47 protein-coding genes and 2 pseudogenes (1 of these 49 cut by a window edge) are annotated in these 55945 nt (G+C 70.7%); 28 read left to right on the forward strand and 21 right to left on the reverse strand.

Features of this window, described 5'->3' with window-relative positions; all coding sequences use genetic code 11:
• Window positions 1-94: 94 nt before the first annotated feature.
• Genes ACFWY5_RS11140 through ACFWY5_RS11155 form a run of 4 tightly spaced genes read right to left on the reverse strand, consistent with a single transcriptional unit; the run spans window position 95 to window position 3965 of the window.
• Window positions 95-613 (reverse strand): AAA family ATPase, encoded by a 519-nt coding sequence (locus ACFWY5_RS11140; protein ID WP_379631422.1) that lies wholly within the window; start codon window positions 611-613, stop codon window positions 95-97.
• The gene (gene lysS, locus ACFWY5_RS11145; protein WP_379631424.1) at window positions 610-2202 is read right to left on the reverse strand and encodes a lysine--tRNA ligase; all 1593 of its coding nucleotides are present in this window, start codon (window positions 2200-2202) and stop codon (window positions 610-612) included. Before lysS ends, ACFWY5_RS11140 begins: the two co-directional genes overlap by 4 nt.
• Window positions 2199-3605: a purine-cytosine permease family protein gene (locus tag ACFWY5_RS11150; RefSeq protein ID WP_379631426.1), complete on the reverse strand. Its 1407-nt coding sequence runs from the start codon at window positions 3603-3605 to the stop codon at window positions 2199-2201. The genes lysS and ACFWY5_RS11150 overlap by 4 nt, the downstream gene beginning before the upstream one ends.
• A 9-nt stretch (window positions 3606-3614) precedes the next feature.
• The gene (locus ACFWY5_RS11155; protein ID WP_184958829.1) at window positions 3615-3965 is read right to left on the reverse strand and encodes a DUF4440 domain-containing protein; all 351 of its coding nucleotides are present in this window, start codon (window positions 3963-3965) and stop codon (window positions 3615-3617) included.
• Window positions 3966-4042: 77 nt separating this feature from the next.
• On the opposite strand from ACFWY5_RS11155, the gene ACFWY5_RS11160 reads away from it, so the two are divergent.
• Both ACFWY5_RS11160 and ACFWY5_RS11165 read left to right on the forward strand, forming a co-directional pair.
• A complete protein-coding gene (locus ACFWY5_RS11160) occupies window positions 4043-4771 on the forward strand; it encodes a glycosyltransferase family 2 protein (protein ID WP_379611279.1) in 729 nt (242 codons plus the stop codon).
• Window positions 4756-5724, forward strand: coding sequence for a ketopantoate reductase family protein (locus tag ACFWY5_RS11165; RefSeq protein ID WP_379611278.1), 969 nt, complete (start codon window positions 4756-4758; stop codon window positions 5722-5724). Before ACFWY5_RS11160 ends, ACFWY5_RS11165 begins: the two co-directional genes overlap by 16 nt.
• Here ACFWY5_RS11165 and ACFWY5_RS11170 read toward each other — a convergent pair.
• Window positions 5690-6217: a DUF6886 family protein gene (locus ACFWY5_RS11170; RefSeq protein WP_379611277.1), complete on the reverse strand. Its 528-nt coding sequence runs from the start codon at window positions 6215-6217 to the stop codon at window positions 5690-5692. The genes ACFWY5_RS11165 and ACFWY5_RS11170 overlap by 35 nt on opposite strands.
• Before the next feature lie 103 nt (window positions 6218-6320).
• Here ACFWY5_RS11170 and ACFWY5_RS11175 point away from each other — a divergent pair, with 103 nt between their 5' ends.
• Together ACFWY5_RS11175 and ACFWY5_RS11180 are read left to right on the forward strand one after the other, a co-directional pair.
• Window positions 6321-6695, forward strand: a complete 375-nt coding sequence (locus tag ACFWY5_RS11175; RefSeq protein ID WP_379611276.1) for a hypothetical protein — start codon at window positions 6321-6323, stop codon at window positions 6693-6695.
• Window positions 6696-6758: 63 nt separating this feature from the next.
• The gene (locus ACFWY5_RS11180) at window positions 6759-8663 is read left to right on the forward strand and encodes a nitrate- and nitrite sensing domain-containing protein (protein WP_379631428.1); all 1905 of its coding nucleotides are present in this window, start codon (window positions 6759-6761) and stop codon (window positions 8661-8663) included.
• On the opposite strand, the gene ACFWY5_RS11185 is transcribed toward ACFWY5_RS11180, so the two are convergent.
• The 3 genes from ACFWY5_RS11185 to ACFWY5_RS11195 are packed head-to-tail and all read right to left on the reverse strand — an operon-like array spanning window position 8653 to window position 10455.
• Window positions 8653-9519, reverse strand: coding sequence for a TolB family protein (locus ACFWY5_RS11185; protein ID WP_379631430.1), 867 nt, complete (start codon window positions 9517-9519; stop codon window positions 8653-8655). The two genes, ACFWY5_RS11180 and ACFWY5_RS11185, sit on opposite strands and share 11 nt — an antisense overlap.
• Window positions 9520-9558: 39 nt before the next feature.
• Window positions 9559-10299 carry an MBL fold metallo-hydrolase gene (locus tag ACFWY5_RS11190; RefSeq protein ID WP_379631431.1) on the reverse strand — a complete coding sequence of 247 codons (741 nt, stop codon included), beginning with the start codon at window positions 10297-10299 and terminating at the stop codon, window positions 9559-9561.
• Window positions 10300-10314: 15 nt separating this feature from the next.
• On the reverse strand, window positions 10315-10455 hold the full coding sequence (locus tag ACFWY5_RS11195; protein ID WP_379611272.1) for a hypothetical protein: 141 nt from the start codon (window positions 10453-10455) through the stop codon (window positions 10315-10317).
• A 313-nt stretch (window positions 10456-10768) separates the two neighbouring features.
• Here ACFWY5_RS11195 and rho point away from each other — a divergent pair, with 313 nt between their 5' ends.
• The 3 genes from rho (at window position 10769) to ACFWY5_RS11210 (ending at window position 14627) form a co-directional block, all read left to right on the forward strand.
• Window positions 10769-11851, forward strand: coding sequence for a transcription termination factor Rho (gene rho, locus ACFWY5_RS11200; RefSeq protein ID WP_379611271.1), 1083 nt, complete (start codon window positions 10769-10771; stop codon window positions 11849-11851).
• A 16-nt stretch (window positions 11852-11867) separates the two neighbouring features.
• A complete protein-coding gene (locus ACFWY5_RS11205; RefSeq protein ID WP_379631433.1) occupies window positions 11868-12719 on the forward strand; it encodes a putative RNA methyltransferase in 852 nt (283 codons plus the stop codon).
• A 144-nt stretch (window positions 12720-12863) separates the two neighbouring features.
• Window positions 12864-14627 (forward strand): prolyl oligopeptidase family serine peptidase, encoded by a 1764-nt coding sequence (locus ACFWY5_RS11210; RefSeq protein ID WP_379611269.1) that lies wholly within the window; start codon window positions 12864-12866, stop codon window positions 14625-14627.
• A 19-nt stretch (window positions 14628-14646) separates the two neighbouring features.
• Here the strand turns inward: ACFWY5_RS11210 and ACFWY5_RS11215 are convergent, their stop codons facing one another.
• Entirely contained in the window at window positions 14647-16188 is a 1542-nt protein-coding gene (locus tag ACFWY5_RS11215; RefSeq protein WP_379611268.1) for a PP2C family protein-serine/threonine phosphatase, read from the reverse strand.
• Between the two features lie 120 nt (window positions 16189-16308).
• On the opposite strand from ACFWY5_RS11215, the gene ACFWY5_RS11220 reads away from it, so the two are divergent.
• The 3 genes from ACFWY5_RS11220 (at window position 16309) to ACFWY5_RS11230 (ending at window position 22839) form a co-directional block, all read left to right on the forward strand.
• Window positions 16309-20475: a HAMP domain-containing protein gene (locus ACFWY5_RS11220; RefSeq protein ID WP_379631435.1), complete on the forward strand. Its 4167-nt coding sequence runs from the start codon at window positions 16309-16311 to the stop codon at window positions 20473-20475.
• 4 nt (window positions 20476-20479) lie between these two features.
• Complete coding sequence (locus ACFWY5_RS11225; RefSeq protein WP_379611265.1) at window positions 20480-21109, forward strand: two-component system response regulator; 630 nt, start codon at window positions 20480-20482, stop codon at window positions 21107-21109.
• A gap of 581 nt (window positions 21110-21690) precedes the next feature.
• A complete protein-coding gene (locus tag ACFWY5_RS11230; protein WP_379631437.1) occupies window positions 21691-22839 on the forward strand; it encodes a VLRF1 family aeRF1-type release factor in 1149 nt (382 codons plus the stop codon).
• A gap of 339 nt (window positions 22840-23178) precedes the next feature.
• On the opposite strand, the gene ACFWY5_RS11235 is transcribed toward ACFWY5_RS11230, so the two are convergent.
• Both ACFWY5_RS11235 and ACFWY5_RS11240 read right to left on the reverse strand, forming a co-directional pair.
• Window positions 23179-24363, reverse strand: coding sequence for an NYN domain-containing protein (locus ACFWY5_RS11235; RefSeq protein ID WP_379631439.1), 1185 nt, complete (start codon window positions 24361-24363; stop codon window positions 23179-23181).
• A 184-nt stretch (window positions 24364-24547) separates the two neighbouring features.
• The gene (locus ACFWY5_RS11240; RefSeq protein WP_379611262.1) at window positions 24548-26914 is read right to left on the reverse strand and encodes a sigma-70 family RNA polymerase sigma factor; all 2367 of its coding nucleotides are present in this window, start codon (window positions 26912-26914) and stop codon (window positions 24548-24550) included.
• A 106-nt stretch (window positions 26915-27020) separates the two neighbouring features.
• Between ACFWY5_RS11240 and ACFWY5_RS11245 the strand changes: the two genes are divergently transcribed.
• Window positions 27021-27707: a hypothetical protein gene (locus ACFWY5_RS11245; RefSeq protein ID WP_379631441.1), complete on the forward strand. Its 687-nt coding sequence runs from the start codon at window positions 27021-27023 to the stop codon at window positions 27705-27707.
• A complete protein-coding gene (locus ACFWY5_RS11250; protein WP_379611259.1) occupies window positions 27704-28237 on the forward strand; it encodes an orotate phosphoribosyltransferase in 534 nt (177 codons plus the stop codon). Before ACFWY5_RS11245 ends, ACFWY5_RS11250 begins: the two co-directional genes overlap by 4 nt.
• Before the next feature lies 1 nt (window position 28238).
• On the opposite strand, the gene ACFWY5_RS11255 is transcribed toward ACFWY5_RS11250, so the two are convergent.
• Window positions 28239-28634: a hypothetical protein gene (locus ACFWY5_RS11255; protein WP_379611258.1), complete on the reverse strand. Its 396-nt coding sequence runs from the start codon at window positions 28632-28634 to the stop codon at window positions 28239-28241.
• A gap of 61 nt (window positions 28635-28695) precedes the next feature.
• Window positions 28696-29397, reverse strand: a complete 702-nt coding sequence (locus ACFWY5_RS11260; RefSeq protein ID WP_379611257.1) for a DedA family protein — start codon at window positions 29395-29397, stop codon at window positions 28696-28698.
• Window positions 29398-29489: 92 nt separating this feature from the next.
• Here ACFWY5_RS11260 and fbaA point away from each other — a divergent pair, with 92 nt between their 5' ends.
• The 3 genes from fbaA to ACFWY5_RS11275 all read left to right on the forward strand — a co-directional run bounded on the left by fbaA (window position 29490) and on the right by ACFWY5_RS11275 (window position 32384).
• Window positions 29490-30512, forward strand: coding sequence for a class II fructose-bisphosphate aldolase (fbaA, locus tag ACFWY5_RS11265; protein ID WP_379611256.1), 1023 nt, complete (start codon window positions 29490-29492; stop codon window positions 30510-30512).
• A 34-nt stretch (window positions 30513-30546) separates the two neighbouring features.
• Window positions 30547-30954, forward strand: a complete 408-nt coding sequence (locus ACFWY5_RS11270; protein WP_379611254.1) for a DUF3151 domain-containing protein — start codon at window positions 30547-30549, stop codon at window positions 30952-30954.
• Between the two features lie 146 nt (window positions 30955-31100).
• Entirely contained in the window at window positions 31101-32384 is a 1284-nt protein-coding gene (locus ACFWY5_RS11275) for an adenylosuccinate synthase (protein ID WP_379611253.1), read from the forward strand.
• A 133-nt stretch (window positions 32385-32517) separates the two neighbouring features.
• On the opposite strand, the gene ACFWY5_RS11280 is transcribed toward ACFWY5_RS11275, so the two are convergent.
• Window positions 32518-35586, reverse strand: a complete 3069-nt coding sequence (locus ACFWY5_RS11280; protein WP_379631443.1) for a BTAD domain-containing putative transcriptional regulator — start codon at window positions 35584-35586, stop codon at window positions 32518-32520.
• Window positions 35587-35686: 100 nt separating this feature from the next.
• Here ACFWY5_RS11280 and ACFWY5_RS11285 point away from each other — a divergent pair.
• Window positions 35687-36094: pseudogene (locus tag ACFWY5_RS11285) on the forward strand (NADPH-dependent FMN reductase); the annotation flags it as partial.
• Window positions 36095-36172: 78 nt separating this feature from the next.
• Window positions 36173-37168 carry an NADP-dependent oxidoreductase gene (locus ACFWY5_RS11290; RefSeq protein ID WP_379631889.1) on the forward strand — a complete coding sequence of 332 codons (996 nt, stop codon included), beginning with the start codon at window positions 36173-36175 and terminating at the stop codon, window positions 37166-37168.
• Here ACFWY5_RS11290 and ACFWY5_RS11295 read toward each other — a convergent pair.
• Complete coding sequence (locus ACFWY5_RS11295) at window positions 37158-37784, reverse strand: GNAT family N-acetyltransferase (RefSeq protein ID WP_379611251.1); 627 nt, start codon at window positions 37782-37784, stop codon at window positions 37158-37160. The genes ACFWY5_RS11290 and ACFWY5_RS11295 overlap by 11 nt on opposite strands.
• A gap of 120 nt (window positions 37785-37904) precedes the next feature.
• Here ACFWY5_RS11295 and ACFWY5_RS11300 point away from each other — a divergent pair, with 120 nt between their 5' ends.
• Window positions 37905-38810, forward strand: coding sequence for a glycerophosphodiester phosphodiesterase family protein (locus ACFWY5_RS11300; RefSeq protein ID WP_379611250.1), 906 nt, complete (start codon window positions 37905-37907; stop codon window positions 38808-38810).
• A gap of 8 nt (window positions 38811-38818) precedes the next feature.
• Here ACFWY5_RS11300 and ACFWY5_RS11305 read toward each other — a convergent pair whose 3' ends face one another.
• Window positions 38819-39970 (reverse strand): hypothetical protein, encoded by a 1152-nt coding sequence (locus ACFWY5_RS11305; protein ID WP_379631445.1) that lies wholly within the window; start codon window positions 39968-39970, stop codon window positions 38819-38821.
• A gap of 16 nt (window positions 39971-39986) precedes the next feature.
• Window positions 39987-41093: a magnesium and cobalt transport protein CorA gene (locus ACFWY5_RS11310; RefSeq protein WP_379611248.1), complete on the reverse strand. Its 1107-nt coding sequence runs from the start codon at window positions 41091-41093 to the stop codon at window positions 39987-39989.
• Between the two features lie 350 nt (window positions 41094-41443).
• Here ACFWY5_RS11310 and purD point away from each other — a divergent pair, with 350 nt between their 5' ends.
• The 4 genes from purD (at window position 41444) to ACFWY5_RS11330 (ending at window position 46336) form a co-directional block, all read left to right on the forward strand.
• Complete coding sequence (purD, locus tag ACFWY5_RS11315; protein WP_379631447.1) at window positions 41444-42664, forward strand: phosphoribosylamine--glycine ligase; 1221 nt, start codon at window positions 41444-41446, stop codon at window positions 42662-42664.
• On the forward strand, window positions 42661-43497 hold the full coding sequence (locus ACFWY5_RS11320) for a phosphoribosylaminoimidazolesuccinocarboxamide synthase (RefSeq protein ID WP_379631449.1): 837 nt from the start codon (window positions 42661-42663) through the stop codon (window positions 43495-43497). The genes purD and ACFWY5_RS11320 overlap by 4 nt, the downstream gene beginning before the upstream one ends.
• Before the next feature lie 79 nt (window positions 43498-43576).
• Entirely contained in the window at window positions 43577-44845 is a 1269-nt protein-coding gene (gene murA, locus ACFWY5_RS11325) for a UDP-N-acetylglucosamine 1-carboxyvinyltransferase (protein WP_379631451.1), read from the forward strand.
• 201 nt (window positions 44846-45046) lie between these two features.
• Entirely contained in the window at window positions 45047-46336 is a 1290-nt protein-coding gene (locus tag ACFWY5_RS11330; protein WP_184958865.1) for a transcriptional regulator, read from the forward strand.
• Window positions 46337-47131: 795 nt separating this feature from the next.
• Here ACFWY5_RS11330 and ACFWY5_RS11335 read toward each other — a convergent pair.
• Window positions 47132-47590 (reverse strand): rhodanese-like domain-containing protein, encoded by a 459-nt coding sequence (locus ACFWY5_RS11335; protein ID WP_379611243.1) that lies wholly within the window; start codon window positions 47588-47590, stop codon window positions 47132-47134.
• A 138-nt stretch (window positions 47591-47728) separates the two neighbouring features.
• On the opposite strand from ACFWY5_RS11335, the gene ACFWY5_RS11340 reads away from it, so the two are divergent.
• The gene (locus ACFWY5_RS11340; RefSeq protein WP_379631453.1) at window positions 47729-48748 is read left to right on the forward strand and encodes an EamA family transporter; all 1020 of its coding nucleotides are present in this window, start codon (window positions 47729-47731) and stop codon (window positions 48746-48748) included.
• A gap of 12 nt (window positions 48749-48760) precedes the next feature.
• On the opposite strand, the pseudogene ACFWY5_RS11345 reads toward ACFWY5_RS11340, so the two are convergent.
• Window positions 48761-49921: pseudogene (locus tag ACFWY5_RS11345) on the reverse strand (aspartate aminotransferase family protein); the annotation flags it as partial.
• A 105-nt stretch (window positions 49922-50026) separates the two neighbouring features.
• Here ACFWY5_RS11345 and ACFWY5_RS11350 point away from each other — a divergent pair.
• From ACFWY5_RS11350 to ACFWY5_RS11370, 5 genes are read left to right on the forward strand one after another with little or no spacing between them, the layout of a single operon-like run.
• Window positions 50027-50869 carry a fumarylacetoacetate hydrolase family protein gene (locus tag ACFWY5_RS11350; RefSeq protein ID WP_379631455.1) on the forward strand — a complete coding sequence of 281 codons (843 nt, stop codon included), beginning with the start codon at window positions 50027-50029 and terminating at the stop codon, window positions 50867-50869.
• Between the two features lie 9 nt (window positions 50870-50878).
• A complete protein-coding gene (locus tag ACFWY5_RS11355; RefSeq protein WP_379631458.1) occupies window positions 50879-51961 on the forward strand; it encodes a helix-turn-helix transcriptional regulator in 1083 nt (360 codons plus the stop codon).
• A gap of 15 nt (window positions 51962-51976) precedes the next feature.
• Window positions 51977-52900: a BadF/BadG/BcrA/BcrD ATPase family protein gene (locus ACFWY5_RS11360; protein WP_379631460.1), complete on the forward strand. Its 924-nt coding sequence runs from the start codon at window positions 51977-51979 to the stop codon at window positions 52898-52900.
• Window positions 52897-54189 carry a hypothetical protein gene (locus ACFWY5_RS11365; protein ID WP_379631462.1) on the forward strand — a complete coding sequence of 431 codons (1293 nt, stop codon included), beginning with the start codon at window positions 52897-52899 and terminating at the stop codon, window positions 54187-54189. The genes ACFWY5_RS11360 and ACFWY5_RS11365 overlap by 4 nt, the downstream gene beginning before the upstream one ends.
• Entirely contained in the window at window positions 54186-54926 is a 741-nt protein-coding gene (locus ACFWY5_RS11370) for a sugar isomerase domain-containing protein (RefSeq protein ID WP_379631464.1), read from the forward strand. Before ACFWY5_RS11365 ends, ACFWY5_RS11370 begins: the two co-directional genes overlap by 4 nt.
• A 353-nt stretch (window positions 54927-55279) precedes the next feature.
• Here the strand turns inward: ACFWY5_RS11370 and ACFWY5_RS11375 are convergent, their stop codons facing one another.
• Window positions 55280-55579, reverse strand: coding sequence for a helix-turn-helix domain-containing protein (locus tag ACFWY5_RS11375; protein ID WP_379611235.1), 300 nt, complete (start codon window positions 55577-55579; stop codon window positions 55280-55282).
• Between the two features lie 5 nt (window positions 55580-55584).
• On the reverse strand, window positions 55585-55945 hold the 3' portion of the coding sequence (locus ACFWY5_RS11380) for a hypothetical protein (protein WP_379631466.1). Its footprint extends 113 nt past the window's final position; 361 of the gene's 474 nt are visible here — the last part of the coding sequence; its start codon lies beyond the right edge, outside the window — the gene reads right to left on this strand; it ends in the stop codon at window positions 55585-55587.

Genomic DNA, 55945 nt, shown 5'->3' on the forward strand with positions numbered 1-55945 from the left:
CGCCCGGGCCGCCGCCGCGCCCGCGCCCGCCGCGCGCGTGGAGGCAGGGGCTTTCTCAACCGCGGGTGACCCCCGGACCCGTCGGCCCGGGGCTTCACCGCTGTTCCAGGGCCGCCAGGATGTCCCGCACGGTCTCGTCCACGCTCAGGCCGCTGGAGTCGATCCAGTGGCCGATGCGCGGCGTCTGTGTCCGCAGCACCTGGTCGAGCTGGGCGACCGTCCAGTCGCCGTAGCCCGTCTTGGGCCGTTCGCGCTCGCGCCGCTCGACGGACTCCGCCGACGGCGCGAGCACCACGACGTGGAGCGGGCGGCTGCGGATCAGCTTGGTGACGGTCTCCAGATCGGGACCCAGCACGACGTCCTGCAGAACCGGTGTGAACCCCGCCTCGAAGTAGCGGTCGGCCACCTCGGCGGCGATCGCGTAGCGCAGGCGGAGCTGGCGCCGCGCCTCCTCGGACGGCTCCGCCGACATCTCGGCGCGGCCGTTGACCACCATCTTGCGGAAGACGTCGCCGCGCACGTGTACCGACCTCGGCAGCCGCTCGGCCAGCGCCTGGGCGACCGTGGATTTGCCGGAAGCGGAGATGCCGGTGATCAGGATGACCGCTCTCATGGGGTCAAGAGGGTACGCACCCGGTCGGCCCCCACGGCCAGCAGGAGGGTCGGCAGCCGCGGCCCGGTGTCCCGCCCGATCAGCAGGTGGTACAGCAGCGCGAAGAAGGCCCGCTGCGCCTGCTTCAGCTCGGGAGTCGGCTTGGCGTCAACCGGGAGACCGGCCACGAGCTTCGGCACGCCGTACACCAGCGTGGTGAGGCCCTCGACCGACCAGTGCTCGTCGAGGCCGTCGAGCAGCAGGCGCACCGACGCGGCGCTGTCGTCGTCGAGCGCGTCGAGGCGTTCGGCGTCGGCGGTGTCGCGGACGCGGGTGCGCTGCTCGGCGGGCACCTGCGTGTCCACCCAGCGCTGGGCGCGGTCGAGGCGCGGACGCACCTCGTCCAGGGCGGCGACGCCGTCGACGTCGGCCAGGATGCGCAGGGTCTGGCGCTCGTCGCCGGTGGTGATGTCGGCGATCGAGGCCAGCGTGCGGTAGGCGACCGGGTGGGGCGTGGCGGGCAGCGCCGCGACGGCGGTGGAGGTGGCGCGGGTGTGGGCGGCCTTCTCGGCGGGCAGCCCGCCGCCACCCGTGATCTTGCGGCCGAGCGCGTCCCACTCGTCGTAGAGGCGCTGGATCTCCTGGTCGAAGGCGATCTTGAAGGACTGCTCGGGCTTACGGCGGGCGTACAGCCAGCGCAGGACCGGGGCTTCCATGATCTCCAGGGCGTCGGCCGGGGTGGGCACGCCGCCCTTGGAACTGCTCATCTTGGCCATGCCGGTGATGCCGACGAAGGCGTACATGGGGCCGATGGGCTGCGCGCCGCCGAAGACCTCGCCGACGATCTGTTCGCCCACGATCCACGCCGAGCCGGGCGAGTGGTGGTCGACACCCGACGGCTCGAACACCACTCCCTCGTACGCCCAGCGCATCGGCCAGTCGACCTTCCACACCAGCTTGCCCCGGTCGTGCTCGGCCAGCCGTACACTCTCGCCGAATCCACACGCGCACGTGTAGGCCAGCTCGGTGCTCTCGTCGTCGTAGGCCGTGACGGTGGTGAGGTCGCGCTCGCAGAGCGCGCAGTAGGGCTTGTACGGCGAGTAGCGCTCGACGGCCTTGGTGCGGTACTGCTCCAGGATCGCGTCGATCTTGACCCGGTGCTCCATCGCGCGCAGGATCTGCTTGCGGTAGGCGCCGGCGGTGTAGCGCTCGGTCTGGCTGATGGCCTCGACCTCGATGCCGAGCTCGGCCAGTGCGGCGGTCAGCGGCGCCTTGAAGTGCTCGGCCCAGCTCGCGTGCTCGCTGCCGGGCGGCGCGGGCACGGAGGTCAGCGGCTTACCGACGTGCTCGGCCCAGGACGGGTCGACCCCGGCCGGTACGCGGCGGAACCGGTCGTAGTCATCCCAGGACAGCAGGTGCACGCAGGCCCGCCCGCGGCGCCGGATCTCGTCGGCGACCAGGTGCGGGGTCATGACCTCGCGCAGGTTGCCCAGGTGGATCGGACCGGACGGGCTCAGGCCCGAGGCGCAGACGATCGGTTTGCCCGGTGCGCGACGATCCGCCTCGGCGATGACATCGTCTGCGAACTTGGCGACCCAGTCTGCGATCATCGTCCCATTCTGGCAGCCGGGGGCCGCCACACGAGCGTGATCAGGAAGTACAGCAGGCCGCCGAGCACGAGCGCCACGACGACGCCCACGTTGGCGGCGCCGAACGTGCCGGCCCGCATCGACTCGCTCATGAGGAAGCCGACGACGTTGGCGATGTTCGGGTCGGCGGAGGTGATCAGGCCGAGCCCGGTGACGGATGCGGCCACGAGCGCGATCAGGCCGGGCCAGTTGAAGGCCGGGCCACCGGCGCGCAGCAGCCCCTCGTCGTACCGGCTGCCGCGGCGCCACATGTCGACCAGGAAGACCGCGACCCAGGCGGCCATGACCACCCCGATGATCGACAGGAACGCCTGGAAGGTGGCCAGGAAGTTGCCCGAGACGAACAGCAGGTAGTAGCCGCCGAGGATCATCAGCACGCCGTCGAACAGCACGGCCAGGTGCCGCTTCACCGGTACGCCCAGCGCCAGCATGGACAGCCCGGACGAGTAGATGTCCATGATCGCCCCGGCCAGGAACCCCCCGATCGCGGCCAGCAGGTACGGCAGCAGGAACCACGTCGGCAGCGCGGCGGCCAGCGCGCCCACGGGGTCGGCGGCGGCCGACTCGGCCAGCTTGGGGTCGCCGCCCGCCAGCAGCACGCCGAACACCAGCAGGACCATCGGCGGCAGCGCGCCGCCCAGCGTGGTCCAGAGCGTGATCGCCGAGCCTTTGGATCGGGAGGGCAGGTAGCGGGAGTAGTCGGCGCCGCAGTTGACCCAGCCGAGGCCCAGGAGGGTCATCGCGAAGATCACGCCGCCCGCCCAGGCTCCGGGGCCGCCGGTCGAGGGAAGGGAGACGCCCAGCTTGGGCAGCATGAGCGCCATGTAGACGACCGTCAGGACGATGAAGGCATAGGTCAGGTACCGCTGGACGGTCATGATCATGGCGTGGCCGTACACGCCGACGGCGATCGTGACCAGGGCGGCGACCACGAAGCAGATCGCCAGCGCGCTCGTCTGGCCGAGACCCGGCGCGAGCCGGGTCAGGATGGCGGCGCCGCCCTGCGCGGAGAGCGTGACCAGGACGGTCTCCCAGCCGACGTTCGAGACATAGGACAGCAGCGCGGGCAGCTTGTTGCCCTGGATGCCGAACGCGGCGCGGCCGAGCGTCATCGTCGGGACGCCGGAACGGGCTCCGCCGATGGCCACGAGGCCGACCAGCCCGAACGAGAGCAGGTAACCGAGGGCCCCGGCGGCGATCGCGGGCACCACGCCGAGCCCGAGCCCGACGATGTAGACGCCGAAGGCGATGCCGAACAGGGACAGGTTCGCGGCCGCCCAGGGCCAGACCAGGTCGAACGGCCTGCCGCGCCGCTCATCCTGCGGCACCGCGTTGATGCCGTTGCGCTCGACGGTCATCGTCATAGGCGGAGATTACAACCGCGTGTTCTGGTCGTGCAGGAGGAGCCAGGCGTCGCCGACACGGGTGAAGACGAGGCTGACGAGGTTGCGCGCGTGGTAGTCGCCCTCGTGGTAGTCGGCCTCGTAGACCGAGACCAGGGTGCCTTCGGTCTCCTTTTCCCAAATCCGGCACATTTTCTGCGTCCAGTCAAGCTCGGAAAACCACTCACGGTGGAACTCCAGGACGGCCTCGCGGCCTTCGAGCGTCTTGCCGTTCGGGAGGACCACGATCACGTCGTCGTGCAGGGTCTCCGCGTAGGCCTCCAGATCACGGCCGGCGATGGCGGCGAGGTGCGCTTCTATCGTTTTCTGGGCAGAAATCATGATCTAAGGTTATAGATCCTTTGCAGGTGCAAGGCAATGTCAAGCCGCCTGCAGGCACCTGGGGAGACCTTGCTCACATGAAGCTCTCCACCAGTGTCACCGTCGTGGTCCCGGCAATGAACGAAGCCGAGAACCTGCCCCACGTCTTCGCAACGCTGCCCTCCTGGATCGACGAGGTCATCCTGGTGGACGGCAACTCGACCGACGACACCGTCGCGGTCGCCCGCAGGCTCCGTCCCGACCTTCACGTCGTCACGCAGACCGGCCGGGGCAAGGGCAACGCCCTCATCGCCGGTTTCGCCGCCGCCAAGGGCGACATCATCGTCATGATCGACGCGGACGGCTCGACCGACGGCCGCGAGATCGGCCTGTTCGTCGAGGCCCTGATCGAGGGCGCCGACTTCGCCAAGGGCTCGCGCTACGCGCCCGGCGGCGGCTCCAGCGACATCAGTGTGCTGCGCTCGTTCGGCAACCGGGTCCTGACCGGCCTGACCAACCTGCTCTATGGAACGCGCTACACCGACCTCTGCTACGGCTACAACGCGTTCTGGGCCAGGCACCTCGACGCGATGGCGCTCGACTGCGACGGCTTCGAGATCGAGACGCTGATGAACGTACGGGCCGCCCAGGCCGGTCTGCTCATCCAGGAAGTGCCGAGCCACGAGCACTGCCGCATCCACGGCGAGAGCAACCTGCACGCCGTACGCGACGGCTGGCGCGTGCTGAAGACGATCCTGCGCGAGCGCAACCGGGGACTGGTCGCCGCTCCGGCGCCTAGTAGCCTCGGATCATGCGCTATATCGTGATCGGCGCCGGCGCCGTTGGCGGCACCATCGGGGCCAAGCTCTTCCAGGGCGGCCATGATGTGCTGCTGATCGCCCGCGGCGCCCACTACGAGTCCCTCCGCGCGAGCGGCATGAAACTGATCTCCCCGTCCGGCGCGGAGACGCTGGACATTCCGGTGGCCGACCGCCCCGTCCCCACCGGCGACGACGACGTGATCGTCCTGGCGACCAAGTCGCAGGACACCGTCGCCGCCCTGGACCCGTGGTCGCGCGACCTCCCGGTCGTCCTGGCCCAGAACGGCGTCTGCAACGAACCTGTCGCGCTGCGGAGGTTCGAGCGGGTCTATGGCATGTGCGTCTGGCTGCCCGCCCTGCACCTGGAGCCGGGCGTGGTCATCTCGTACGGCGCGCCGCACCCCGGCATGCTGCACGTCGGACGTTATCCACAAGGTGTGGACGACCTGGCGACCCGGATGACCGACGACCTCACCCGGAGTGGGTTCGTGGCGCGGGCCGTACCGGATGTGATGCGCTGGAAGCACGGCAAACTGCTCGGCAACCTCGGCAACGCGGCCGAGGCCCTGTGCGAGCCCGGCGGCTTCGGCGACATCCACCGGCAGGCCAGGACCGAGGCGATGGGCCTGCTCGACGCGGCCGGGATCGCCTTCACCACCCAGGACGACGAACGGCGCGTGCGCGGCCACCTCGTGGACCTCGCCCCGATAGACGGCGTCGCCAGAGGCGGCGGGTCGTCCTGGCAGAGCCTGGCCAGAGGCGCGGGCAGCATCGAGGCCGACTACCTCAACGGCGAGATCGTGCTGCTGGCGCGCGAACTCGGCCGGCCGGCTCCGGTGAACGAGGTGCTGCAGCGCGAGGCCAACCGGGCGGCCCGCGAGAAGCTGCCGCCCGGCTCGATGCCCGTGGCCAAACTTCAGGCGCTCATCGACGAGCGTTCCGCAGCCGTATCCCGCTGAACTCCAGCGTGCTGGCGGTGACCTCGTTCCAGAACGGCCAGAGGTTGTCCAGCACGCGTAGCTGGATCCCCGCCTCCTCGTGCAGGTCGATGAGGTCGGTGACCGGCTCGGGCGGGCCGAGCGGCCGCACGGGGACCTGGGCCACGACCGCGTGCGGCGGGTCGCCGATGGGCTCGAAGGGGTCGGCGGGCAGGCGGTAGGCGAACAACCGGACTTCCATGATCGCCTTGAGCCAGCCGTACTCGATGGCGTGCACGCGCTCGCCGCAGCCCGCGCCGATGATCCGCTCGGCGTCGCGCTCGGTCGTGCGCGGGCCCTTCCACGCCAGCGCCCTCGGGCAGGCGCGCGGGAACCAGTAGTCGGGACAGCGCTCCGGGCCGACGGCCCAGACGTATGACTCGCGCAGCACCGAGGTCTTCGCGACATGCGGCACGAACTGCTTGATCGTCGGGTCTTCCGAGAAGTGCAGCACCTGTCCTGGTCCGGGTCTCATGTCACCATCCTGATGGTCTGACCGGCCAAAAGCCGAGCGACACGGCAAGGGCCCCGCATATCGCGGCCCTGTCGGGGCAGAGCGACGGTCGAGGTGAGTTCAGATGATCGTTTTGGGTCTTGTCCTAGTCCTGATCGCCACCGGCGCGATCGTGGTCGCGTCGATGGAACCGAGCGCGACCGCCACCGACGCCTCCTTCACCGTCTTCGGCTACGGCTTCGCGCCGAACCATCTGGAGATGTTCGTCGCGGGCGCCGTCGTCGCGGCGGTCCTGCTGCTGGGCATCGCGATGGTCAACTCCGGTTCCCGCCGCGCGGCCAAGCGCCGCAGGGCGCTGCGGCACAACCGCTCCGAGGCCGTCCGGCTGGAGGAGGAGAAGCGGGAGCTCGAACGCAAGCTGGAGCGCGAGCGCCACTCCGAGGACCAGTTGGTCGCCGGGGCACCTGCCCAGCGGCGGCCGGAGGATGGTCCGGCTTAGCCCCATTTATCCGGGTGTTCGGTGTATCGTGCGAGGCGCTCTCATCGTGCACCCGGAGGTCGGATGCCCCCCCAGCGTGGCCGCCCCATTGCGCTCAAGCTCCTCGTCCTGCTCTTCGTCCCGCTCATCTCGCTGGTGGGCCTGTGGGCGTTCGCCGCGGGACTGACCGGTGGCGACGGACTGCGCCTCCTGGAGATCAACAAACTGGTCACCAACCTGTCCGACCCGGCCGAGCAGGTCATCGTCCAGCTTCAGCAGGAGCGGCACCTTTCCGTCGAGCACGTCTCGGGAAAGCGGCAGAGCGCCCAGGTGGCCAAACAGCGGGGGCTGACCGACCGGGCGCTGACCCGCTTCCACCGGCTCGCCGCCGAGCAGCGGGACATCTCCCCCGAGATGGACACCCAGCTGCGCGGCCTCAACACCGCTCTGGAACAACTGCCCGACATCCGGCGCATCACCTCCGGCGGCGCCCCGCGCGCCCTCGACGTGATCATCGGCTACAACCGGATCGTGGACGCCGTCTACCGTCTGCACGACGTCATGGTCCTGGTCCCCGACACCTCGCTCTACCGGCAGGCGCACGCCGTCACCATGCTCGGCGAGGCCAAGGAACTGCTCGCCCGCGAACGGGCCGTCGTCGTGGTCGTGCTGGCCGCCGGCAAGGTCGGCAAGGCCGAGCGCGAGGCGTTCACCGGGATGGTGGCGACCCGGCGGCTGCTCTACACCCAGGCGCTGGCCCAGCTCGATCCCGGGCTGCGGCTGCCGTACGAGAGCCTGACCCAGGGGCCCGCCTACCGCGAGTTCCTCGAACTCGAAGACCTCCTGCGCGGCCCGGCCACCGTCAACGGCCTGCCCGCGGGCGCGGCCACCTGGCCCACCGACGCCGACAACCTGTGGGCCGCGGTCGAGCGCAACCAGACCTTCGCCGTCCAGGGCATCGTGGCCCGGGTCAACCCGGCCGCCAACGCCATCCTGATCAAGATCGGCATCGCGGGCGGCGTCGGGCTGCTCGCCGTCATCGCCTCCATCGCGCTGTCCCTGCGCTTCCGCCGCCGCCTCGTGCGCGAGCTCGCCGCCCTCCGCGCCGCCGCCGCCGAGCTGGCAGAGGTACGGCTGCGCGGCCTCGTCCAGCGGTTGAAGGCCACCACGACCCAGGCCCCGGAGCCGGTCCAGGTCATCCCGCTGGAGGTCGCGGCCAACACCTCCGAGGTGCGCGACATCATGCAGGCGTTCAACAGTGTGCAGTCCACCGCGGTGGAGGCCGCCGTCGGCCAGGCCAGGCTCCGCCACGGCGTCAACCAGGTCTTCGTCAACCTCGCCCGGCGCAACCAGTCGCTGCTGCACCGCCAGCTCCTCCAGCTCGACAGCATGGAGCGGGGCGCCGAGGACCCCGAGGCGCTGGCCGACCTGTTCAAGCTCGACCACCTGACCACGCGCATGCGCAGGCACGCCGAGAGCCTCATCATCCTGTCGGGACAGGCGCCGGGACGCGGCTGGCGCAACCCGGTCCCGATCCTCGACGTGCTGCGCGCCGCCGTCGCCGAGGTGGAGGAGTACCAGCGGGTGGAGATCCTCCAGCCGCCCCCGCTCGCGCTGTCCGGCGCCGCCGTCACCGACGTCGCCCACCTCGTCGCCGAGCTGGTGGAGAACGCCACGCTGTTCTCGCCGCCGCAGACGCGCGTGGACCTGCGCAGCACGACCACGCCGCACGGGCTGACCATCGAGATCGAGGACCGCGGCCTCGGCCTGCAGCGCGCCGAGATCGACGAGCTCAACGCGCGGCTTGAGGAGACGCCCGAGTTCGACCTGGCGCAGAGCGACCGGCTCGGGCTGTTCGTGGTGGCGCGGCTGGCGGCCAGGCACGACATCAGGGTCCGGCTCGGACCCTCACCGTACGGTGGCCTGACCGCCCTCGTCGCGTTGCCCTCCGGGCTGCTGCACGAGCACGCGCCGCTGGTCAGCCGCTGAGGCCGCTGAGGCCGGTGACCTGGAGCAGGGCCGCGTCCTTGGCGCCCGCGGGCTCGGCCAGGCGGCGTACCTCCTCGCCGTTCCGGTCGAGGATGACGATCTTGCCGGCCGTCCTGACCACCATGCTGCCGTCGGGCCGGTAGAACGCGCCGGTCAGCTTGCCCTTCACCGGGATCGCCCGCTTCTTGCCCGTGGCCGTGTCCAGGAGCACCGGCGTGAACGCCGACGGCCACGTGCCGTCGCCCGGCGTCTCCGGGTCGGACGGGACCTGCACGACCGCCTTGCTCCCGTCAGGCGACAGGCTCTGCACGTGGGTGATCGACTTGACGCCCTTGACCCTGTCGTCCTTGCCGGTCTTCGTGTCGAGCAGGTAGAGGGCGTCGGCCTCGCCGGTGTACCCGGCCAGGTAGCGGCCGTCGGCCGACCAGGCCAGATGGCAGACGCCCTTGGTCGAGCCGAGCTTGCGCGCGCCGGTGCCGTCGGCCCTGACCGCCATGACCGTCTCGCCCTTGACGTAGGCGACCTGCTTGGAGTCTGCCGACCAGGTCGGCGTCAGGCAGGGCGTGCCGCCCTGGAGCTTCGTCGCGACCGTGGTGAGCGTGCGGCCCGCCTTCACGACCAGCTTGCCCTTGTCGGTGATCCAGGCCGCCTTCCGGCCGTCGGGCGCCGCCGCCATCTGCGGCATCGCGCCGGTGCCGGCCAGCGTGCGCCAGCCTTCGCCCTTCTCGTACGCCCGCACCTTGCCGCTCTTGTCGTAGGAGAAGTAGACCAGCTTCTCCTGTGCCGCCGTGGCCGCCTGAGCCGTCACCGGCACGACCAGCGCGGCGCTCAGCACGACACCCGCCAGGACCTTCATGGAATTCCCCCGCTCAATGGAACTGTCCCCTCCTTGATGTCACAGCTGGACGAAGGGTTCGGGGAAATGCGACGTGGCGAGCAGCGTGTGTCGCGCGCGCACCCGGGCGACCTGCTCCAGACGGGTCTTGGCCGCCAGGTCGGAATCGTCGTCGTAGACGTAGCGGATCGACGGGTCGGCCAGCTGCACCGGGTGGTGGAGGATGTCCCCGAACACGGTGACGCCTTCGGTCTCGACGATCTGGTGGCCGGCGGTGTGGCCGGGCGTGAGCCGTACCCACAGGCCGGGGGAGATCTCCGTGTCGCCGTCGACGACGTGCAGCCCGTCGCGGAGAGGATCGAGCACGGCGGTCCTGATCGTGTCGGAGACGGCCTCGACCTCGGCGCGCTGGACCACGTGGCGGGCGTTGGCGAAGACGGGCCTGCCGCCGGTCACCGAGCCGCCGCAGTGGTCGCTGTGCAGGTGCGTGATGACGACCGTGTCCACGTCCTCGGGCGCGGCGCCGGCCGCGGCCAGTTCGGCGAGCAGGCGGCCGGGCACCGGCGCCCAGGCCGCGGCGGGCGAGTCGGCCGCGCCGACGCCCGTGTCCACGAGCGTGAGCCGGCCGTCCCGCCCGCGCAGCAGGTAGCAGTGGAAGTGCAGGATCCACGGGCCCTCGTCGGCGTGAGCGCCGGGGAAGGTCTCCAGGAACGGCAGGCGGAGAGCCGGGCCCATGGGGCCGACGGCGTCGCACAGTGGTGTGATCTCGACGCCTGCCACGGTCGTCGATGGGTGGGGCATCCGCCCAGATTAGGGCTAAGCGGCCACCGAGTGCCTGGCGACGTAGTCGTTCTCCAGGTCCGCGGCGTAGACGGCGCGGCGGCACGTGGAGCAGCGGTACATGATCGGGCCCTCGTCGAGCTCGGTCTGACACCTCGGGCACTGGGTGCTGGTCATGATGGCGGTCCCCCTAGGACGTTCTCTCACATCTATGAAAGCCTCAGCGGATTGCAGCGGCCCTGCAGCCCGCTTGACACGTTCTACGCCGTTGTGCTTCACACCTGGGGGGCGAACAAGCGAAGACCCCCCGGGAATAGCACCGAAGGGCTAGACGTTCTGGGGATCGGAACGTGTGATACGTTTCGAGCAGCGTCGAGCTCATGGCTCCGCTGCACTCCCCTTTCGGTGGCCCCGCCCGTGTTGAGGTCCGGCCCACCGTCTATCAACACCTTAGCCGACCTGCGTCGGCATGCCCTCAAGGAGGGTCATCATGTCTGTCCAAACCATTCCCCGGCAGCGGTCACAAGCCCCCGCCCGGCAGGTCACCGGCCTGCTGGACATCCGCGGGAAGACCGCCCGCCTCGGCGATCTGCGCATCGCCGCCGACCGGGCTCAGCAGCTCGGGCTGCGCCACGGCGACCAGGTCGTCGCCGTCGCGTCCGGCGCCAAGCTGACCTCGGTCGAGAGCGTCAACGGCCGCGCCGACTGGCGCGAGCGGCCGCACTTCGCCGATCTCACCCCCATCTATCCCACGGAACGGCTCGCCATCGAGACCGACTCCCTGACCACCCGCGTCATCGACCTGTTCGCGCCCATCGGCAAGGGTCAGCGCGGGCTCATCGTGGCGCCGCCCAAGGCCGGCAAGACCATGGTCCTGCAGGCGCTGGCCGCGGCCGTCACCGCCAACCACCCCGAGGTCCACCTCATCGTGCTGCTCGTCGGCGAACGCCCGGAAGAGGTGACCGAGATGCGCACCACGATCGCCGGCGAGGTCTACTCCTCGACCTTCGACCACCCCGACCAGGAGCACACCGCGGTCGCCGAACTCGCCATCGAGCGCGCCAAGCGCCTGGTGGAGCAGGGCAAGGACGTGGTCGTGCTGCTCGACTCGCTGACGCGGCTCGGGCGGGCGTACAACAACCTCTCGCCGGGCACCGGGCGCGTACTGACCGGCGGGCTGGCCGCCGCCGCCCTCTACCCGCCCAAGCGCTTCTTCGGCGCCGCGCGCAACGTGCGCGACGGCGGCTCGCTCACCATCCTCGCCACCGCCCTGGTCGGCACCGGTTCCAGGCTGGACGACAGCCTGTACGAGGAGTTCAAGGGCACCGGCAACAGCGAGATCCACCTGACCAGGGACCTGGCCGAGAAGCGTCTGTTCCCCGCCGTCGACCTCGACGCCTCCGGCACGCGCCGCGAGGAGATCCTGCTCGACGGCCACGAGCGGCAGATCGTGTGGAAGCTGCGCCGCATGCTCACCTCGCTCGACCGGGGCAAGGGCACGGAACTGCTCATCGACAAGCTCCGCGAGACTCCCTCCAACGCGGCCTTCCTCCTCCAGGCCGCCGCCTCCTGAGGTCCACAATGGACGGATGCTCGCCGACGCCGTCCCGTACCTCGTCTGCCCCGTCTGCAGGGGCGCCTTCGAACTGCTGCCGGGCACGGTGCGGTGCGCCTCCGGTCACGCCTTCGACATCGCGCGCCAGGGGTATGTGAGCCTGCTGACCGGCTCGAAGCCGCCGGGCACCGCCGACACGCCCCAGATGGTCGCCTCCCGGGAGGCGTTCCTGGGCGTCGGCCACTACGCGCCGCTCGCCGCCGAACTGGCCTCGATCTGCTCCGGCGCCGCGGTCGTCGTGGACGCGGGGGCCGGGACCGGCTACTACCTCGCGCGAGCGCTGGACTCCTCCGCCGTCGGGATCGCCTTCGACATCTCCAAGCACGCGGTGAAGCGGGCCGCTCGGGCGCACGAACGGGCCGGGGCGTTCGTCGGTGACGTGTGGCAGCCGCTGCCGATCGCCGACGGCGTCGCCGACGTGGTGCTCGACGTCTTCGCGCCGCGCAACGGGCCGGAGTTCGCCCGCATCCTGCGTGCGGACGGCCGGCTGGTCGTGGTGACGCCGGCGAGCGGGCACCTGCGGCCGCTGGTCGAGGAGCTCGGGCTGCTGACGGTCGACGAGGACAAGCGTGAGCGGGTGGCGCGCGGTCTGCCGGACTTCACTCTGGCCGGACAGAGCCTGCTCGCCTACGATCTTGAGCTGGGCCCGGACGAGGTCGCGGAAGTCGTCCGCATGGGCCCGAGTGCCTGGCATCTGGAGGATGATGTTCTCCGGGCCAGGATTTCCCGGCTCTTCGCTGAGAAAAACCTGGGGAAAGTGTCAACCCAAGTGGCATTTGAACTGTCTATCTTCGTGACAGGACCACGATCAAGGCCCGTTCCTTGACGGACATATGCGACCCGTGTTACTGATGGGGTATTTAGTCCGAAATTCCCCCACATTCCTCAAGTATTTCCGCGACACAGGCGCAATACTGGACGCCAACCGCGCCCGGGAAGCGCGCGGTGCCAGAGGGAGGGGACGCGCCGGATGAAGGCGGAGGAACGCTGGCAGGCCAGGTTCCGGGCGCCGAGAATGACGTTGCCCACGTGGGCGCGCCAGGCCCCGAACCGCTCGATCTACAGGAGCAACGCCACCGGAACCTGGGAGCTCTACGCCTGGGACCGCACCGCCGGAGTCACCCGCCAGGTCACCGAGCAGCCCAAAGGCACCGCCCACGCCGCCATCGACCCCACCGGCCAGTGGATCTACTGGTTCGCCGACCCCGAGGGCGACGAGCTCGGCGGGTGGATGCGGCAGCCGTTCACCGGCGGGCCCGACGAGCCCGTCGACCCGTCCATCCGCGCGGGCCACCCCGGCGGCATCATGCTCTCGGCCACCGGCGCCGCCGCCATCAGCCTCGCCGGCGAGGGCTCCTTCCGCATCCACCTGGTCCAGCCCGGCGAGCCCACCACGCTCATCTACGAGCACACCGAGGCCGGCTGGGTCGCCGACATCTCCCTCGACGGCTCCCTCATCGCCATCAACCACGGCGAGTACGGCGACTTCCGCCGCCCCGCGCTACGCGTCGTGCGCCCCTGCGGCGACACCGTCGCCGAGCTCTACGACGGCCCCGACAAGGGCGTGGTCGGCCTCAGGTTCGCCCCCATCATGGGCGACCGCCGCCTGCTCACGCTCCATGAGCGCCGCAGCCGCCACGAACCGCTGGTCTGGGACCCGGCCTCCGGCGAGCAGCGCGAGATCTGGCTCAAGGACCCGGGCGACCTCAACGCCGAGTGGTACGCCGACGGCCGCGCCCTGCTCATCACCCGCGAGGACCGCGCCCGCAGCTACCTCCACCGCTACGACCTGGGCGGCGGCGGCCTCACCCCGATCGAGACCCCGCACGGCGTGATCGACGAGGCGGCGCCGCGGCCCGGCGGCCACGTGGAGTACTCCTGGTCGAGCGGCTCGCGGCCGCCCGTGGTGCGCTCCAGCAACGGGCAGGTCGTGATGAACCCGGCCGGTCCGCCCGCCCCGCCCAGCGTCCCGGTCGAGGACATCGACGTCGAGGGCCCCGGCGGACGCATCCACGCGCTCATCTCCCGCCCGGAGAACGGCGCCGCGCCGTACCCGACCGTGTTCCTGCTGCACGGCGGCCCGACCGCGCAGGACCGCGACTCCTACTCGCCCGAGGTCGCCGCGTGGGTGGACTCGGGCTACGCGGTGGTGCGGGTCAACTTCCGCGGCTCCACCGGCTACGGCACCGCCTGGCGCGACGCCCTGCACGGCGACGTCGGGCACATCGAACTGGCCGACGTCGCGGCCGTGCGCGAGTGGGTGGTGGCGCGCGGCGTCGCCGACCCGGAGCGGCTGGTGCTCGCCGGCACCGCGTGGGGCGGCTTCCTGGCGCTGCTGGGCATGGGCGTCCAGCCCGACCACTGGCGGGCCGGCATCGCCGCGGTCCCGATCGCCTGCCACCAGACCTGCTACGAGGACGAGGCGGAGAGCCTGCGCGCCTACCAGCGCTCGCTGTTCGGCGGCTCCCCGGACGAGCAGCCGGAACGCTACGCGGCCAGCTCGCCCATCACCTATGTGGACCGGGTGAAGGGGCCCGTGCTGATTCTCGCCGGCGAGAACGACACACGTTGTCCATTGCGGCAGATCGAGAAGTACGTGGCGAAACTCGCCGAGCATGGGCGCGAGCACGAGATCTACACCTATGACGCGGTGCGGGGCTCACTCGTAGTGTCGGAGCGTATTGCGCAAATGGCACTCCAGTTGGATTTCGCCCGGAAACATACTCAGCATTAGGCCTGGGCATAAAAGAGAGTCAACGCGCACGCAGGACCAGGATGGCCAGGTCGTCGGCGCTGGGCTCCGGGGCGTAGTCCTCGGCCGCGCGGCGGATGCGCTCGGCCACCGCGCGTGCCGACAGCCCCACACACTCCGCCAGCAGCTTGGCCAGCCCGCCTCCGTCGTCGAGCAGCCGTCCGCCGCTGCGGCGCTCGGTCACCCCGTCCGTGACCGCCAGCAGGACGTCGCCGTGGTCGAGGTGGATCGTGTCGGCCTCGAACTGCACCTCGGAGAAGACGCCGAGCAGCGACTGCGGCGTGGTGACCGCCTCCACGACCCCGCTCGGCTTGAGGCGCAGCGCCTCGGGGTGGCCGGCCGACACCAGGCGTACCTCCAGGCCGCTCGGCATCGGCGTGATGTCGCCGTGGAGCAACGTGAGAAAGCGGGCCCGCTCCCCCTCCTCCAGGATCGCCTGGTTGAGCCGGCCCAGGACGGCGGCCACGCCGTAGCCCTCGCGGGCCAGCAGGCGCAGCGTGTGGCGGGCCAGGCCGGTGACGGCGGCGGCCTCGGGGCCGGTGCCGCAGACGTCGCCGATGGCGAAGCGCCAGGAGTCCTCGGCCGCGAACAGGTCGTAGAAGTCGCCGCCGACCTCGTTGGCCTCGCCGGCGGGCTCGTAGACGACGCCGTAGTCGAGGCCGGGCACCTCGGGCTCGTTCGGCGGCAGGAGGCTACGCTGCAAAGCCCGGTTGGCGGCGGCCTGCTGGGCGTACAGGCGGGCGTTGTCCATCGCGAGCGCGGCGCGGCGGGCGATGTCGTCGGCGAACTGCACGACCTCGTCGGGGAATCGGTCCGTACGGCCGAGGCACATCATGCCGAGCTGACGGCCACGCGCGGTGAGCGGAACGGCGAGGACCTGCGAGCCGTCGAGATGGACGGTGGACGTGGCGCGCGTGTCGGCCTCGTCGATGCCGATCCCGGCGAGTTCCTCGCGCAGCCCGTCGATCCGGGCCTCGTCGGCGTGCCACAGGTACGCCAGCCGCAGTGGCCCGACCGCGCCGTCGGTGGTGTAGACGCCGCACCAGCTCGACAGCCTGGGCACGACGATCTGGGCGATGATCGCGGGCACCATGTCGGGGTCGAGCGTGCCGGCGAGAAGGTCGCTGGCGTCGGCCAGGAAGCCCAGCCAGTGGGGGCCCCTGGAGGTGTCCTCCGACCATTCGGCCGCGACTCTCTCCGACGAACCCGGTAGCGTGAGCCTTGCCCAATGGACACGGGAATCGCCCGCGAAGGTGATCCCCCACTCCTCCACCTCGACCGAAGGACCCTTCGGGTCGGCCTGGGGAGCCGTGCGCTGCCGCAGCTCGACCTGCACCGCGTCGCCGAAATGTTTCCAGATCACCTCGAACGGCTCGTCCGCGACCTGAGCTGCAAGCTCACCGGCGATCTGCTCCGCGTCCGCCAGCACGGCGGCGACCGCCCAGGCGGTCATCACCTCTCGAGTGAACCTCCTGGCCGCGGGCACGGCTGACTCACCCGGCGCGAACGTCGCGGCGAGCAGCGCGTGGGGAGATGCAGTCATCCCACCGTGCCTACCACAATTACCGCTGACATGGGGTAAATCCAAGGACAGGACTACGAGCTACTCATCGTGACAGACTTGAATCACTCGCGGCGGCACCCCGGGAGTGAAGGAGGCCCCATGACCACGGCCAAGATCGCGCCGAATCCGGAGGAAAGGACCTACACCGAGGCGGACCTAGTACCGATCTTGGAGACCCTTTTCTCCTGGCGCGACGGCGACTTCCGGCGTCGTGTCCCGCATGCTCCCGCAGGGATACTCAGCGAGGTGCGGCTGCTGCTCAACGAGGTGGCCGACCGTCGCGAGCATCTGGCGAACGAGCTGGTACGCGTCCGCAAGGAAGTGGTCAAGGAGGGCCGGTTCGGGGAACGGCTGACGCCGGGTCCCGGCGTCGGAGCCTGGGCCGAGAGCGTCGAGTCCGTGAACATGCTGATCGACGCGCTGGTGAGCCCGGTCAGCGGCGCCGCCGACGTGATCGACGCCGTCGCCAAGGGTGACCTGTCACGGCGCATCGACCTCGACCGCTCGGCCAGAGGCGAGGTACGCAGGCTGGGCAAGGCCATCAACGGCATGGTCGACCAGCTTGCGCTGTTCAACTCCGAGGTGACCAGGGTGGCCCGCGAGGCGGGCACCGAGGGCCGGCTGGGCGGCAGCGCGAACCTGCGCGGCATGTCGGGAAGCTGGCGCGACCTCACCGAGGCCGTGAACACGATGTCCTCGCGCGTGGCCGCGCAGGTGCGCGACATCGCGGTCGTGACCACCGCGGTGGCCAAGGGCGACCTGAGCCGCAAGGTGACGGTCGACGCGGTCGGCGAGATGTTCGAGCTCAAGAACACCGTGAACACGATGGTCGACCAGCTCTCGGCGTTCGCCGAAGAGGTGACCCGAGTGGCCCGCGAGGTGGGCACCGAGGGCCAGCTGGGCGGCCAGGCGCAGGTGAGCGGCGTGTCCGGGGTCTGGAAGGACCTCACGGACAACGTGAACTTCATGGCCAACAACCTGACCTCCCAGGTCCGCAGCATCGCGACCGTGGCGACGGCGGTGGCGCAGGGCAACCTGTCCAAGAAGATCACCGTCGACGCCGAGGGCGAGATCCTGGAGCTCAAGGAGACCATGAACACCATGGTCGACCAGCTCTCGTCCTTCGCCGACGAGGTGACCAGAGTCGCCCGCGAGGTCGGCACCGAAGGCAAGCTGGGCGGCCGCGCCGAGGTGAAGGGCGTCTCCGGCGTCTGGAAGGACCTCACCGACAACGTCAACTCGATGGCCAACAACCTGACCTACCAGGTACGCAACATCGCCCAGGTCACCACCGCCGTGGCCAACGGCGACCTCACCCGCAAGATCGACGTGGACGCCCAGGGCGAGATCCTGGAGCTGAAGTCGACCATGAACACCATGGTCGACCAGCTCTCGTCCTTCGCCTCCGAGGTCACCCGGGTCGCCCGCGAGGTCGGCACCGAGGGCCAGCTGGGCGGCCAGGCCCAGGTACGCGGCGTGTCCGGGGTCTGGAAGGACCTCACCGAGAACGTGAACTTCATGGCCAACAACCTCACCTCCCAGGTGCGGCAGATCGCGGCCGTCTCCTCCGCGGTGGCCCAGGGCAACCTGTCCAAGAAGATCACCGTCGACGCGCAGGGCGAGATCCTCCAGCTCAAGGACACCCTCAACACGATGGTCGACCAGCTCTCGTCCTTCGCCGACGAGGTGACGCGAGTCGCCCGCGAGGTCGGCACACAGGGCCAGCTGGGCGGCCAGGCACGGGTGCAGGGCGTGTCCGGTGTGTGGAAGGACCTCACCGACAACGTCAACTTCATGGCCAACAACCTGACCTACCAGGTGCGTAACATCGCCGAGGTCACCACCGCCGTGGCCAACGGCGACCTCACCCGCAAGATCGACGTGGACGCCCAGGGCGAGATCCTCGCGCTCAAGACCACCATCAACCGGATGGTCGACCAGCTCTCGTCCTTCGCCTCCGAGGTCACCCGAGTCGCCCGCGAGGTGGGCTCGGAAGGCCGCCTCGGCGGCCAGGCCCGCGTCGAGGGCGTCGAAGGCACCTGGAAGCGGCTGACCGAGTCCGTGAACGAGCTGGCCGGCAACCTCACCACGCAGGTACGCGCCATCGCCACCGTGACCAGCGCCGTCGCCCAGGGCGACCTGACCCGCTCCATCGCCGTCGAGGCGCAGGGCGAGCTGGCCGAGCTCAAGGACAACGTCAACTACATGGTGGCCAACCTCCGCGAGACCACCCAGGCCAACCAGGAGCAGGACTGGCTCAAGTCCAACCTGGCCCGCATCTCCCGGCTCATGCAGGGCCACCGCGACCTGTTCGAGGTGGCCAAGCTGATCATGAGCGAGCTGACGCCGCTCGTCTCCGCCCGCTACGGCGCCTTCTACGGCCGCGCCCCCGAGGGCGAGCACGACCTCGTCCTCATCGGCGGCTACGGCGTCCGCCCCGACCGCGGCCCGAGGCAGATGTTCGCCATCGGCGAGGGCATGGTCGGCCAGGCGGCGGCCGAGGGCAGGCACATCATCCTCGACAACGTGCCGGCCGCCTTCATCACCATCGACAGCGGCCTGAGCTCCTCCACGCCGGCGCAGATCGTGGTGCTGCCGATCCTGTTCGAGAGCCGGGTGCTGGGCGTGCTGGAGCTGGCCTCCTTCACGCCGTTCGGCGAGGTCCACCTCGACTTCCTCACCCAGCTCGTCGAGACCATCGGCGTCACGATGAACACCATCATCGCCAACTCCCGCACCGAGGACCTGCTCACCGACTCCCAGCGCCTCACCCGTGAGCTGCAGGAACGCTCGGACGAGCTGCAGCGCCAGCAGGAGGAGCTGCGCCGTTCCAACTCCGAGCTGGAGGACAAGGCGGGCCTGCTGGCCAAGCAGAACCGCGCGATCGAGATCCAGAACTTCCAGATCGAGCAGGCCAGGCGGACGCTGGAGGAGCGGGCCGAGCAGCTCGCGGTCTCCAACCGCTACCGGTCGGAGTTCCTGGCCAACATGTCGCACGAGCTGCGTACCCCGCTCAACAGCCTGCTCGTGCTGGCCAAGCTGCTCACCGAGAACGCCGAGGGCAACCTGACCTCGCAGCAGGTGGAGTTCGCCCGCACGATCCACGGCGCCGGCTCGGCCCTGCTGCAGCTGATCAACGACATGCTCGACCTGTCCAAGGTGGAGGCGGGCCGGATGGACATCCACCCGGCCACGCTCTCGACGCCGAAGCTGGTCGACTACGTCGACGCGGCGTTCGCGCCGCTGGCCCAGGACAAGGGCCTGGCCTTCAGCGTCGAGGTCGACGAGGGCGTACCGCTGGAGCTGCACACCGACGAGCAGCGGCTGCAGCAGGTGCTGCGCAACCTGCTGTCCAACGCGGTGAAGTTCACGCCGAAGGGCGAGGTCAAGATGCGCGTGGTCCGCGCGCCGTCCGGCATCGAGTACGACGACGCGATCCTGCGCGAGGCCGACGACCTGCTCGCCTTCGAGGTGGTCGACACCGGCATCGGCATCGCGCCGGACAAGCGGGAGGTCATCTTCGAGGCGTTCCGCCAGGCCGACGGCACCACCAGCCGCAAGTACGGCGGCACCGGCCTCGGGCTGTCGATCTGTCGTGAGATCGCCCGCCTGCTCGGCGGCGAGATCCACGTCGACAGCGAACTCGGCAAGGGCAGCACGTTCACCCTCTACCTGCCCGCCTCCTACAACGGCCCGCTCCCGGCCGGCGACGGCGGCACGGCCCGGCGCCAGGTGCTGGCGATGCCGGTGGAGGAGCCCACGGTGACGATGCCGGAACCCCCGCTGCCCATGGACCTCCAGCTGCCCGAGCTGTCGGAGCAGGTCGAGACCAGCAAGTGGAAGGGCGACGACCCGCTGTCCGGCGCCAAGATCCTCATCGTGGACGACGACATCCGCAACGTCTTCGCCCTCACCAGCGTCCTCGAACGCCACGGCTCCACCGTCGTCTACGCCGAGAACGGCCGCGAGGGCATCGAGCAGCTGGAGCGCAACGAGGATGTGGCTCTCGTCCTGATGGACATCATGATGCCCGAGATGGACGGTTGGGCCACGACCTCGGCGATCCGCCGCATGCCACAGTTCGCAGACCTGCCGATCATCGCGTTGACCGCTAAGGTCATGCGGGGCGATCGTGAGAAGAGCATCGCCTCAGGTGCCTCTGACTACGTGCCCAAGCCAGTCGACGTGGACCGCCTGCTCGAACGGCTGCGCGGTTGGCTCAGCCGTGGGCGGGTGAGCACGACCGACTCAGCAGAAGGATCGTGATCGAGTGCCGGAACGAGCGAAGATCCTCCTGGTCGACGACCGGGAGGAGAACCTCATCGCCCTGGAGGCCATCCTCAGTTCCCTCGACCTGGTGCCCGTACGGGCCAAGTCGGGCGAGGATGCCCTCAAGGCGCTGCTCAACACCGAGTTCGCGCTCATCCTGCTGGACGTGCGGATGCCCGGCATGGACGGCTTCGAAACGGCCGCCCACATCAAGCGGCGCGAGCGTACCCGGAACATCCCGATCATCTTCCTGACCGTGGTCGACAGCGCCCCCGACTACGCCTTCCGCGGTTACGCGGCCGGCGCCGTCGACTACCTCACCAAGCCGTTCGACCCGTGGGTGCTGCGGGCGAAGGTGTCGGTGTTCGCCGAGCTCTACAACATGAACAAGCGCCTGGCCGAGCAGGCGTCGCTGCTGCGCGACCGCATGGCCGCCGAACTGCCGCCCGGCGCCTCCGTCCAGGGCTCGGTCCTGCCCGAACTCTCCCGCCGGCTGGCCGCGGTGGAGGACGAGCTGGCGAGGGTGCGCGAACTGGCCCGCAAGTCCCCGGACCCGGTTCTCACCGCCCCACTCACCGACCTCACCGAGCGCCTCGCCAACCTCCGCGCAGGCTTTGACGCGCTCTCGTAGATCTTCTCCGGAGTATTAGCCGCGCCTCTTGCGCGCCCGCTCGACGCGCTGTGGTTTGCGTCCCGGTTTGCGTCCCGGGCTTGCGGACCTCCGCCGGTTGGCCCTTCCCCCCGCCTCCAAGTTACGGCCGGCCCCCGCCCACGCCACCCGCCGACGTGGGCGGGCGCAGGTCGGGGGGATCGCTTCTCACGTCGGACGTGGTCCCCACCGTTACGGCGCTTCGCCGGCCCGTTCCCGCGGCCCCACCTCGGGCAGCGGCGCCCCTTGGCAGCACCACAGCGGTGGCCACCCCACGCCCAAGCCCTGAGGCACCACCCAGGGCAGAACCCCCGGAGGTCCGTCACCCGAGGCCAGAGTGCCCCGATGTGTGGTCAGGCGAGGGCTTGTAGGTGTTGCCGGAGGTAGTGGCTTTGGTGGTGTCCCGGGACCGACTGCCGAGGTGTGTTTGCCCGGTGGTGAGGGAGCGGCTGGGATCAAGGTGGGGGTAAAACGCGGGGAAATATCCGGTAGAGGTGGGGTTTGTGGTGGGTTGGGGTTTTTAGAGTCGGTAGTGATTCGATGCCGGAGAACGGAGAACTGCCGTGTTCGATCAGACCTTCCTCCGCGAGCTCGCCGCCATGAAGGACGAGGCGGGCGTGGTGTCGCTGTACACCACTGCCGACCCTCGCGAGGAGGCCTCCACCCGGCCCGCCCGCGGGATCCGGCTCAGGAATGAGCTGTCCGCGATTCGGGATCACGTCAACACCTGGCCGGATCGCGAACGCCGCGAGGCTGTGTTCCGCCGGCTCGAAGCGCTGGAGCCGGACATCCTCGAACTTCTCGATGCCACCGAATCCGGGATCGGACGGGCGTTGTTCGCCTCGGTCAGCGACCACGACGTCCGCACGATCAAGCTGCAGGTCCCGATCGAGGACTGCGCCGTGCTCGAATCCACCGCCTACGTCCGCCCGCTGCTCACCGCCATGGCCACCAGCGCCCCCGCCGGTCTGGTGCTCGTCTCACGGGACGGCGTGCGCCTCATCGACCTCCGGTACGGCGTCGCCGAGGAGATCGAGCACAAGACCTACGAGATCGACACCGAGGACTGGCGCCCCATGCGCGGCCCGGGTCCGGGCGGAACCGCGCAGTCCAGCTCCACCCAGACCGACCGGTTCCAACGCCGCGTCGAGGACCACCTGCGCCGCAACCTCCACGGCAGCGCCCCGGAGATCGCCCGCCAGGCCAGGTCCCGCGGCTGGACGGACGTCCTGCTGATCGGCGACGTGGAGCTGACCGAGGTGCTGGCCGGGGCGGTACACCCCCTGGACGTCGTCCAGGTGGACACCATCGTCGACACCCTCCCGCCCGCGGAGGCGGCCAAGCACGTGGCCTCGGAACTGGCCGCCACCCGCGAACGCCGCGACGCCGCCCTGGCGGCAAGGGCAGTGGACGCCGCCAAGTCCGGCGGCCGAGGCTCCCTGGGCCTCAACCAAACCCTCGCCCTGCTCAACGAAGGCCGGGTAGACCACCTGCTGCTGGAGGAGTCGGCGAAGTGGTCGGGCTTCAAGGGCCTGGACGGCTACCTGTACGACCACGCACCGGCAGGCGTCCCCTCCGACCCCGAACCCGACCTGGGCGAACGCATGATCGAGGCCGCCCTGAACACCGGAGTGACCCTGACCATCCTCACCACCACCGGCGCCGAAGCCCTGGCCGACTACAACGGAGTAGCCGCCCTCCTCCGCTGGTAACACCCGACCGGCAAAGCAGGGACACCCAGTAGCCGGCGGGCCTTCCGTGGGTGGGGGCTCACGAAGGGCCGTTGCGGTGGGGCGTCTGTCCGACGTGAGAAGCGATCCCCCCGACCTGCGCCGGCCCGCGTCGGCGGGTGGCGTGGGCGGGGGCTGGCCGTAACGGAAAAGCAAGACCCGCACGGAAAAGCAGGACCCGCACGAAGAAGCAACGGCCCGCATGAAGAAGCAACGGCCCGCACAGAGAAGCAACGGCCACCAAGGAGAAGCAAAAGGCCCGCACGGTGCGTGCGGGCACCGGACGGGATGGACACGACCGGACGGATTTTTCAGCAGAAGTCAGTGGCGGGCGCGTTCCAGGGCGTCCCAGAAGCCGCGGCGGAGCGCGTGGCGGACTTCGTCGTGCAGGAGGAAGTCGATCGGGAGGGAGGAGCCCTGCAGCAGCCGGGCCTCCAGGTCGGACGGCATGCGGGGCTTGCGGGCCAGCACCGCCTCCAGCCACAACGCGGGCGCGTCCCTGGCCACCGACTCGCCGAAGTCGTGTCCCTCGCGGTGCGCGGCCTTCACCGCGTCGGCCAGCGTCGTGGCGCCCCCGGTCGCGGCCGGGGTCGGTGAGACCGGGGCCGGCTGCGGGCCCGTGTAGGGGCCGAGCTGGGACGGCTGCTGGTAGGACGACGGCGCCCCGTACTGGCCGGCGGACGGCGGCTGCGCCTGGATGGGGCCGGTGACGGGAGCCGCGGACGGCTGCGGCGGGGTCGGCTGCTGGGGCGGGGACGGGGGTTCGGGCTGGTAGGTGTAGGTGGGCAGCGACGGCGGGCGGTTGCCGGGCGAGGACGGCGCGGCCGGGCTGGGCTGGGGCGGCGCCGACGGCTGCGCAGGGATCGCGCTCTGGGCCGGAGGCAGCGACGGCGGCGGCGAGGGCGGCAGGGAGGCGTGCGCGGCCTGGCCGTTGCTGACCGGCTGGTGGCCGTTGGCGGCCTCGGCGGAGCCGGTGACCAGGTTGACGTACGGGCGCAGGTGGCCGCCGCCGATCTCGATGAGGTCGTCGCTCTCCTGGCGCAGCGTCCGGGAGACCGCCCAACTGCCGTCGGCGGTGATGTGCACGACGGTCACCCTGATGCCCAGGTCCTGGGCGTCGCAGACGACCTGGGCGAGGTCCTCGTCGCCGCTGACCACGACGGCGTCGCAGATCGCGCTGTTGCGGGCCAGCGTCATCAGGTCGCGGTGGACCTGCGCGTCGACGCCCTCACGGCGGCCCGGCCTGATGCGCGACAGCCGCAGCTTCAGGCCGGGGATGTCGGCGAGCGCGTCGTGCTCGGGCGTGCGGCGGCCCTCGACGGTCGCCTCGTACCAGTAGCAACGCAGCAACGGCAGACCCGTGCGCTCGCGTGACAGGTTCGTCATGAGCTGCAGCAGGCCGGGGTAATCCCAGGAAACCGCTTCGCGATGGCGAGTCCCATGAACGGCCATCGCGCCGTCTGCCAGCAGATAGCCAGCGTCCACGAACAGCGCGCAGCGATCCACGCGACACCGCCCCTTTCTAGGTGGCCCGACCTTCTGGCTCTGCACCGTCAGAGCCGGACTCGGCGGCCCTTTACCAGGGTAATGAAGCCAATGATCGTGCGAGGGTTAATCCCGACGATTCCGCCCTCGCCCGACGTTACGCCAGAGGATTTACGCGAACCGTACCAGTCTGTCCCGTTCACGGTCACGACCGTGCGCGGACACTAACCGCCGCGACACCGAACAACACCGCATCCCTTCTGGAGACGATGCTCAGCCGCGGCCGCTCCCCCAGCTCAGCACTGAAGGTATCCACATCGACACCGAACGTGAGCCCGTTCGCCCCGTTCGACGACCCGTCGAACGTGTTGCCCGCGTCCCGCCCGCCCGCCTCCGGCACCATCGCCGCGCCGCCGAGCGAGACCTTGTCGCCGGACAGGTCCGCGTCGCCCTCCCACGTGACGAGCTCCAGCCGCGCGGGGGCCGCCGCCGGGATCAGTCCGCCCAGCGGCACGTCGAGCCGTCCCGCCGCGTCCTTCTCCCCGCCGATCTGCGTGGCCGTGTCGAGCACGACCGCCTGACTGTACGGCTGCGCCGGATCGGTCGCGATCACCACCAGGCTCCACCCGGCATGCTGCGAGATCCCCGGCTTCATGGGTGCGTCCGCCGCCCACCACATCCCCTTCTTCTTGCTGCTGCTGACCAGCCCGGTCACGTCCGCGAACGCCTGGTAGGCGGGCCCCACCGGCAGCTCGCGCGCCATGACCTGGTTCGGCCTGATCTTCACGTACCCGTCCCGCCCGGCCGGCCGGAACTTGATCGGCCCCGCCGTCTTGGTGCTGGCCGACCAGTAGAGCCCGGCCCACACGATCTGCCCGCCGGCCGGCAGGTCGAGCCTGGCCGCGCTCGAGGCCTTGGTGCTCGCCACCTGGTCACGGTCGAGCGGCTGCATGGTCCACAGGTCGTTGTCGCGCCGCTGCCCCTGCCTGCGCAGCGCCTCCGGGCAGCCCTGGCGGCTGGGCGGGCAGGTGAGCAGCGCGTTGCCGACCGCTCTGACCACGACCTTGCCGTCGGTGGCGAAGCGCGCGGGCGCGCCGTCCTCGCGGACCCCGATCGGCGAGACCGCCTTGACCTGCACGCCGCCCGCCTTGATCCGGACCGCGGGCCCGGCGCCTTCCGGAGCCGAGGCGGCCACCCGTACGCGCAGGAAGACTGCCGTCGCCGACCCGCCCTTGAGCGGCCGCCGTACGCACTGGGCGCCGCTCCGGGCGACCTTGCACGACCAGCCGTCGACCGTGCCGACCGGTTTGACCGCGGTGACTGAGCTGCCCCTGCTGCCGCCGGTGGTGATGAGCGTGACCCCTTCCGGCAGGGCGACGGTGGCGGCGAGTTCGTCGCTGGGTCCCTTGCCGGCGTTGCGCAGGCGGATGCCGATGATGCCGGGCTGGGCGCGTACCAGGGAGCCGAGCGCGCCGATGGTCGCCGACAGCTTGGCCCTGCCGGGCTTGGAGGTGGTCGGCGTGGGCGTGGGGGTGGGTTCGGGCTCGGGTTTCCTGGCCGGTTTCTCGCTGGGCGGCTCGACGGCCGGGGACGGCTGGCTGGTGGGGCTCGGCGCTGCGGCCACCGGGGGCTTCTTGATCGGTTCCTCTCCCGAGACCAGGAGGAAGGCGGCGACGGCCACCGCGGCCGCCGCGGTTCCGGCGACGGCCGCCTGCTGGCTCTTGGGCGCGCGCCGGATCCAGCCGATCGCGTGGATGATGCCCGCGCCGGCGCCGCCCGCCGCCGCGCTCGCCTTGGCCAGCGCGGCCAGGTACCCGGCGAAGACCGGGCCGACGAAGAGCGGTCCGACGATGACGCGCAGCCCGCGGTTGACGTCGGTGAGCTCCAGCAGCACCGAGTTGCACTCGGCGCAGCCGCTGACGTGGTCGTCGACCGACTTGGAGTCGCGCCTGGCCAGGCCGCCCCTGACGTAGGCGCCCATCTTGCCGAGCACCGGACGGCAGGCCTGCTGTGGCGAGGCGGCCAGATGCATCTGCAGGTACGCCTGCCGCAGCCCCTCGCGGGCCCGGTAGGCCAGGGCGGCGACGCCGTTGGCCGACAGCCCGAGCAGCGGGCCGACCTCGGCGGCCTTGGAGTCCTCCACCTCGGTGTGCCACAGGACGGTACGCCAGCGATCGGGCAGCGACAGGAACGCGCGGGAGATCAGCGACTTCTCCAGCCCGGTGAGGGCGGGGTCGACGAAGGGCACCCCGGGGTCGAACAGCTCGATCTCGCCGGTGCTGACCTGGCGGCTCTCGACCCGGCCGCGGTCGTAGACCGTCCGGCGCACGACCGTCAGCAGGTACGGCCGGAACCCGGCGTCGGGACCGCCGCCGCGCCCCACCAAGTCGAGGATCTTGGTGAAGGACTCGGCGACCACGTCCTCGACGTCCGTTTCCCCCCGCACGAGCTGGCGGGCGAGGGCTCGGGCGGCGACGACGTGGCGTTCGTAGAGCACGCCATAGGCGGCGGCGTTGCCGCCTCGTACCGCTTCGAGTAGATCTGCATCGCTTTGCGGCGATTCGACACTCATAGTGACCTCACGATTACGCGGGGTTGCCCCGGCGAATCATTCCGCATTCCGCGTCATGACTAACCCGAAAGCGCGTCTTTGCCTTTGAAACCCTTTCGGAGGACAGATGGACGAGGACATTCCAGGATCACTGCGCTCGCGCTGGCGCAAGAGGAGCCTGGAGGCCGGCTGGTCCCTGCCCGAGGACTGGTGGACGCCGGCGGTCGAACACGCGATCAAGGCCGTGAACAGGGGCCACGACCTGATCCGCGCGTGCGCCGCGCTCGGGGGCGCACGGGCACGGGCGGGGGTGGGCATCGGCGAGGGCATGAACGACCTCGCCGCGCTCTTCACCGCGCTCGGGCTCGGCGAGCCGCCGTTCACCGCCGCGCGATCCTTCGCCGTTGGCTGGACCGAGGCGAGCTTCGCGCCGGTGAACGGGCTCTGCTGCGAGGACCCGTTCACCGGGCTGGCCACGATGACCTACCTGCGTACCCGGCTGGCCGAGGTCTACCGGGGCTCGCTCGCCGCGCAGCACCGGCTGGTGGTGGCCGAGCCGTACGAGCGGCCGGGGGACCTGGCGGGACGGCTGGCGGCGATGCTCGCGCTGGCGGGGGCGGCGCGGGAGGCCTTCGCCGGCGACGAGACGCTTGCGCAGCTCGCGCCCGCCCGGGTGGGCGCGCTGGCCAGGGCGGGACCGGCGCTGGTCCCGCGGCTGACCCCGCTGGAGGTGTTCAGGGTCTCGGTCAACCGGCTGCCCGACGGTTACGAGCAGGCTCTCACCCTGCTGCGAACCTTAAGCTTGGACCCATGACGGATCGCGAGAAGCTGCTTGCCGAGATCAAGAACAAGGCCGTGGTGCACGGCAAGGTCATCCTGTCGTCGGGACAGGAGGCCGACAGCTATCTCGACCTGCGCCGGATCACGCTCGACGGCGTCGCCGCGCCGCTGGTCGGCCAGGTGCTGCTGGAGCTGACCGCGGACCTCGGCTACGACGCCGTGGGCGGGCTGACGCTGGGCGCCGACCCGGTGGCCGCCGCGATGCTGCACGCCGCCGCGGCGCGCGGACGCACGCTGGACGCGTTCGTGGTGCGCAAGGCGCAGAAGGTGCACGGGCTGCAGCGCCGTATCGAGGGTCCCGACGTCAAGGGCCGGCGGGTGCTGGCCCTGGAGGACACCTCGACCACCGGCGGTTCGGTCATGACCGCGGTCGAGGCGCTGCGCGAGGAGGGCGCCGAGGTCGTGGCCGTGGTCACGATCGTCGAGCGCGGCGCGGCTCCCCGGCTGGCCGAGGAGGGCCTGGAGTACCGCTACGCCTACACGGCGGCGGAGTGCGGCATCTGAGTCACGGACCGCCGCGTACCGTGAACGCCTCGCGCTCGCCCGCCTTCCCGGGGGCGCGCGCCCTGCCGTTCTCCGCCACGCGTACGGTGCCCGCGTCGGAGAGCACGACCGACAGCTCGGGCTCGAAGTAGCTGACCTCTTCGCCCCTGCTCATGTCGCGGTACTGGAGCACGTCGCCGCCGGGCACCCGGACCGTGACGAGCGGGCAGGTCTCGGCCACGCACTCGATGCGCACCGTCGGCACCTGCGCGCTCGCGGTGGGCGTGGCCGTGCCACGGTCGGCGGAGACGGGCTCCGGGGTGTCGAGCGCGCCGAGCAGGGCCCGCGCGCCGACCACGACCAGCGCCACCACGAGCGCGACCGCGAGCACGGCGAGCGCGAGCCTCGCGAGGCCCATCGGGTCTGTCCTGTGGCGTCCCACACACCGGAGCGTACCCGTTGGTAACCTCGTCTTGCCCTTAGTGCTTCGTGTTGACCCTGTGGTGTTTGCCGTTGGGCGTTGGCAGCGCCTTTGCCGCCCGCCGGCCCTTCACGAACTCGACGATGATCGGGATCAGGGAGATGAAGACGATGAGGAACACGCCCGGCAGGATGTACTTGTCGATCTGCTTGGGGTCGACCTTGCTGCCCAGGAAGTAGCCGAGCAGGATCAGGCCCTCGGTCCAGACGAGGCCGCCGATGACGTTCCACATGAAGAAGCGCTTGGGGCTCATCTCCAGCACGCCGGCAACCGGGTTCATGAACGTGCGCACGATCGGCACGAACCGCGCCAGCACCACGGCCTTCGCCGGGCCGAACTTCTCGAAGAACTCCTCCGCCCTGAGGACGTGCTCCTTCTTGAAGAGCCGCGAGTTGGGTTTGTCGAACATCTTCCTGCCGAACTTCATCCCCAGGAAGTGGCCGAGCTGCGCGCCCGCGATCGCGCACAGCGGCGTCCCGATCAGCAGGACCGGCAGCGAGATCGGCTCGATGCCCATCCCCACGGCCACCGAGGCGGAGCTGAAGATCCCGGCGGCCACCAGCAGAGAGTCGCCCGGCAGGAAGAAGCCGAGCAGCAGGCCGGTCTCGGCGAAAATGATCGCCAGCACGCCGACCGTGGCGAACGCCCCGAGGATGGTCAGCCACCATGTCGGGTCGAGGAGATTGAGAAGCCAGTCCACGCAGTGGAGCTTACCGGGCGGTGTCACTACCACGGGGGTTGGCGAGCCGCGATACTGGGCACCGCGAAGCCGAACGTTCTAGGAGATGAATCATGCCCATCGCCACCCCAGAGGTCTACGCGCAGATGCTCGACCGGGCCAAAGCAGGCGGATTCGCCTACCCGGCGATCAATGTGACCTCTTCCCAGACGTTGAACGCCGCGTTGCGCGGCTTCGCCGAGGCCGAGAGCGACGGCATCGTCCAGGTGTCCACCGGCGGCGCCGAGTTCCTGTCCGGCGCCACCGTGAAGGACATGGTCATCGGCGCGAGCGCCCTGGCCGAGTACGCCCGCGTGGTCGCCGCCAAGTACCCGGTGACCGTGGCGTTGCACACCGACCACTGCCCGAAGGACAAGCTCGACGGCTTCATGCGACCGCTGGTCGACATCTCGCTGGAGCGCGTGTCCAAGGGACTGGACCCGCTGTTCCAGTCGCACATGTGGGACGGCTCCGCCGTACCGCTGGAGGAGAACCTGGAGATCGCCAAGGAACTCCTCGACAAGTGCCACCGCGCCAACATCATCATGGAGATGGAGATCGGCGTGGTCGGCGGCGAGGAGGACGGCGTCGTCGGCGAGATCAACGAGAAGCTCTACACCACGACCGACGACGCGCTGGCCACGGCCGAGGCGGTCGGCATCGGCGAGCAGGGCCGGTACATGCTGGCCGCGACCTTCGGCAACGTCCACGGCGTCTACAAGCCCGGCCACGTGAAGCTGCGCCCGCCGGTGCTGAAGGACATCCAGGACGCGGTCGGCGCCAAGTACGGCAAGGACAAGCCGTTCGACCTGGTCTTCCACGGCGGCTCCGGCTCGGCGCTGGAGGAGATCCACGAGGCGATCGCCTACGGCGTGGTGAAGATGAACATCGACACCGACACGCAGTACGCCTTCACCCGCCCCATCGCCGCGCACATGTTCACCAACTACGACGGCGTGCTCAAGGTCGACGGCGACGTCGGCAACAAGAAGGTCTACGACCCGCGCTCCTACGGCAAGTCGGCCGAGGCGGCCATGGCGGCCCGGGTGGCGCAGGCGTGCCAGGACCTGAAGTCCGCCGGCACGAAGATCGCCTAGTCACACGAGTGGCCCGGCGGGTATGACTGTTTGTATGGATAACCTTCTCGCCGGGCCGCCCCCGACCCTCCTGCCGGATCTGACCGAGGCCAGGCAGGCGCTCGAGGCCGGTGCCAAGGCCGCCGACGTGGCCGCCCGTTTCCCCGCCTACCCGGCGGCATGGGCGGCTCTCGCGGAGGAGTACTTCGCAAAGGGTCACGCGGTCACCTCATACGCCTTCGCCAGGACCGGCTACCATCGCGGTCTCGACCAGTTGCGCCGCAACGGCTGGAAGGGCCACGGCCCGATTCCCTGGGAGCACGTGCCCAACCAGGGTTTCCTGCGCTGCCTGTACTCGCTGGCGCGCGCGGCCCAGTCGATCGGCGAGAAGGACGAGGCCGAGCGGTGCATGCAGTTCCTCAAGGACAGCGACCCCGCCGCTTACGACGCGCTGGCCAAGTGAGCCTTGGGGACGAATAGCCCAATCGGGTAGTCTCTCTACGCAAGAGCCCCTGTCGCGCTTGCGCCAGGGGTTTCCGTGTCTATTGGCGTGCCCGCTCGCAGTCTCTGCGCCGCGGATCCATCGCCGTGTGCTGGGGAGATAGAACCATGCCGGCTGTCGTTGTCTTGGGCGCCCAGTGGGGCGATGAGGGCAAGGGAAAGGCCACTGACCTGCTCGGCGACGCCGTTGAGTATGTCGTCCGCTACCAGGGCGGCAACAACGCGGGCCACACGATCGTCATCGGCGACCAGAAGTACGCGCTCCACCTGGTGCCCACGGGCATCCTGTCGCCGAACGTGGTGCCGGTCATCGGCAACGGCGTGGTGATCGACCCGGGCGTCCTGCTCCAGGAGATCGACGCGCTCGCGGAGCGGGGCGTGTCCGCGGACCGCCTGCTGATCTCGGCGAACGCGCACCTGATCATGCCCCACCACAAGGCCCTGGACAAGGTGAGCGAGCGCTACCTGGGCAAGGCCAAGATCGGCACGACCGGCCGTGGCATCGGGCCCGCGTACGGGGACAAGATCTACCGGGTGGGCATCAGGGTCCAGGACCTGCTCGACCCGGGCATCCTGTCGGCGAAGATCGAGGTCGCGCTCAACGAGAAGAACCAGATCCTCACCAAGATCTACAACCGGCGCGGTCTCGACCACGCCCAGGTGTTGGAGGAGTACCTCGGTTACGCCGAGCGCCTCAAGCCGCACATCGCCGACACCTCGCTGGTGTTGTCGAAGGCGCTCGACGAGGGCAAGTTCGTGCTGCTGGAGGGCGGTCAGGGCACGCTGCTGGACATCGACCACGGCACCTACCCGTTCGTGACCTCCTCCTCGCCGACGAGCGGCGGCGCGTGCGCGGGCTCCGGCATCCCGCCGCAGCGCCTGACCAAGGTCATCGCCATCCTCAAGGCGTACACCACACGCGTGGGCTCCGGGCCGTTCCCGACCGAGCTCGAGGACGCGATGGGCGACTGGCTGCGCACCACCGGCGGCGAGTACGGCGTCACCACCGGCCGCAACCGCCGCACCGGCTGGTTCGACGCGGTCATCGCCCGCTACGCCACCCGCATCAACGGCGTCACCGACTTCTTCCTCACCAAGCTCGACGTGCTGTCGGGCCTGGAGCGCATCCCGGTCTGCGTCGCCTACGACGTGGACGGCGAGCGCCACGACGAGATCCCGATGACGCAGACCGACTTCCACCACGCCAAGCCGATCTACGAGGAGTTCCCCGGCTGGCAGGAGGACATCACGGGGGCCAAGACGTTCGACGACCTGCCGCCCAACGCGCAGGCGTACGTGCGCACGCTGGAGGAGATGAGCGGCGCGCCCATCTCCGCGATCGGCGTCGGCCCCGGCCGCGACCAGACGATCTCGCTGCGCTCGCTGGTGTGACCTCGCGAGGGGGCGCCACCCGCGCCCCCTTCACAACCGCGCTCCCCGCAACCCTTCACGGCTGCGCAACCCTTCACGACCGCGCTTCCGCGGGCTTGCTGACGTGGCCTTCCGTCAGCGCGATGGCGGCCCGTCAGCGCGTGGCGGCTTTCCTGATGCGGTCCACGTCGCCGCGCTCGGCCGGTGGGAGCGGAGCGCCGACCGAGGCGCGCAGCTCGGCCGCCTCGTCCAGCAGGTCAAGGGCCCGCGAAGGCTCTCCCTCCAGGACGGCCACTCCGGCCAGTCCCTCCAGCGCGAGCGCCACCGAGCGCGGGTCGCCGAGCGCGCGTGCGGCCCGCAGCCCCTCCTCGTGCAGTTCCCTCGCCGGTACGGCGGCGCCGCGCGACTCGGCGGCGAACCCCAGCTCGGCCAGGATCAGCGTCACCCCGTAGAAGGGCACGTCGTAGTCGGCCTCCAGGCGGCGGTTCCACTCCAGCGAGGCCTGGAACAGGCGCTCCGCCTCGTCCAGGTCACCGGAGCGCCGGGCCACCAGCCCCAGCCCCACCCGCGCGAACTCCTCCGCGAACCGGTTCGACTGCTCGGCCGCCAGCCGCATCCCCCGCTCGTGGAACTCCCGCGACCGCTCCAGCTCCCCCGTCAGCAGCGCGATCCGCCCCAGGCTGGACAGCCGATAGGACACGTCCGTCCACAACCGCAGATCCTCGGCGATCCGCAGACCCTCCCGGTGCAGGGCCGCGGCGCGCTCGTAGTCGCCGCCGATCTCGGCCAGGTAGCCGAGCTGGTCGTTGGCCTGAAGCCGGCCCCACTGGTCCCCCAGCTCGGTGAAGATCTCCAGGCTCTCCGCGCCGCTGCGCGCGGCCCGCGCGAACTCGCCCTGGAAGATCGCCTGCTTGGCCCGTCCCATCAGCGCCGCCGCCTCACCCCACCGGTCGCCCGTGGCGCGGAAGTCGGCCAGCACCCCGTCGATCAGCGGCCCGGCCTTGGCGACGTCGCCCAGGTGCAGGTGGGCGTGCGCGGTGAACCACCGCGACCGGGCGCCCTCCGCACCGCCCCCTTCCCGGTACGGCAGGCCGAGCAACATCGCGAACCCCGGCTCCCAGGCGGTCCCCCTGGTCAGGCGGTAGGCCTCGGTGTGCCGCCCGCGCAGGTACAGGTACCAGGCCAGCCGCTCGCCCGTGTCCACGGCGCGCAGGTTGGTCATCTCCTCGTCGAGCCTGGCCAGCCATTCCCGCTGGGCGTGGCCGTACAGGTGGGGGCGGGCGCGGTCGGCGAGGTCGGTGTAGTAGGCGTCGCGCCGGGCGAACAGCGGGTCGTCCGGTGCCAGGCGCTCCAGGCAGTAGGCGGCGATGCTCTCCAGCAGCCGGTAGCGCGGCGGCTCGGCGACGACCATCGACCGGTTGACGAGCTGGTCGACGAGGTCGGCGCCGATCCCGGCGGCCTCCAGCGTGCAGCCGCCCGGGTGGACGGCCAGGGCGGTGAGCGCCTCCTGCTGCGGTGGGGTGAGCTGCTCCCAGCTCCAGTCGATCACCGCGCGCAGGGTCCGCTGACGGGCCGGCAGGCCGCGGGTGGTCCCCGACAGCAGCCGGAAGCGGTCGTCGAGGTGTTCGGCCACCCCCCGCACGCCGAGCGCGCGCACGCGGGCCGCGGCCAGTTCGAGCGCCAGCGGCAGGCCGTCCAGACGGCGGCAGATCGCCTCGGCCCACGGCAGAGTGTCCGCGTCCGGCGTCACGCCCGCGCGGGCGGCGAACAGGCTCAGGGCGTCGGGCGTGGCCAGCGGGGACACCGGGTACACGGCCTCGCCGGGAATGGCCAGCGGCTCCTGGCTCGTGGCCAGCACCCGGAGGCCCGGAGCGGTACGCAGCAGCAGGTTCACCAGCTCGGCCACCGGCTCGACGAGGTGCTCGCAGTTGTCCAGGACCAGGAGGAGCTCGCGGCCGCTCAGGGCGTCGGCCAGGCGCTCGGGCAGCGCGGCCCGGCCGGAGCGGGCCACCGCCTCGTCCCGCACGTCCAGAACGTCGGCCACCACCTCGGCGACGGCCGCCGGGTCCTCGGCGCTCAGCCCGGCGAGCTCCACCAGCCAGGCGTTCTCGCGGGATGCGGCGGCGGCCAGCGCGAGCCGCGTCTTCCCCACCCCGCCGGGCCCCGTCAACGTGACCAGCCGTGACCCACCGCCACCCCCAGAAGACCCCACACCTCCAAAGGACCCGGCACCCCCAGAGGCCCCGGCACGCCCAGAAGAGCCCGCGCCCCTGGAAGACCCGGTGCCTTCGGAAGACCCGGTGCCCTCGGACGGCCCGGACGGCCCGGACGGCCCGGACGGCGCAGACGGCCCGGACGGCGCAGACGGCCCGGCACCCACGTCGCCCAGGAGGGCCCGGATCTGGGTCACGGCTGTCTCGCGGCCGATCAAGGGGGTGAGGGGGGTGGGGAGGTTGGTGCGGGGGCGGGCGGCGGAGGTGGCGGGGGTGGGGGCGGGGGCCAGGGCCGGGTCCTGGCGGAGGATGGACTGGTAGAGCTCCACCAGCTCCGGCCCGGGGTCCACGCCCAGCTCGTCGGCCAGCCGCTCGCGCAGCGCCGTGTAGCCGGCCAGCGCCTCGGTCTGGCGCCCCGCCCGGTACAGGGCACGCAGGTGGACGGCACGCAGCCGCTCGCGCAGCGGATAATCGGCGACCGGCTCGGACAGCTCGTCGGCCAGCCGGGTGTGCTCGCCCAGCGCCAGCCGTACCTCGGCGTGCTCTTCCAGGGCCGTCAGGCGCTGCTCGTCGAGGCGGGCGGCGGCGGCGCGGGCGAACTCCTCGTCGCGGAAGTCGGCGTAGGCGGGACCGCGCCACAGGGACAGGGCGTCGGCCAGCAGGGCGGCGCGGGCGCGCGGGTCGTCCTCGGCGCGGGCGCGCGTGAGCAGGCGGGCGAAGGCGAGGGCGTCCACGTCCGGGGCGCGCAGGACGTAGCCGGCGGGCTCGTACTGGACGAGGTCGCGGCCCACGACGCGGCGTAGCTGGGAGACCTTGGTCTGCAGGGTGTTGGCGGGGTTGCCGGGCGGGTCCTCGCCCCACAGGTCGTCGGCCAGGCGGTCGGCGGGGACCGGGCGGCCCTCGTGGACCAGCAGGTCGGCCAGAAGCGCGCGCACCTTCAGCTCGGGCACGCGGACCGGTTCACCGTCGTCGGCCCACACCGAGAGCGGGCCAAGCACACCAAATCGCACCAGGTCACGCTACCCCCAGCGGACCCCCAGGCGACCCCCAGCCGTCCGTGCGGGACCCGGCGCACAGTGGACCCACAGCGACACGGGAGAGGAGGCGGAGATGCGGGTCGCGATCATCATCGGGAGCGTACGGCAGGGCCGGTTCGGGCCCACGGCGGCGAAATGGATCCAGGAGCGCGCCGGCCGGCGGTCCGGCCTGGAGGTCGACGTGATCGACCTGGCCGAGGCGTGGCTGCCCACGGTGCTGCCTGAGGAAGGGGGTCCGGAGCCGCCGGCCGTACGGGACCTGCGGCCTTGGCTCGTTCGTGCGGAGGCGTTCGTGATCGTCACGCCCGAGTACAACCACAGCTATCCCGCCTCGCTCAAGAACGCCATCGACTGGTACCGCGAGGAGTGGCGGGGCAAGCCCGTCGCGTTCGTGGCCTACGGCGGCGAGTCGGGCGGACGGCGGGCCGTCGAGCACCTGGAGCCGGTCTTCGCCTGCCTCGGCGCCGTCCGCGCCGGCGAGCCGGTGCTTTTCCGCGACCACGAGAACCCTGAAGACAGCGAAGCCGAGCGACTGCTCGACACCCTTGAGGAGAATGTCATGAACCGCGAGATCCGCCTGGCCGTCCGTCCCTCCGGAGAGCCGGAGCTGCGTGACTTCGAACTGGCCACGACCGACGTCCCGCAGATCGGCGCGGGCCAGGTCCTGGTGCGCAACACGTGGATGTCCGTGGACCCCTACATGCGGGGCCGCATGGACGACGTGGAGTCCTACATCCCGCCGTTCCAGATCGGGCAGCCGCTGGACGGCTCGGCCGTGGGCGAGGTGGTGGACTCACGCGCCCCGGAGATCCCGGTGGGCGCCACCGTGGTGCACTTCCTGGGCTGGCGTGAGTACGCCGTGGTCGACGCCGCGCAGGCGACGGTCGTGGACCCGTACCTGGCCCCCGAGGAGGCCTATCTGGGCGTGCTGGGCACCACGGGCCTGACCGCCTACGTCTCGCTCACCGAGGTCGCCCCGGTACGGCCCGGCGACACCGTCTTCATCTCCTCGGCCGCCGGGGCCGTGGGCAGCGTCGCCGGCCAGCTCGCCCGCAAGCTGGGCGCGGCCAGGGTGATCGGCTCGGCGGGCGGGCCGTTCAAGGCCAAGCGGCTGGTGACCGACTTCGGGTACGACGTCGGGATCGACTACCGGGCCGGCTCGGTGGCCGGGCAACTGGCGCAGGCCGCGCCGGACGGCATCGACGTCTACCTCGACAACGTCGGCGGCGACCACCTCGTGGCCGCGATCGACGCGCTCAAGGTCGGCGGCCGGATCGCGATGGTCGGCGCCATCAGCGGCTACAACGCGACCGAGCCGGTGCCGGGCCCGGCGAACCTGTTCAGCCTGGCGCACAAGAGCGCGACGCTGCGCGGCATGCTGGTCAGCCACTACCTCGACCGCTTCCCCGAGTGGATCGGCAAGGCTGCGGGCTGGCTGGCCGACGGCTCGCTGCGTACCGAGTCGACGGTGGCCGAGGGCATCGAGCGGGCTCCGCAGGCGTTCCTGGACGTGCTGGGCGGCGGGAACGTCGGCAAGATGCTGGTCAGGCTGTGACCACGGCGGCGGTGACCACGGTGTGAAGACGCCAGCCGAGTGTGGAGTAGAGGGCCCTGCCGTCGGCGGTGGCCAGCAGGACGCCCGTCGTGGCGCCCCGCTCGGCCCCCGCGGACGACAGGGCCTTCATCACGACACTGCCGAGCCCGCGGCGGCGGTGGCCGGCCGCGGTCTCCACCTGGTCGACGACGCCGGTGGCACCGGTGAGCGCGAGCTGGCCGCGGGCGGCGACCTCGCCGTCGCCGGTCAGCAGCCGGGCGGTGACGACCTGGCCGCGCTGGACGACGGCGAGCGTGTAGCCGCCGGGCGCGGCCACCTCGGTACGGCGCAGCCGCGCCGTCATCATGAACTCCGGCACCTGGACCGACCAGGCCGGGGTGAGCGAGGGCGCGACCTGTTCGGCGGGCGCGCACACCTTGAGCCACGTGCCGGGTGCGTCGAGTGTTCCCGCCAGGTGGCGCAGAACCGCTGGTGAGGCTTTCGGGAGGATGTGGCGTACGACGTGTCCCGGCAGGCCGACGTCGACGCGGAGACCCCAGAGCTCCTCGACCGGCTGCTTGGTGGCGCGTGAGACGGCCCAGCCCCGTGCCCAGGCCCGTACGATGTCTACGCTCATGACAGACCAGCTTAGGTTGATATATCCGCTTTTCTGGCTCGGAAGTTCCTGGTGCGAGCAATCTCACCGGCGCGGCGTGGCACCGCCTGCCCGGCACGGGCGGAGGGTATGGTCCCCGGTGTGCGCGTCGAGATTCATGGACACAGGGGAGCCAGGGGACTCTGGCCCGAGAACACCCTGCCGGGGCTGAGCCGCACGATGGAGCTCGGGGTCCATGCCCTGGAGCTGGACGTGGCGCTCACCTCCGACCGGCGGCTGGTGCTCACCCACGATCTCACCGTCTCCGCCGTGACCAGCGCCGACACCCGGCCGCTGACGGCCGGCGACCCCGACTTCCCGTACGTGGGCAAGCCCATCAACGGCCTGAACCTGGCCCAGCTGCGCATGCTCGACGTCGGCGTACGGCTGCCGCGCCACCCCGACGACCCCTTCGCCCTGACCCAGGTGGCCGTCCCCGACACCAGGATGCCCACGCTCGGCGCGGTCCTCGGCCTGGTCAACGCCTACGAGGCCGACGGCGTCCGGCTGCACGTCGAGCTGAAGTCCGACCCGACGCGCCCCGAGCTGACCCCCGACCCCGAGTTGTTCACGGACCTGGTCCTGGACGAGCTCGACCGGCACGGCCGCCTGGACAACGCGGCGATCCTGAGCTTCGACTGGCGCATCATCGCCCACGCCGCGAAGAAGGCGCGGGACACCAGGCGCTTCGCGCTGATCGAGCTCGACACGCTCCACTGGCACGGCTGCCTGGGCGACGACCTCCCCGCCGCGGCCTCAGCGGCCGGCGCGACGACGCTCTCGCCCGAGCACGTGATGGTGGACGAGGCGCTGATGGCCCAGTGCGCCGGCGCCGGGCTCGACGTGGCGGTCTGGACCGTCAACGACCCCGCCCTGGCCGCGCGCATGCTCGACCTGGGGGTGGCCGGCGTGGTGACCGACTACCCCGACAGGATGCGTACGTTGTGGGCCGAGCGTGGCCTGGACCTGCCGGAGCCGGTCAGCCCGCTCAAGCCCGTCGCCGTCTGACCGGCTCCTCACCGGCCGATGGCCAGGTAGACCGCGCGTACCGCCAGGGCCCGCTCGATCTTGTCGATGATCGGCGCGAAGAACTGCCGGCGATGATCGCTGTCGCTCATCGAGGTGACGACGAAGTACATGCTGCCGAACCCGGCGAACAGCGTCGCGATACGCAGCAGCGCCACCGGCAGCAGGGGGAACAGGGGCGAGGGGACGGGCCGCGAGCCGATCCACTGCTCGGCCGTCTCCGGAGTGACCATGAGCAGGCCGAGAATGAGAAAGAAGCCGAACAGCACCGCACCCAGCACCGCCGCCTGCACGAGCTGGCGGACGGCGAGCATCAGCAGCACGTTGCGTTCCTGACGGCCGCTGAGCGGCACTGCGCGCAGCGGCCCGTCGTGCGTCAGCTCCTCGAACGGCGCCCCGGCCAGCGGCGTGTTCCGGCAGGCCGACGCCAGCCTGGACGCGCTGAAGTCCTGCTCGACCCGGCCGATCTCCTCCCGCAGCCGTGAGGCCGAGGCGAGCACCGCGACCGAGGCGAACAGGACGACGACCAGGGCGAGGCGCCACCACTCCAGGCGGTTGACGGCCTGCCACAGCTCACCGGTGAAGAACAGGAACAACGTGACGAACAACAGCGCGGGCAGCGCCCGCCCCAGCAGGTGAACGCTGTTGCCCAGGTCGGAGAGGGTACGCCGGACCGCCCTGCCCAGCAGCGCGCCGAAGCCGTACGTCGTGCCCAGCACGGTCGCGGCGAAGGCGGCGGCGAAGAAGAGCACGAAACCGAGCACACCGAGCCAACGCCCGACCGGCGGGGTGACGTCGCCGTCCACGACCACCTGGAGCAGCGGCACGGCCACGGGCATGAGCGCGTAGACGACCAGGACCACGACGGTGATCCTGGGCGAGAAGCGCGCCGGCCTCCGGGCCGAGACCACCCCGGCCAGGCGTACGGCCGCCGCCACGACGACCACCCAGCCGAGCAGCAGCCACAGCCCCGACCCCATGGTCTTGAGCGGCACCAGCCACAACAACGAGACCAGGGCGACGAACGCCAGCGGCGGCACCATCCTGGGCAGCACGTCACGCCGGAAGGCGTAGCCCTCGATCATCGTGGGAACACCGTGGCGGACGAACCAGCGCTCGGTCTGGACTCGCTGCACTGACACCGGCAACAGGTTAGCTCTACAACCAGCCGTTACGCCGGAAGCCGCGGTAGAGGAACGTGCAGACGGTGACCATGAGCGCCACGATCGCCGGATAGCCCCAGATCTGGTCCGAGCCCGGCAGGAAGTCGAAGTTCATGCCGTAGATCCCGGCGATCATCGTGGGCACGGTCAGTATGGCGACCCATGAGGAGATCTTGCGCATGTCCTCGTTGGCGAGGGTGTTCGAGCGGGCCAGGGCGGCCTGGAGGATCGAGTTGGCGAGCTCGTTGGAGGACTCCACCTGCTCGCACACGCGGGCGAGGTGGTCGCTGACGTCGCGGAAGTACTCGCGCATCTCCGAGGGGATCACCCGCCGCTGGGGCAGCGCCGCCATGGGCGACTGCAGCGGGGTGACCGCCCGCTTCATCTCCAGCATCTCCCGCTTGAGCTGGTAGATCCGGTTGATGTCGCGGGAGCTGACGTCGGCGAAGACCGTGGCCTCGACCTCCTCCAGCTCCAGCTGCATCAGGTCGGCCACCTGCAGGTAGCGGTCCACGACGTAGTCGGAGATGGCGTGCACCACACCGGCCGGGCCGCGGTCCAGGAGGTCGGGGCGGCTCTCCAGCTTGTCGCGTACCTCGGTCAGCGGGCAGTGCTCGCCGTGGCGCACGGTGACCACGAAGTCGGCGCCGAGGAAGACCATGATCTCGCCGGTGGCGATGATCTCGCTGGTCGCGGTCAGCTCGTCGTGGTCGAGGTAGGCGATGGTCTTGAGCACCAGGAACAGCGAGTCGCCGTAGCGCTCGACCTTGGGCCGCTGGTGCGCCTTGACGGCGTCCTCGACGGCCAGGGGGTGCAGGCCGAAGACCTCGGCCAGCCACTCCACCTCGGGAGCCTCCGGCTCGTGCAGGCCCACCCAGACGAACGCCCTGGACCCGGTCTTGTTGTGCTCGCGCACCAGCTCAAGGGACTCGACGATGCCCGGGGCGACGACTTTCTCGCCGCCTATGTAGGCGCCGTACTCGACGATGGAGTCGACCGGTGGCACACAGGCCTCACGCACGGGCTTGGTGAGCTGGCGCGCTACGTGGGGCTTCTTGACGGGGTGGCGGTTGATACGACGGAAAAGGGTGGACGAGCGCATGGCAGTCCCTTTCCGCCCGACCTGGGCCTGCCCACGCGTAGTGAAGAGTCACCTCAATCAAGGAAATGGCGTGGTGGCACGATCAGGCTGCCGGATTGGAGTGGTCGGGGGTATGCACGGCGTACGTGGACGAGCACGTACTGCTGGGATCACCAGGATTCATCCCGGACCACCTCCAATCACAAGAGACGCCGCAAAGCCGCCCTAACTTACCACAGGGGGGTCAACTCAGCTGACGATACTCGCCAACGACCCAGGGGAACCGGCAGAACTCCACAAAACTTCCCCATGCCGCCGCCTAAGTCTGCCCTCGGCGGTCAGGACGGCGCGGGCCTGGGACAATGGGGTTCGTGCGCGTTCTAGTCATCGGCTCCGGCGGGCGTGAGCACGCCCTGTGCCGTTCACTCAGCCTCGATCCCCAGGTCAGCGACCTTCACTGTGCCCCCGGCAACGCGGGCGTCCAGCAGGTCGCCACCACCCATCCCGTCGCCGCGACCGATCCGGCGGCGGTCACCGCGCTGGCGGTCCGCCTCGGCGCCGACCTCGTCGTGATCGGGCCGGAGGCGCCGCTGGTCGCGGGCGTCGGCGACGCCGTCAGGGCGGCCGGCATCCCCGTCTTCGGGCCTTCGGGCGAGGCGGCGATGATCGAGGGGTCGAAGGCGTTCGCCAAGGAGATCATGGCCGCGGCCGGGGTGCCCACCGCCCGCTCGCGCACCTGCGCCACGCCGGAGGAGGCCGCCGCCGCGCTGGCCGAGTTCGGCGCGCCGTACGTGGTCAAGGACGACGGGCTGGCCGCGGGCAAGGGCGTGGTGGTGACCGGCTCGCTGGAGGCGGCTCTGGAGCACGCCGCCTCGTGCGAGCGGGTGGTGATCGAGGAGTTCCTCGACGGGCCGGAGGTCTCGCTGTTCGCGCTGTGCGACGGGCGCGACGCGGTGGCGTTGCGGCCGGCCCAGGACTTCAAGCGCGCCTACGACGGCGACGAAGGGCCCAACACCGGCGGCATGGGCGCCTACACGCCGCTGCCCTGGGCGCCCGACGACCTCACCGAGCAGGTCATGCGGGAGGTCGTGCACCCGACGATCGCGGAGCTGGGGCGGCGCGGCCTGCCGTACCGGGGAGTGCTGTTCGTGGGTCTGGCCCTGACGGCCAAGGGGCCGAAGGTCATCGAGTTCAACGCGCGCTTCGGCGACCCGGAGACCCAGGTGATCCTCGACCGGCTGGCCACGCCGCTGGGCGGGTTGCTGCTCGGCTGCGCCACCGGCGCGCTCGGCGCGGCCGGTGAGCTCGCCTGGCGCGAGGGCGCGGCGGTGACCGTGGTCGTCGCGGCCGAGAACTACCCCGCCGATCCGGTCAAGGGCGACGTGATCACCGGGCTGGAGCCGACCGCGGACGCCTACGTGATCCACGCCGGCACCGAGCTCGTCGACGGCCAGGTGGTCTCCGCGGGCGGCCGGGTGCTCAGCGTCGTCGGCACCGGCCCCGACCAGGCGAGCGCCAGAGCCAACGCCTACGACCTGGTCGCGCGGGTGAACCTGCGCGGCTCGCACTACAGGACGGACATCGCCCGATGAAGCACGTGCACTCCGGCAAGGTACGCGACCTCTACGTCACCGACGAAGGCCTGCTGATGATGGTCGCCTCCGATCGCGTCTCCGCCTATGACCACATACTCGAACCCGAGATCCCGGACAAGGGCGCGATCCTGACCCAGCTGTCGCTGTGGTGGTTCGAGCAGCTCAAGGACGTCGTGCCCAACCACCTGGTGACCCACGGCCCGGACGCGCGCAGCGTGGTGTGCAGGCCGCTGGAGATGGTGCCGGTCGAGTGCGTGGCGCGCGGCTACCTGACGGGCTCGGGCCTGCTCGACTATCAGCGCACGGGCGAGGTCTCCGGCGTACGGCTGCCGCCCGGCCTGGAGGACGGCTCCGAGCTCCCCGAGCCCATCTTCACCCCCACCACGAAGGCGCCGGTCGGCGAGCACGACGAGCCGATGACCTTCGAGCAGGTCGTGGAGAAGGTCGGCGAGGAGACCGCGCGCGAGTTGCGCCGGATCACGCTGGACGTCTACACCCGCGGCGCCGAGATCGCCCGCGAGCGCGGCATCATCGTGGCCGACACCAAGATCGAGCTGGGCCGCGACCACGACGGTGTTCTCACGCTCGCCGACGAGGTCCTGACACCCGATTCCTCGCGATTTTGGCCGGCCTCTGAATGGAAGCCCGGTGGTCCTCAACCGTCCTTTGACAAGCAGTATGTCCGTGATTGGTTGACGTCACCCGATTCAAGCTGGGACAAATCCTCTGGAAACCCTCCCCCCGCATTGCCGGACGAAGTAGTCAATCGCACCAGAGCGCGTTATCTCGAGGCATACGAGCGGCTCACTGGTACGCCATTTAGCGGGTGATTCGGCCGGGGCAGGCGTGGCGAGCGGCTACTGTTGGCCCGTTCAAGCCCGACCCATAACTTCCCGAGGAGCCGCACGGATGGTCCGATACCGCGTGCGCGGTGGCAACGCTTTGCGTGGAACCGCCTTCATCCAGGGCGCGAAGAACGCCGTGCTGCCGATGATCGGTGCGGCTCTTCTCGCCCCCAAGGGCCGTACGGTCCTGCGCAACGTGCCGATCATCGAGGACGTACGCCGGGCCGTGGAGCTCGCGGAGGCCATCGGCGCCTACGTCGAACTGCACGAGTCCGAGCGGACCCTCGTCATCGACGCCTCCAGCCTGGCCAGCCCGGTCCTCCCCGCCGAGATCGCGCGGCGCTTCCGCGGCTCCGTGCTGTTCACCCCGGCCCTGCTCCACCGGCTGGGCGAGGCCATCGTGGAGGGCGTCGGCGGCTGCAACCTGGGCAGCCGCAACCTCGACTTCCACTACCTCGGCTACAAGCGCCTGGGCGCCATCGTGGACGAGGGCGAGACCGTCATCCACGTCAAGGCCTCCGGCCTGACCGGCGCCACGCTCTACCTCGACACGCCCTCGCACACCGGCACCGAGAACCTCATCATGGCCGCCGCCCTGGCCAAGGGCACCACCGTGATCGAGAACGCTGCGCTGGAGCCCGAGGTGCTCGACGTCATCGACATGCTCACCAAGATGGGCGCGAAGATCAGCGGCGGCGGCACCGGCTTCATCACCGTCGAAGGCGTCGAGGAGCTCCACGCCGTCGAGCACACGGTCATGCCCGACCGGCTCGACGCGGGCGTGTTCGCCATGGCCTCCGCGCTCACCGGCGGCGACGTCAGCCTCGTCGGCACCGGCCTCGACCTGGGCGTCGTGCGCTACAAGCTGGAGCAGATGGGCGTCGAGTTCGCCACGCAGGGCGCCGTGCTGCACGTGCGCTGCGACCGCCAGCCGCTACGGCCGATCAACATCATCACCGACACCTACCCGGGCTTCGCGACCGACCTGCAGTCGCCGATGATGACCGTCGCGTGCCTGGCCGAGGGCGTCAGCTACATCCACGAGCGCATCTTCGACGGCCGTTTCGCGCTGGCTGGCGAGCTCAACAAGATGGGCGCCGACGTCGAGGTCGAGGGCAGCAGAGCCATTGTGCGCGGCGCCACTCCGCTCAACGGCGCACAGGTGACCGCCCATGACTTGCGCTCCGGTATCGCCCTGGTTCTCGCCGGACTGGCCGCGAAGGGCGAGACGGTCATCGAGTCCGGATACCTCATCGACCGCGGCCACGCCCATCTCGCCGAGCGAATGCGGGCCCTGGGAGCGGACATTACGCGAGAGATTTCAGGACGCTGAAAAAGCCTGTGAAATACGCTGTGAGCTGCTAAAACAGCTCACCGGGCGGTCAACCAGAACGGCTTTCCGGAAAAGTCGGGCGTGACATTACGGCCCCCGCGAGCGATCGTTCCAAAAGAGAGCACTGCAACGGACGGCAGGATGGGACGAACATTGGTCGAGAGGGCCGAAGAAACTCCCCGAGTGTCACGCCCGGGCGCCATGACACCGGATCTGACCATTGGCGTGGTCGGCCCGCACGATCTGGTCGAGCGGGTCATGCTGATGGGTCACGCAGCCGCGCCCTTGCCGTGCCGCCTTGTGGCCGCCGCCTATCGAGATGAGCAGGAGGCGCCCGACAAGGTGACACGGCTGGGTCCCGGTGTGGACGCCTGCCTGTTCGCCAGCCCGGTCCCATACGACCTGGCCCGGCGATCAGGTGTGCTGACCATGCCGGCGACCTACGTGCAGCTTGGCGGCAGCGCGTTGGTGGCTGCTTTGGCCAAGGCGGCGCTGGACACTCGGATCGACCCCAAACGGGTCAGCATCGACGTGGTCTCACGGGCCGAGGTCGAAGAGGCCTACACCGACCTCGGCATCGCAGCCACAGATGTGCACAGCCGCGACGAACCCGGAGCCACCGGGACGATCGCGGCCTACCACGAGCGTCTGCTGCGGCAGGGCGCCACCACAGGCGCCCTGACCTGCCTGCCCACAGTGGCCGAACGCCTGCAGACAGCAGGCGTCCCGGTCATCAGGATCAGGCCCACCTCGGGCGCGGTGCGCACAGCGTTGCACACCGCCGCACTCCTCGGCGCGCACCACCGCCTCGAGGAGTCGCAACTGACCGTGGTGCTGGTGGAGGTGCCTACGCTGCGCGAACCCGTGCGGCGCGCGGCACCCCGCTACTGGCGCGACGAGCTACGCCTGTCACTGCACCGGCTGCTGGTCCAGGAAGCGAACCGGATCAACGCCACCGTCTGGCCGATCGACGATCACGCCTACCTGGTGACCGCCACCAGAGGCTCGATCACGGCCGCGACAGACGGATTCAGGGTGCTGCCGTTCGCCTCCAGGATCCGCGAGGAACTGGGGCTGGCGGTAGAGGTGGGCGTCGGGATGGGGCGTACCACGCATGACGCCGAGTCGCACGCCAGGGCAGCCCTGGCGCGCACGCAGGCGGGCAAACAGGCACAGGGATTCGCTGTGGACCGCGAGGGCCGCGCGCTGATCCCGGCGCCCAGGATGCCGCCGCAGGGATCCACCACGCTCAAACCCAAGGGCGTGGAGGTCCTGGCACGGCTGGCGGCCAAGCTGGAGGGCGGGGACACAGTGGTGGACGCGGAGGGGGCCGGGCGCATGCTCGGCGTCACGCCGCGTACCGCCCGGCGGTTGCTGCGCACGTTGGTTGACGAGGGGCTTGCGTGGCCGCTCCCGCCCAACCGCACTCCACAGCCTGGCCGTCCCCGCCAGCTTTACCGGCTGATCGTGGAAAAGCTCGGTCCCCGCTGAACGGTCCGCCGTCCCCCCTTCCCCTTTCGCGGACGGCGGACCCCGACGATCTTCTGGAGGTGTCTTTCTTCCTACTCTGAGGTGTTCGGTGCGGCCTGCCCGTGACGGCCTTTTCCGTCACGGGGCCGCTTGGCGTTCTGTCCGTGACGGGCTCTTTCCGTTACGGCGCCGCCACCGCCCACGCCACCCGCCGACGTCGGCGGGCGCCGATCGGGGGGATCGCTTCTCACGTCGGACGTGGTCCCCACCGCAACGGCCCCCGTCACCAGCGGACCGGCCCTAACCCGATCCCGCCTCCCGGCTCATCGGCCAGGAGGCGGGATCGGCCTTTTCCACCCGGCTCTGCCCCCAAGCCCGGCCCATGCCCCGGGTGGGGAGGAGCCGACGCAAGGGCTTGACGGGAGGCGGAGCCCCTGTCCACGGGCTTGGGAGGCGGCGACGCCCGGCCCACAGGCTTGGCGGGACACGAACCCCGGCGCGTGGGCTTGATGGAGGCGCAGCCCCGCCCATCGGCCTCGCGGGAGGCGCAGCCCCGCCCATGGGCTTGGCCGGAGGCGAAGCCCGGTCCACGCGGGCTTGGGAGACGGCGGAGTCCGGCCCGCGGGGCCTGGCGGGGGTTTCGGGGTGGGGCGGGTTGGGAGGCTTGCCTGGTGGTGGGGTTTTAGGGGTTTGGGGTGAGGGTTTTGGCGACTCGCCGGGGGGATGATCGGGGTTGATTGCGGCCGGGTGGGGTATGTTTTCTTCGCCCCCGATCGACTGATTCGGACGGGGGCACCAAATCCTTCTCCGCCCGTCTCAGCAGGCGCAGGCGATGCCCGAGACCGGTGCGGTCAGCGCGTCCACGGGGTTGCGGACCACCCCATCGGACGTCTCCACCGGGAAGCCCTCGCGGGACCAGTACTCGAACCCGCCGATCATCTCCTTGACCCGGTACCCGAGCTTGGCGAACTCCAGCGCGGCCCGGGTGGCGCCGTTGCAGCCCGGTCCCCAGCAGTAGGTCACGACCGTCACGTCCTCCGGGATCAGGGTGCGGGCGCGGGTGGCGATCTCGGCGGTCGGCAGGTGGAGGGCGCCGGAGATGTGGCCCTGGTCCCAGCTCTCCCCGCTGCGGGAGTCGATCACGACCACGCCCGGGGCCCCCGACTCCAGGTCCGCGGCCACGTCGGAGACGTCGGTCTCGAAGGCCAGGCGGGCGGCGAAGTGGGCGAGGGCGGCGGCGTTCGGGGCGGGGGCGACGCTGGTGACGGCGGACATCTCCGGGGTTCCTTTCTCGGGGCGATGTCCGAAATCCTGCCGGTCCGCGCGCGACCCCACGAGTGGCGTAGATGCCTCTTATCGCTAATATCCCGCCAAGGCCGAAAATGTCGGTCGGCGGCGCTATTGTCATGAGCTATGCAAGCAAACGCCACTGACCGGCGTGCCTCGCTCCTGGTGTGGGGCGCACTCGCGATTGTCTACGTGGTGTGGGGATCCACCTACCTGGGCATCGGCATCGCGGTCGAGTCTCTTCCACCCATGCTGAGCGGCTCCATGCGGTTCATCACCGCGGCGGTGCTGCTGGGCGGGTTCCTGCTGCTGCGCAAGGGCAAGAGCGCGTTCCGGATGACCGGGCGTGAGTTCACCGGCGCCGCGGTCGCGGGCCTGCTGCTGCTCACGCTGGGCAACGGCATGCTGGCCGTGGCCGAGCAGTACATCTCGACCGGACTCGCGGCGCTGCTCGTCGCCTCCGTGCCGTTGTGGCTGGTGGTGTTCAGGTTCGTGGTGCGCGACCGGCCCAAGGCCCTGACGCTCGCGGGCGTGCTGGTGGGCCTGGGTGGCGTGGCGGCGCTCTCGCTGACCGGCGGCGAGGCGGCCGCGACGGGCGGCATCGTGATCGTGCTGCTGGCCTCCGTGTCGTGGGCCATCGGGTCGTTCCTGTCCAGCCGGATCGCGATGCCCGCCAACGCCTTCGCCACCTCCACCGTGGAGATGCTCGTGGGCGGGATCGGGCTGGCGATCCTCGGTACCGGGCTCGGCGAGCGGCTCGACGTGGGCGCGGTCAGCTCCCGGTCGTGGCTGGCGCTGGTCTATCTGATCCTGGTGGGGTCGCTGATCGGGTTCACGGCGTTCTCGTGGCTGCTGGGCAACGCGCCGATCTCCCTCGTCGCCACCTACGCCTACGTCAACCCGGCCGTGGCCGTCGCGCTCGGCGCGATCGTGCTGGGCGAGGTGATCACGCCCCAGATCATGATCGGCGGCCTCGTCATCCTGGTCGGCGTCGCGCTGGTGATCTCAACCGAGCGGAAGCGACCGCAGCGCGCCGTCGAAGGCCTCGACGGTGAAGGCGAGGTCGGCCTCGGTGTGCGCGGTGGACAGGAACCACAGCCCCCTGGGGACCATGTTGACCCCCCGCTCGAGCAGCGCCGCGTGTAGGAGCGCCATTCTGGCGCGGTCCGTGCGGGCGAAATCCCGATAGTCCCGTACGGCCGGCGCGTCCGTGAAGTACGTCTGGAAGACCGGGCCTGGGCCGTCCACCAGCAGCGGCACGCCCGCCTTCTCCGCGACCTCGCGGATGCCCTCCATCAGCGCCCGCCCCCTCGCGTACAGGGTGCCGTAGACCTCCTCGCGCCGTTCGTCCAGGATGCGCAGGGTCGCCTCGGCGGCGGCGATGCCGACGGGCTGGGAGTTGAACGTGCCGGCGTGCGCGACCTTGCCGCCGGAGATGGAGTCCATGACGAACGCGCGCCCGGCCAGCGCGGAGACCTGCATGCCGCCGGCCATCGCCTTGCCGAAGACCGACAGGTCGGGGGTGATGCCCAGGTACTCCTGCGCGCCGCCGGGCGCCAGGCGGAAGCCGGTGATGATCTCGTCGAAGATGAGCAGGCTGCCGTGCCGGTCGCACAGCTCGCGTACGGCCTCCAGGTAGCCGGGCTCGGGCGCGATGGCGCCGGTGTTGCAGAGCACGGGCTCGCAGACCACGGCGGCGATCTGGCCGGCGTGCGCGTCCATGATCCTGGTCAGGGTCGCCAGGTCGTTCCAGGGGGCGATGACCAGGTCGGCGGCTTCGGGCTGGCCGGCCGTACCGGAGACCGGGACGGGCGCGTCGGCGGGGCCGGCGAGATCCACGGCGGGGTGCACGCTGTAGAGGACCGGGTCCAGCCAGCCGTGGTAATGGCCCTCGAACTTGAGGATCTTCCGGCGGCCGGTGTGGCCGCGCGCCAGGCGCCAGGCGGCGTGCGCGGCCTCCGAGCCCACGGTGTTGAAGCGGACGCGCTCGGCCGAGGGGATCATCGCGCACAGGCGCTCGGCCACGCGGACCTCGGCGGCGTGCTGCGCGGAGTAGACGATGCCGCGGGCGACCTGGGCGCCGACGGCCTCGACGACCTCCGGCGGGCAGTGTCCGAGCAGGGCGGGGCCCTGGCCGAGGACGTAGTCGACGTACTCGTTGCCGTCCACGTCCCACAGCCGCGAGCCGGCCGCGCGCTCGACGTAAAGGGGCACTCCCGACGTACGGCGGGCGTCGCTGGAGACACCTCCGGCGATGTACTGCCGGGCGGTGGCGTAGAGGTCGCGGCTGGCGTCCAGGGTGCGGCTCATGCCGACCATCAAAGGGGATGCTCCCCCAGACCACCAGCAAGAGGGCAAGAAGCGGGTCGTCACCGCAAATTTCGGTTCTTGTGGGCTGCCAATGGGCTTGATGGGGTGAGAACCATGTTCCTTGGACGCATCCGGCGGACCGCCTCCGCCCCCGTCGAGCTGGTCGCCCAGCGCGACGGCGCCCTGATCAGCCTGGCCGACCTCGGCACCGACGACCCCGTCGCGCTCCTGGACTCCTACGGCCTCGACCGCCTCACCGAGGAGGTGGCACGGCGCCGGCCGGTCCTGGACGAGGCCGGAGTGCTGTTCGAGCCGCCCGTGGCCACCTGCACCAAGATCTGCTGCCTGGCGCTCAACTACGCGGCGCACGCCGAGGAGAGCAACATGGAGGTGCCGCCGGAGCCGGTGCTGTTCCTGAAGCCGCCCTCCGCGCTGACCGGGCACAACCAGCCGGTGATCGCGCCCGCCCGCACCCGGCACCTCGAACACGAGGTGGAGCTGGCGGTGGTCATCGGCCGCCGGACCCGCGACCTGCCGGCCGAGCGCTGGAAGGAGGCGGTCGCCGGATACACCGTGATCAACGACATGACCGCGCGCGACCTCCAGCTCGCCAACATCTCCAGGAACGTCCCCTGGGACCAGTCGAAGGGGTTCGACACGTTCGCGCCGGCGGGGCCGTACCTCGCGACCGTGGACGAAGTGCCGGACCCGCAGGCGCTGGAACTGACGCTTGAGGTGGACGGCGAGGTCAGGCAGCGGGCCAACACCAAGCAGATGGTCTTCGGCATCCCGCGGCTCATCGCCGACCTGTCGGACGGGATGACGCTCATGCCCGGCGACCTCATCGCCACCGGGACGATCGCCGGCATCGCCCCGCTCAAGGACGGCGACACCATGCGGGCCACGGTCGAGGGCGTCGGCACGCTTGTCAATACGGTCAAATTTCGGTCCGCCTAAAGTAGGGGCATGACCTACGCCGTCGCAGCCCTGGTGGACATCGACGACTTCATCGCCTCCGAGCAGGCCCAGGGCCGGCCATGGGCGCAGGGCCAGCTACGGCGGGCCTCGCGGGCCGTGGCCGAGGCGGCGACCTGCCGTCCGGGCGTCACGTGGCGCCCGGAACCGCCGGAGGAGTGGCTGGTGCTGCTCACCGGCGCCGACCCCGACGCGCTGATGTCCGAGGCGGCGACACTGGCCGAGGAGGTACGCGCGCGGATCGTCCGCGAAACGGCCTGGACCGCCACGGTGAGCATCGGGCCGCCCCGATCGGGTCCGCTGGAGGCCGAGCGCGAGGCCAGGCGGGCCAACGACTACAAGCTCGTGCTCGGCGGCGACCGCGTCATCGAACTGCCCGGCGCGCACACCCTCCCCGCGGCCCCCGCGCCGCCGGTGCGCATCGAGCAGGAGCTCACCCGCAGGGTCCGGGCCGGCGACCGCGACGGCGCCGCCGGGCTGCTGGCCGGGTGGATCGACCGGTGCGCCCGCGAACCCGGCGTGGACCCGCGCATTCTGCGCAACTGGCTCATCGGCCAGCTCCTGTTCGTGGTGGACGTGGCGGGGCCGGCGCGGCTGGCCGACGGCTCGACCGACTGGGTGGAGGCCAGCGCGCGGCTGCCGATCGAGGACATCGTGACGGTCGGCGACATCCACGAGCGCTCCTACCTGCACATCTGGCTGAAGGAACGGCTCGGCAGGCTGCTGCCCGCCACCCTGAGGCGCGACATCCTCGGCCTGGCCGAGGCCTACCTCGCCGACCACTACACCGATCCCGGGCTGCGGCTGGCTGATGTGGCGGCCGCCGTGTGCGCGAGCCCGTTCTATATCTCGCATCTGTTCGCGGAGGAGCGGCAGACCACGTTTCTGCGGCATCTGACCGGGTTGCGGCTACGGCATGCGCGGCGGTTGCTGACCAGTTCGGGGCTGCCTGTCGAGGTCATCGCCTCGCATACCGGGTATCCGAGTACGAAGGCATTGCGCAGCGCGTTTCGGCGGCATGTGGGGTGTTCGCCCACGGAGTATCGCAGGGCTAGATTTCGGCCTGGACCGTAACTAGGGTGGGGTGTCATGGACTTGGCGATCGACGGCGGGCAGACCGGGCTGCGGGTCGCGCTGGCTTCTCGCGGGCGGGTGCGCGAGGTCAGGGAACTGGCCGGGCTCTCGTACGCCGAAGGGTCGCCTGTGGACGCCGTGCTCGCCCGGCTGGAGGTGCCCGAGGGTGTCGACACCGTCTGCCTGGGGCTGACCACGCTGCTGGACTCGCCCGATCGGCTGGCTCGGCGGTTGCTGGAGCGGTCGCGGCGGGTGATCATCACTACGGATGTGGTCACTTCGCACGCGGGCGCCTTTCCGGCCGGGACCGGCGTGGTCCTGGCCGCCGGAACCGGCGCGATCGCCCTCGGCATCCCACCAGCTCGGCCAGACGGGCCTCAGCAGCCGGGTGGCGGCTCGGCTGTGCAGGTGGATGGGTGGGGGTTTCTGTTCGGGGATGCCGGGAGCGGGTTCTGGATCGGGCGGCGGGGGCTGGATGCCGCTTGCCGGGGCTTTGACGGAAGGGGACCGGCGGGGCCGTTGACGGTGCGGGCGCGGGAGGTCTTCGGTGATCTCGCCACGCTGCCCCACCGCCTCTACCTCGCACCCGACGCGGTGGCGCGGATCGCCCGCTTCGCCCCGCACGTGTTCGAGCTGGCCGCCACCGACGCGGCGGCCGGCGAGATCGTAGACGCGGCGGCCACGGAGCTGGCGGGCACCGTGGCCGCCGCCGCACGCCACTTCACCGGCGAGGTACCCGTCGCCTGGACCGGACGCCTGCTCCGCGACGAACGGCTGCGAGCAGGGTTCGAGTCGGAGCTGAGTGCCCGTCTGCCCCTGGCTCGCATCGGCCAGGCGGCGGGTGACAGCCTGACCGGCGCCGCTCTCCTCGCCGCCGCCCCCGGCCTCGGCCCCTACGCGCCCCTGGCCACCGTCACCCACCACGAGGCGGCCCGGTGAGAGTCGGATACGGCTTCGCCGAACTACCCGTGCCCGACGGCACCCCCATGGGCGGGTACATCGATCGCCCCGGCCCCTCCACCGGCACCCTCGACCCGCTCGGGGTCAGCGCGGTCACCTGGTCCGACGGTGACCGCCGCTTCGCCCTGGCCGTGGCCGACGTGATCTGCGTCAACACCGACCTGGCCGAGTACGCCCGCCGGGCCGTGAACCTGGACGAGCACGCGGCTCTCGCGCGGGAAGAACACGCGGGACCTCCGGCCGGGCGGGACGGGGGTGTCCCGCCGGTGTGTGAGCTCTGGCTGGCGGCCAGCCATACCCATGCGGGTCCCGAGACCGGGTGTGTGCCCGGGGGCGGGGTCACACCCGGGCCGTGGTTGGAGCGGGTTTCCGGTGCGGTGCGCGCCGCCGTACACAGGGCTGTGGATAGTGAGCGGGCGGCGGACGGGACGGCTCATCGCGGTGAGTTGCACGGCGTCGGCGCCGACCGCAGCCGGCCCGACGCGGCCAGGACGGTGCCGCTGGACGTGATCGCGGTGCGAGGGGACGGCGGGCCGGCCGGGGTGATCGTGGTGCTGCCGGTGCATCCGACCGTGCTGCCCGCGAGCAACCTCCTGGTAAGCGCGGACCTGGCGGGGGCGGTGCGGAGGGCGTTGCGGGCGCGGCTCGGGGACGGTGTGTGGGTGGTGGTGGCGACCGGCGCGGCCGGGAACGTCAGCACCCGCTTCACCCGCCTCGGCCAGGACGCCGCCGAACTGGACCGGCTCGGCGGACTGGTCGCCGACCGCTGCGTCGAGCTGCTGGCTCAGCCGGGTGACCAGGCCTGGGCGGGTACCGACCGGATCGGGACGGCTCGGGCACGACGCGACCTGCGCCGGGCCCAGCGGGACGCCGACCTCGGCTCGTTCGCCACCGACTACGAGCACGCCACGGCCGCGGGCGACCCGGTGGCCGCCCGGCTGGCGCGCAGCAGGCTGGAAGGCGTACGCGCCAGAGCCCTCGGTACCCCGTCAATCACCGACACCATCACCGTGGACGTGAGCGTGGCCAGAGTCGGGGCGCTGGGGCTGGTCGGGCTGCCCGGCGAGCCGTTCCTCGGAGTGGCCGAGAACATCCGGAACGGGCGCGGCCCGATCGCCGTCCTCGGCTACGTCAACGGCTATCCCGGCTACCTGCCCACCGCCGAGGCGTACGGGCGAGCCGACTACGAGGTGCTCGTCAGCGCCGTCGCCCCCGGCAGCGCCGAGACGCTCGCCGACACCGCACGACAGCTATTGGAGGAAGCGTGATCGATCAGGACGCGTACGCGGAGGTCGCCAGGTCGGCCGTCGACCGGCTGGTGACCAAGGAACGGGACACGATCGCCCGCGCCGGCGCCCTGATCTACGAGTCGTTGCGGGCCGGCGGCGTACTCCAGGCGTTCGGCACCGGCCACTCCCGCTCCGTCGCCCTCGAACTCGTCGGCCGGGCCGGCGGCCTGGTCCCCGCCAACCAGCTCGGCATCCGCGACGTGGCCTACTACGGCGACGCCTCCCCCGCCGACATCCTCGACCCGAAGATCGAACGCGAACCCGGCCTCGCCGCCCGCATCTGGGCCCTCGCCCCCATCCAGCCCGAGGACATCTTCGTCATCATCTCCAACTCCGGCGGCAACGCCGCCATCGTCGAAATGGCGCAACTGGCGGTGACCCACGGCCACCAGGTCATCGCGATCACCTCCCGCGCGCACACGTCCCGCCTGCCGTCCGGCCCACGCCTCGCCGACCTCGCCCACATCACCATCGACAACGGCGCCCCGTACGGCGACGCCGCCCTCCCCCTGCCCGACGGCACCACGATCTGCCCGATCTCCAACCTCACCGGCGTACTGGCGGCCCAGATGCTGGTGGCCGAAGTCGTCGGCCACCACCTGACCGCCGGCGAGACTCCCCCGATCTTCCGCTCAGCCAACACACCGGGCGGCGACGCCCACAACGCGGTGTTGCTGCGGAAATACGGGCCCCGCGTCCGCCTCGGCGACGCCTGACCCCCTGCCGGACGGCCCTGATTGCTGACGCGCGCCACGCGAGTCCATTCCGGACGACAGCCGATCAGGCCCCTGGGCCAAGAGGCGAACGGTTGGATGTGGACGTTCACCCGTGGGTGCCACATGATGTGCTGGGCCGTCGCAGCCAGTGGCGAACGGGCCTGGGTGCTTGGCCGCGCGGCTGAGGCTGGACCCGAGCCGGATGAGTAGGTTGCGCATCCCGTGTAGCGCCAGCCCAAGTTTCCCAGGAGATCCCCGTTCGGCTGTTGGCCCTCGACCGCAGTCTCGCCCTCCGCGGTCTACGACGTCGGGGGCGCGAAGAGGATCAGCCTAACCATCGGCGTAGGCCGGGATTAGCAGGCCTGCTGGAGTGGCTGAAATTGGACGTTGAGCCGCACTTCGAGTGCTTGGGCGAGACGTTCCAGCATGGGAATGGTGGGCATAGTGCCTCCCGCTTCGAAACGCGCGACCGCCGGCTGCTTCAGGCCGGCCCGCTCAGCCAGCTCAGCCTGCGTGAGCCCGAGTTCCTCGCGGCGCTGCCGTACCGCCTCCCCCAACTCGAACCGGAGGCGAGCAGCCTCATATGCGGCACCGGCGCCTGGACGGCTCATGATCTCGGCACGTTTGTCGGCCCACGCCTTGCGCTCCCCCATGGCCATTACTCCTCATCTGCCGTGTGCGCCTCAGCGATGCACCGCCCCATGGCCCGCATCGCCCGCTCGATCTCACCAGCTTCACGCATCCGCTGCTTCTTGAACACCGTGAGCAGGATGATCCTCCTACCCGAGGCGATCATGGTCTCGCGAGAGAGATGAAAGCGAAGTTCCCGGAGCTTGCCGTGCAACTGCCTGGTGTACGGCTCGCCGAGCAGCGCGCCCCACCCCACCAGAAGATCGACATAGAAGACAGCCGTCTCCTGATCGTCCTGGCCGAGAGTGTCGACTGTCGACCTCCGGCTCCAGTTGCACCTCTCCCACGTCGTAACACGGACGTTATACGGCAGGCAAGTGGGCCGTCCT

This window comes from Nonomuraea sp. NPDC059007, from assembly GCF_042740555.1.
Classification (GTDB): domain Bacteria; phylum Actinomycetota; class Actinomycetes; order Streptosporangiales; family Streptosporangiaceae; genus Nonomuraea.

Coding starts and splice junctions, on each gene's coding strand:
- ACFWY5_RS11335 (WP_379611243.1), bottom strand. CDS start 47,590: ATGTCCGCCGTCACCAGCGTCGCCCCCGCCCCGAACGCCGCCGCCCTC.
- ACFWY5_RS11340 (WP_379631453.1), top strand. CDS start 47,729: ATGCAAGCAAACGCCACTGACCGGCGTGCCTCGCTCCTGGTGTGGGGC.
- ACFWY5_RS11270 (WP_379611254.1), top strand. CDS start 30,547: ATGGATAACCTTCTCGCCGGGCCGCCCCCGACCCTCCTGCCGGATCTG.
- ACFWY5_RS11150 (WP_379631426.1), bottom strand. CDS start 3,605: ATGACGATGACCGTCGAGCGCAACGGCATCAACGCGGTGCCGCAGGAT.
- ACFWY5_RS11375 (WP_379611235.1), bottom strand. CDS start 55,579: ATGGGGGAGCGCAAGGCGTGGGCCGACAAACGTGCCGAGATCATGAGC.
- ACFWY5_RS11250 (WP_379611259.1), top strand. CDS start 27,704: ATGACGGATCGCGAGAAGCTGCTTGCCGAGATCAAGAACAAGGCCGTG.
- ACFWY5_RS11330 (WP_184958865.1), top strand. CDS start 45,047: ATGACACCGGATCTGACCATTGGCGTGGTCGGCCCGCACGATCTGGTC.
- ACFWY5_RS11155 (WP_184958829.1), bottom strand. CDS start 3,965: ATGATTTCTGCCCAGAAAACGATAGAAGCGCACCTCGCCGCCATCGCC.
- ACFWY5_RS11350 (WP_379631455.1), top strand. CDS start 50,027: ATGTTCCTTGGACGCATCCGGCGGACCGCCTCCGCCCCCGTCGAGCTG.
- ACFWY5_RS11220 (WP_379631435.1), top strand. CDS start 16,309: ATGACCACGGCCAAGATCGCGCCGAATCCGGAGGAAAGGACCTACACC.
- ACFWY5_RS11205 (WP_379631433.1), top strand. CDS start 11,868: ATGCTCGCCGACGCCGTCCCGTACCTCGTCTGCCCCGTCTGCAGGGGC.
- ACFWY5_RS11290 (WP_379631889.1), top strand. CDS start 36,173: ATGAACCGCGAGATCCGCCTGGCCGTCCGTCCCTCCGGAGAGCCGGAG.
- ACFWY5_RS11360 (WP_379631460.1), top strand. CDS start 51,977: ATGGACTTGGCGATCGACGGCGGGCAGACCGGGCTGCGGGTCGCGCTG.
- ACFWY5_RS11240 (WP_379611262.1), bottom strand. CDS start 26,914: ATGAGTGTCGAATCGCCGCAAAGCGATGCAGATCTACTCGAAGCGGTA.
- murA (WP_379631451.1), top strand. CDS start 43,577: ATGGTCCGATACCGCGTGCGCGGTGGCAACGCTTTGCGTGGAACCGCC.
- ACFWY5_RS11170 (WP_379611277.1), bottom strand. CDS start 6,217: ATGAGACCCGGACCAGGACAGGTGCTGCACTTCTCGGAAGACCCGACG.
- rho (WP_379611271.1), top strand. CDS start 10,769: ATGTCTGTCCAAACCATTCCCCGGCAGCGGTCACAAGCCCCCGCCCGG.
- ACFWY5_RS11255 (WP_379611258.1), bottom strand. CDS start 28,634: ATGGGCCTCGCGAGGCTCGCGCTCGCCGTGCTCGCGGTCGCGCTCGTG.
- ACFWY5_RS11295 (WP_379611251.1), bottom strand. CDS start 37,784: ATGAGCGTAGACATCGTACGGGCCTGGGCACGGGGCTGGGCCGTCTCA.
- ACFWY5_RS11195 (WP_379611272.1), bottom strand. CDS start 10,455: ATGACCAGCACCCAGTGCCCGAGGTGTCAGACCGAGCTCGACGAGGGC.
- ACFWY5_RS11160 (WP_379611279.1), top strand. CDS start 4,043: ATGAAGCTCTCCACCAGTGTCACCGTCGTGGTCCCGGCAATGAACGAA.
- ACFWY5_RS11215 (WP_379611268.1), bottom strand. CDS start 16,188: ATGACTGCATCTCCCCACGCGCTGCTCGCCGCGACGTTCGCGCCGGGT.
- ACFWY5_RS11310 (WP_379611248.1), bottom strand. CDS start 41,093: ATGCGCTCGTCCACCCTTTTCCGTCGTATCAACCGCCACCCCGTCAAG.
- ACFWY5_RS11210 (WP_379611269.1), top strand. CDS start 12,864: ATGAAGGCGGAGGAACGCTGGCAGGCCAGGTTCCGGGCGCCGAGAATG.
- ACFWY5_RS11140 (WP_379631422.1), bottom strand. CDS start 613: ATGAGAGCGGTCATCCTGATCACCGGCATCTCCGCTTCCGGCAAATCC.
- fbaA (WP_379611256.1), top strand. CDS start 29,490: ATGCCCATCGCCACCCCAGAGGTCTACGCGCAGATGCTCGACCGGGCC.
- lysS (WP_379631424.1), bottom strand. CDS start 2,202: ATGATCGCAGACTGGGTCGCCAAGTTCGCAGACGATGTCATCGCCGAG.
- ACFWY5_RS11180 (WP_379631428.1), top strand. CDS start 6,759: ATGCCCCCCCAGCGTGGCCGCCCCATTGCGCTCAAGCTCCTCGTCCTG.
- ACFWY5_RS11165 (WP_379611278.1), top strand. CDS start 4,756: ATGCGCTATATCGTGATCGGCGCCGGCGCCGTTGGCGGCACCATCGGG.
- ACFWY5_RS11275 (WP_379611253.1), top strand. CDS start 31,101: ATGCCGGCTGTCGTTGTCTTGGGCGCCCAGTGGGGCGATGAGGGCAAG.
- ACFWY5_RS11245 (WP_379631441.1), top strand. CDS start 27,021: ATGGACGAGGACATTCCAGGATCACTGCGCTCGCGCTGGCGCAAGAGG.
- ACFWY5_RS11190 (WP_379631431.1), bottom strand. CDS start 10,299: ATGCCCCACCCATCGACGACCGTGGCAGGCGTCGAGATCACACCACTG.
- ACFWY5_RS11320 (WP_379631449.1), top strand. CDS start 42,661: ATGAAGCACGTGCACTCCGGCAAGGTACGCGACCTCTACGTCACCGAC.
- ACFWY5_RS11355 (WP_379631458.1), top strand. CDS start 50,879: ATGACCTACGCCGTCGCAGCCCTGGTGGACATCGACGACTTCATCGCC.
- ACFWY5_RS11175 (WP_379611276.1), top strand. CDS start 6,321: ATGATCGTTTTGGGTCTTGTCCTAGTCCTGATCGCCACCGGCGCGATC.
- ACFWY5_RS11185 (WP_379631430.1), bottom strand. CDS start 9,519: ATGAAGGTCCTGGCGGGTGTCGTGCTGAGCGCCGCGCTGGTCGTGCCG.